We start from the raw sequence: 53,424 nt of genomic DNA, 5'->3' as shown, positions 1-53,424 counted from the left end.
CACCATTGATGGCTCGACCGACCTCTCGGATTCCACCGACCAGTGCGCCCGGTTTGAAGCCTCTGGCTGGATCAGCCGCCGCGTGGACGGGCATGACGAGAAAGACGTTGAGGCGGCCCTGAAATGGGCCACCAAGCAGAAGAAGCCGGTTTTCCTGGCGGTCAAAACGATCATCGGTTTCGGCGCGCCGAAACTCGCCGGCACCGGCAAGGCCCATGGCGGCCCTTACGGCGCTGAGGAAATCGACGGCATCCGCAAATCCCTGGATTGGCCGCATGCCCCGTTTGAAGTGCCTGAAGCGATCGAGAAAGCCTGGGCGAAAGCCGGGGAGCGTTCGCAGGCCGAACATGCCGCGTGGAAGAAGCGCCTGACGGCAAGCCCGCACAAGGGTGAGTTCAATGCCGCGATCGCAGGCCGTCTGCCGAAAAATCTCGGCAAGGCCGTGATCAAGCACAAGAAGGCCGTGGCCGAAGGCGGCGCCTCTAAGGCAACCCGCGTGTGGAGCGGTGAAGCGCTGGAAGTGATCACCGGCCTTGTTCCGGAAATGGTCGGAGGCTCGGCAGACCTTTCGGGCTCGAACAATACCAAGACCAGCCACACCGCGCCGATGACGCCGAAAAGCTGGGATGGCCGCTACATCCATTACGGCGTGCGCGAGCACGCGATGGCCGCAGCGATGAACGGCATGGCGCTGCATGGTGGCATCATTCCCTATTCGGGCACTTTCCTTGTGTTTGCCGATTACAGCCGCGCCGCGATCCGCCTGGGCGCGCTGATGGGCACGCAGGTCGTCCATGTGATGACGCACGATTCCATCGGCCTTGGCGAAGATGGCCCGACGCACCAGCCGGTGGAGCATGTGGCCTCGCTGCGCGCGATGCCGAACATGATCGTCTTCCGCCCGGCTGACGGCGTGGAGACAGCCGAGTGCTGGGAACTGGCGCTGCACCGCAATGAAGGCCCCTCGACCATGGCGCTGACCCGCCAGAACGTGGCCCCCGCCCGCAAGACGCATACGGACGAGAATCTCTCCGCGAAGGGTGGCTATGTGTTGTCGCCCGCCGGCAAGGGCAAGGAACGCGGCGTGCTGATCGCCACGGGCTCGGAAGTCGAGATTGCGCTGAAGGCGCAGGCTCTGCTGGCTGAAGAGGGGATCGCCGTGCGCGTTGTCTCGATGCCGTCGATGGAGCTGTTCGGCCAGCAGGACGCCGCCTACCGCGCTCAAACGCTGGGCAAGGATCTGCCTAAGGTCGCCATCGAGGCAGGGGTTCGTTTCGGCTGGGACCGCTGGATCGGCGCCGAGGGCGGCTTTGTCGGCATGGACAGCTTCGGCGCGAGCGCCCCTTATCAGAAGCTCTACCAGCATTTCGGCATCACGGCGGAAGCTGCCGTCGCCGCGATCAAAGAGCGTCTCTGATCTAGCCGCCGGTATAATTTGCCCGTGGGCGGATGATGCGATTGCTGGCGCGCTGCTCCATGGCATGCGCAATCCATCCGGCCATCCGGCCGCTGGCAAAGATCAGGAACGGCGCGTCATCCGGCAGGACCAGATGAACGGTCAGCGCGGCCAGCGCCATGTCGATATTGGCTGCGTCGCCCGCTGTGGCTTCGGCTGCGCGGATGGCGCGGCGAAGCTCCGCCGCCGGCTTCATCCATTTGAGCAGGGCGGCGGCGCGCGGATCTCCCTCCGGATAGAGGGCGTGCCCCATGGCGGGGATATGCTGGCCGCGTGCTGAAATATCCGTGAGCGCAGCATCTGGCCCGGCTTCAAGGGCGCGTTTCAGATAGGCAAGGGCGCGCGCGGAGGCTTCGCCATGCAGCGGCCCTGTCAAGGTGGCGCAGCCGGCGAGCGCGCAGGCAGCCAGCGGCGCGCCCGTTGAGGCGGCAACGCGCGCCGCGAACGTGGACGGATTGAGCTCATGATCGGCGACAAGCACCAGAGCCCGCCGCAGCATGTCCGTCCCGCCCGGCGAGAGGCCCCAATGCCGGGCAAGCCGCTGATGGAAGAAGCCGCGCCCGCCGGTGCCGGTAATCGCGTTGCAGAAACCCGAGAGGAGGGATGCGCCCTCAGTGGCCAATGCTGCGGGGCCGCGTCCAAAACTCGGTGGGTCAGTGGCGGCGCGGGCCGCCAGAAATTCCAGCGCGCCGGCCTTTCCGCATAGGGTTGCTGGCCGCGTCTCTGCGGCGCGCTGGGCCGGCAGGGGGCCGGCATCCCAGAGAAGGGCGGCGGTTTCTTCAAGTGTTGCCTCCGCCGCGAGGCGCACCGCGTCGCGGCTGCGATAAATCAGCTTGCCTCTGCGCACGGTGGTGATGGCGGTCTCCATCACCGGTTCGCCCCAGGAAATCGCTGCGCGGGCAATGGCCTCGCGGCCCCGTCCGCTGCGGCGGCGCTTCAGCAATGTTTCTATATCAGCGGCAGAATAGAGGCTGGCGCGAGGATCATCCGCATCCGGCCTGGAAGCAATCAAACCCCGGCTGACATAGGCATACAGGGTCTGGGGCTTTACCCCCAAAAGGCTCAGAGCGTCCGTGCGTGCAATCCACATTATATGTTGATTGTATTGATCAAGATTGACGATGCCAAGATCCCTGCCGAAATGGATTTCCAGATGTAGAGGGAGATCCCGTCATGGATTCCGGGCTTGAAAATATTGTTGCGGCAGAGACCGTCCTGTCAGATGTGGACGGACAGAACGGCCGCCTGATCATTCGTGGTTGGCCGGTTGAGATGCTCGCAGCGTCCATGGCGTTTGAAGATGTGGCGCATCTGTTGTGGCAGGGGTTCTTTGATGATCTGCCGGATGTTGCGGAACTTGGCGCGCGGATCGGCGCTGCGCGCGAAGAGGTTTTTGATCTGGTGGCTGATCTTCCGGCCGGTCTGGACGTGGTGTCATATCTTCGTGCGGGATGGGCGTTGTTGCCAGACGATGAGAGCCTTGAAACCGCCATCCGGCTGGCTGCCGCCGGGCCGGTGGCGACGGCCGCTGCGGTTCGGCGGAGGAGGGGAGAGGGCGCTATCGCGCCAGACAGAGGCTTGTCCCAGTCCACCGATTTCCTCCGGATGCTGACGGGAAATCAGGCTGGTCAGGCCGAGGCCCGCGCGCTGGATGCCTATCTTGTGACGGTCTGCGATCACGGGCTGAATGCGTCTACATTTGCGGCCCGCGTTGTGGCGTCAACGCGAGCCGGGCTTGTCTCGGCTGCCGTTGCCGGCATCTCGGCGCTCAAGGGCCCGCTGCATGGCGGCGCGCCGGGCCCGGTGCTGGACATGATAGACGCCATCGGGTCGCCGGCCAGTGCGGAGCGCTGGATTGAGGGCGCGCTCAATCGCGGCGACCGGCTCATGGGATTTGGCCACCGGGTTTACCGGGTGCGCGATCCCCGGGCGGATGCTCTCAAAGCGGCTGTCGCGCGGCTGCCGGGAACGACTGGCCGGCTCGAATTTGCCGAGCATATTGAACAGGCCATACTTGGCCGGCTGGCAGCGAAATATCCCAAGCGGCGGCTGGAAACGAATGTGGAGTTCTATACGGCGCTGCTGCTGGAAGCGCTCGGCCTTCCCCGCGAAGCATTTACGGCGGTCTTTGCCTGCGGCCGGGTGCTGGGCTGGACGGCGCATGCGCGCGAACAGATTGGAGAAGGGCGGCTGGTGCGCCCGCGCTCTGTCTATCGGGGCCCAGTGCCGGCGGCGGCCTGAGCCATCAGCCCTTCAGGTTCTTGCTGAACAGGTCCAGCTGGTTGGGATCGGCCGGTTTTTGGCGGCGGGTCTTGGTGCGGCCGCGGCGGAAATAGAGGTCATCGGTGTGATCTTCTTCCGCCGGTGGCGGGGGGGCGGGCTCGAAGGCGCGCTTCTCCGGCGGGCGGACATCGCTCGGGTCCACCAGCTTCCACCAGTTCACCGCCACGACGGCGTGGCCGGAGGTATCTTCATAGCGCTGCAGATGGCCGGCTGGGCCGTCGGCGCCGATAGCCTTGAACAGAGCATCGGCTTCGGCCTCGGCCAAGTGCAGCCAGCTGGTTTCCAGCCCCTGCAGCGCCAGCCCTCTGGCAAGGGCCATTGCTTCGCGCCGGCTGCGCGCCGTGGGCGCGCCGGGCTTCAGTGCATCTTCAAGGGAGCGGGCAACGGGATAGGCAAGGCTCATGACAGGGGCGAGGTAAGCGTGTCCTCGCCTGGCGTCCAGCCCGTATCAGCGGCATTGGTAAGCCGGGCGGCGGCCAGACGGGCAAATCGCAGGGTCACTGCCTTGCGCCGGGCTGGCACAAGGCGGGTTTCCGGTGCTTCCCGGATCACTGCCCCATAGAAGGCATCGGCAATGATCAGGCCGGTGTCCGGCGGGATCAGCTCCTGGGGGAAGTCTGCGCCAACGGCGAAAGTCAGCCGGTCGCAATAGTCCATATATTCCCGCCATTTGGCGTCGGACTTGAAGTCCTGGATACTGGATTTAATCTCGATCATCCAGATGTCCCCGGCCGGGCCAATCGCGGCGATATCGGCCCGGCGATTGTTGGCCAGCGTCATCTCCGTGACGCCGTAATAGCCCAGCTGCGCCATCAGCCGCAGCGTGCCGCGGCAGATCTCGGCGGCGCGGCGGAGGGGCAGCTCTTCATTGGAGGTATCGGCCATGGCGGCGCGTTCCGGTATTGTTCCTTTTTGGCCACCCTATGCCCGGCGGGGTTTTCCCGTCAAGCGGAGGTGGCTGCAAGGCTGCTTGGGCGGAGGGGGCGAAAATCAAGGCCCGCCAGTGATCCAGCCAGGAATGCGGGGCGTAGAGGTTGGGGAGAGAAGCATATCCGGCCTGCAGGAGGTTTCGCGTGCCAAATGCCTATTCAGCGACGAGCCCGGCGGACCGCCAGTTCGTGAAGACGGCGATGAAGGCACCCCTGCTTGATCCGGCGCATGAGGCGTCGCTCGCCCGGCGCTGGCGCGAAGGCGCGGATGAGGCCGCGCTGCATGAGCTCACCACGGCATATATGCGTCTCGTCATCTCCATGGCCGCGAAGTTTCGCCATTACGGCCTGCCGATGGCCGATCTGGTATCGGAAGGCAATGTTGGCCTGATGCAGGCAGCGGCCCGGTTCGAGCCCGAGCGTGAAGTGCGCTTCTCCACCTATGCCAGCTGGTGGATACGGTCTTCCATTCAGGACTATGTGCTACGCAACTGGTCTATCGTCCGCACCGGGACGACCTCGGCGCAGAAGTCGCTGTTCTTCAATCTGCGCCGGTTGCGGGCGCGCATCTCCGATCTTGGCGACGGAACGATGACCGCCGAGAACCGGGAATGGGTGGCCACCCATCTGGGCGTCCCGCTGCGGGATGTGGAGACAATGTCTGCCCGGCTTTCGGGATCAGACCGCTCTCTCAATGCGCCCCTGACGATGGAGGGGGACGGGCAGTGGCAGGACATGATCGCCGATGAAAGTCTGCCGCCGGAAGAGGCGGTGATGCGCAGCCGCGACACAGAACGCAGGCATGGCTGGATCGACGCCGCCATGAAGACGCTGACCCCGCGCGAGACCCACATCATCACGCGTCGGCGCCTTTCGGACGAGCCGATGACGCTTGAGGCGCTGGGCGAGGAAATTGGTGTCTCAAAGGAGCGCGTGCGGCAGATCGAGCATGCTGCCCTCCTGAAACTGAAGCGCGCGCTGGAGGAGATTGCAGGCGATCCGGAAACCGCAGGCCTCGTTCCCGACGCCTGACCCGTCAGGGCTCCTCAAGTATTTCCAAATTCAGAGGATGGGTGATCTCCATACGGAGATTGCGTACATAGCCCCTGGCGCGGATACGCGTATCCGGGTCCATCTGGCAAAGCGCGGCAGCAGCGCTCTCTATTTCCAGCACCAGCAGGGAGCGTTCCAGCAGCACGTCGCAGGAGACACCCCGGAAGTCTGAGCCCTGCATGCCCCCCGTAACTGCCTCCACCACCTGGAAGCCCTGGAATGTATCGGGCAGGGCATCAGCCTGGGTGATGGTCCAGAGGCGCCCTTTCCAGAGGCCGGTTTTCGCCTCCCGCGCAGCAACTTCAAGCGGCAGAAGCAGGTCGTTTGCCGCCGCCGTATCGGGATAGACCCGTACGCGCGCGGCGCCGCGTTTCACCATCTCCGCATTCAGCCAGTATTTTGGCCCCAGCGTATCTGTGGTGACGACATGGGCGAGGGCCCGGTCATACCGGTCGCGCGTGAGGCCGCCATAGCGCAGCTCTACCTCCCGGCCGAGAGCCATATCCTCAAGCGCCCGTTTGGATTCCTCAAAGCCCGCCTCGCCGTCGCGGCCCCGGCTTGGTCCGGCCGGCGCCTCGATGCCAATCAGGCGCACGCTCTGCCCGGTTGAGAGCACCAGTGCATCTCCGTCGATCACCCGTACGACGCGGCCCCGCTCTCCCACCGCCAGACCTTCGAGGGGATCAGAGGGCGCGCGGCCGCAAGCGCCCACGATGAGCGCGGCGGCGAAGATCACGAAATTGCGGATCGGCGTCCGGCGCCCTGCCTCGTCCATTGGCCAACTATCACCCGGCGGGCGGGCGGGAGGCAAGTGACTTCGCCTTGCTAAGGCAGACTTCTCGCCGGTAAGCTTTCCCTTACGATAAGTATACGGGAGGAACCCCATGTCAAAACCGCTGAAGCCCTATCGCAAACGGGAGATTGCCGGCCACACGCTGAGCCCTGAATCTCTGGTGATGGGATTTGGCTATGATCCCTTCATGTCTGAAGGCTCGATCAAGCCGCCGATTTTCATGACCTCGACCTTCGCCTTCAAATCTGCCCGCGATGGGGAGGCGCTGTTCCGCCGGCTTGCCGGGCGGTGGGAGGAGGGGGACCCGGAGGAGGCCGACCTCATCTACACCCGCTTCAACAATCCCAATATGGAAGTGCTGGAGGACCGGCTGACCCTCTATGATGGCGGGGAGGCGGCGCTGTCCTTTTCGTCCGGCATGTCGGCCATCACCACGGCGCTGTTTGCCTGCGCTGAGCCGGGAACCGCGATCCTGCATTCCAGCCCGCTTTACGGGGCTTCGGAAGTCTTTGTCCGGAGCTTCATGCCGGGGTGGGGCGTGCAATCGGCAGAGTTCGACGCCTGGTCGACGCAGGAACAGATCCTGGCCACGGCTCGCGAGGCAGTGCGGCGGCATGGCCCCGTTTCCGTGATCTTCACCGAGTCTCCGGCCAATCCCACCAACGCGCTGGTGGACATCGCCGCCTGCGCCCGCGTGGCAGATATCCTCGAAGCGGAGACCGGCCGCCGCCCGATTTTGATGTGCGATAACACCATGATGGGCCCGATCGGCCACAAGCCCTTGAAGCATGGGGCAGACCTCGCGCTCTATTCCCTGACGAAATATGTCGGCGGGCATTCCGATCTCATTGCTGGCGGAATTGTCGGCAATGAAGAGATGCTGACGAAGATCCGCCGTATGCGGAACTATCTCGGAACGATGCTGGACGCTCATACCTGCTGGCTGCTGACGCGGTCTCTGGAGACGGTGCAGCTGCGCATGGAGCGGGCCTTCACCAATGCCAGGGTCTGTGCGGACTATCTGAAGGGCCATGCGAAGGTTTCCCAAGTGATGTATCCGGGCTTCCTGGAGGCGGGCGACCCCCAGAAGCGCGTGTTCGATGAGCAGTGCGAGGCCGCCGGGGCGACCTTTTCCTTTGATGTGAAGGGCGGCAAGGAGGCGGCGTTCCGCCTTCTGGATAATCTGAGGCTGATCAAGCTGGCGGTCAGCCTGGGTGGCACCGAGAGCCTGATGTGCCATCCCGGCTCGACCACGCATTCGGCCGTGCCGGCCGATGTGCGCGCCCGGATCGGCTTTACCGACGGGCTCATCCGCTTTTCGGTGGGTATCGAGGCCCCGGATGACCTTCTGGCGGACCTCAAACAGGCGCTGGAGAATGTCTGACCCATGCATTTCCGCTTCAACGCGCCGGCATTTTCGGATAGGGGAGGCTTTGGCTGGTCCCGTAGCTCAGCAGGATAGAGCGACAGATTCCTAATCTGTAGGCCGTGCGTTCGAATCGCGCCGGGATCACCATCTTCTTTGATTGCTCGGTGCTGATCCCGGCCTTCCCGTATCATCGGGAGCGATCTCTCTTTCCGCGGGAAGGTGTGTTGGATAGCGGCGCGCATCCTCGCTGTTGCAGGCTCTCGCCTCTCCTTGCTGCGCGATGGCGTTTGCAGGGCAAATGCTGATCTTCCGCAGCCTCACCCTGAGGGGAAAGAGCGGGGGGCATCTTTGGGCGGAGGAGGGGGGGACACAAAACTGTCATCTATATCGGCGGCAAATGTCATAAAACCTTCGTCGCGATGGGGCATGGGACGGGTTTGAAGTTTGCCGGGTGGGCCCTCTGCCTGCCGGGGCCAATCATTCGGGAGAGAGTTGATGATCCGATTTCGCACACAGCCCCTGAGGCATCTCCTTGTCGCCGCGCAGATGGCGGCGCTGTCACTGGTGGCCGCCTGCGCGACGCCGGTGCCGGCCGCAGAGGAGGCTGTGGCGCTGCGCTTTGCGGTGCTCGGGGATGCCGAACCCAAGCCGCTGGCGGAGTTTCCCAATATGGCGGGCGCGGTGGCGAATGTGAATGCGCTGGCAGGCCGTGAGCGGATGGATTTTGTCGTCGGCGTGGGCGACATCGCGCATAAGGGAACGCTGCTGCAGTATGAGGCCGCCACGCCTGTGCTGCAGGCGCTGACACTGCCATTCTATCCGATCATGGGGAATGAGGAATACGGCTCGACCGAAGAACGTTTCCTGGAATTCGCCAATCTCTGGAACGAGGGCAAGGCCACATTCGACAGCCGCCGCTATGTGCAGGATCAGGGGCCGGTTGTAATGGTTTATGCTTCCCCTGATTTCAGCCGGGAGTTCCATGACGAAGGTGTTGCCTGGATGCTGGAGGCGGTGCAGGCCGCAGCACCCAAGCCGGTGATGCTGATCGTGCATGGCGCGCAGGTTGGTGTGTACCCGGAAAATGCCGACAAGGGCATCGCCAATCCCCGCTTTGCCGAGGTGGTGGCCCAGCCGAACCTGGCGGCGGTGATCTCCGGCGACCTGCATATGGATATGGACCGCGTGGACCATTCAAAGCAGATCGGCCATGTGCATTATCTGCACATTCCGGCCCTGGAGCGCACCAAGATTCCGGACGAAACCCGCCATACGCCGATGTACCGCGTGTTCACGGTGACCGAAGGCGGCCGGGTGGTCGTTGACACGTATGAGGTGGGCAATCTGCAGCCGCTGGCGCGTCACGCCTACAGCTTCGATCTTCCGGCGACGGAGTAGGCCTCGGGGCCGCTACCAGGCCCCGATATTCGGCGCGCTGGCCCAGGGTTCCTGCGGGGCCAGCGGCTTGCCTTTCTGGAGCAGTTCCACCGAAATGCCGTCGGGCGAGCGGATGAAGGTCATGCGGCCGTCTCTGGGCGGGCGGCTGATCGTAACGCCAAGATCGGCAAAGCGTTGGGTGGCGGCGTAGATGTCCTCGACCTGATAGGCGAGGTGGCCGAAATTGCGCCCGCCGGAATATTCCTTTTCGTCCCAATTATGGGTGAGTTCCACCATCGGGATATTGAGCGAGGTGGGCGAGGCGCCCTCGGGCACGCCGCCACCCCGCTCGATGTCTGCTGGCGCGGCGAGGAAGACGAGGGTGAACCGGCCTGCTTCATTGTCGTAGCGGGTCACCTCGGTCAGACCGAGCCCGTCGCAGAAGAAGCGCTTGGCCGCGTCAATGTCGCCGACACGGATCATGGTGTGGAGGAATTCAGGGCTCATGAATAGGCTTCCTTCAGATTACGGATGACCTGCCGGAGGTTTGGCGGTGTCAGGGTGTAGTAGCGGCGCAGGGCAGCGGCGAGGAGCAGCACGGTTACGCCCATGAAGGCGAGGAAGGTGCTGAAGGTGTGGATCAGGGTGCCGCGCTCGAAGACCGGGGAGGTGCCCGAGAGCTGCCAGAACGTATCCCAGATCATGTTGAATACGGCGATCAGCGGGGCGAGGCCCAGCGTCAGCAGCGCGGCACAGACATAGATATAGGTGGCGGCGCGGGGGCCCTCGGCGCGGAGATAGAGATCGGTGAACTCCTTCTCGTCAATACCGGGGGGCAACTCACCCGATTGCTGGCGCAGGGCGAGCAGCTGGGGCGCAAATTCCCGCGTCTGTTTCCACCGCCAGCCAAGGTGGGCGCCCCAGGCCAGGATGGCAAAGATGAGAAGAAAGTAGAGCCACATGGGTCAGGTCCGCTTCAGGGCCAGAATTGGGCGCCCGAAGCTGGCTGGCCCCGTTGAGGATCAGGCCAGATGGGCGCGTTCGTATACCAGCATGGCGCGCTTTCGCGCCACACCCCAATGATAGTTATGTAGCCGGCCATCGGCTGCAAGGGCCCGGTGGCAGGGGATGAACCAGCTGATCGGGTTGGCGCCGACCGCTGCGCCGACCGCGCGCGAAGCCTTTGGCGCTTCGATGGCGGCGGCCAGGCGCCCATAGGTGCAGGTTTCGCCGGCCGGAATATCCAGCAGCGCGCGCCAGACCTGACGGCGGAAAGGCGTGCCATAGAGGCAGACGGGCAGGGGGGCGCGATCCTCGAACACGTCGCGCGCCATCCGCTCGGCGGTGGCATCATCCCGGCGGATCGAGGCAGCGGGGTAGCGGCTGGCGAGATTGGCGAAAGCATCTTCTTCCCGCCGGCCCTGATGCTCAAAGCCGGTGCGGGGGGCGGCATCCTCGTCAATGAAGCCCAGCGCGATGAGGCCGCGGGGGCCGATCAGCCAGGCACCCATGCCGAAGGGGGTGGGCGCCTTGCCGAGGATGAGGTCTGCGCCCTTGCCGCCGGCCTTGGCCTCGCCGGGGGTGAGGCCCTCATGAGCGATGAACAGATCGTGCAGACGGCCGGGGCCGGAGAGGCCCGCCTCGAGGCTTGCGTCCAGCACGCTGGCGCCCTGGCGCAGGAGATCCCCGGCAGCGGCATGGGCAAGGGCGCCCTGGAACTGTTTGGGGCTGATGCCGGCCCAGCGGGTAAATTCGCGCTGGAAATGATGCGGAGAGAGGCCCATGGCGCGGGCAGCCGCGTCAAGGCCCGGCCAGTCCTGCCAGGTATCGCCCAGCCATTCCAGGGCCTTGGCCATCCGGGCATAGGCGCGGGCGCGGTCGTCGAGGGGGGAGAGCGTGTCAGCCATGGCGGAGAGTTTGCCGGAGGGGCGGCGGGGGCGCCACCCGATTCTTGCCGATTCCTTTCGCCGGGTTAAGGGCGGAATTTACACTTTTCTGTAAACAGGAACGCGCGCAGAGTGCGCCTCAAAAACAGCCTCGGGAGGCAAACGGTTATCATGGCGGACGCCCGCAGCATTATCCTGCACGAATATCCTGCATCGCCTTATGCCGAGAAGGTGCGCCTGACGCTTCGCCTCAAGAACCTTGCCTATGCGCGGGTTGAGCAGCCTTCGATCATGCCCAAGCCCGACCTGATCCCGCTGACGGGGGGATACCGGCGCATTCCGATGTTGCAGATCGGCGCGGATATCTATTGCGATACGGCGATCATCCTGCGGGAGCTGGATATCCGCTATCCAATGGTGGCTCTGAAGCTGCCAGGCCATGAGGGGCTGGCGCAGATGGTGGCCGGGTGGACGGATGGGCGCTGGTTCCAGTCCTCAGTGGCGGTGATCTTCGGCGAGATCGGGGACAATGTGCCCCAGGCCTTCATCAAGGATCGGGAACAGCTATCCGGGCGGCCATTCAATATTCCGGCGATGAAGGCAGTGGCGCCGATGATGCGCGACCAGTGGCGGGCGCGGCTGATGCTGCTGGAGGAGCGGCTGGCGGGCGCCAAGGGCGCAGGTGGCGGGCTTTACCTGATTGGCGCCAAGCCGGGCTTTGTGGACGTGCATGCGTATATGAATGTGTGGTGGATGAAGCAGGCCGTGCCTGCCTTTGCCGACGCCTGTTTCGAGAGCGCGCCGCTGACGCGGGCCTGGTATGACCGGCTGACCGAAGTGGAAGGGCAGACGCCCGAGACGATTACGCCGGCCCAGGCCGTGGCGATCGCCAAGGATGCCGCCCCGCGCCTTGTGGCGGCAACCACGCGCAACGAGCCGCAGGGCTTTGCGCCGGGCGAGCGGGTGGCGGTGGCGCCCGACGATTATGGCCAGGACTGGGTGGAGGGCGAGTTGGTGCATGCTGACAGCCAGCGCGTGATCCTGCAGCGTGTGACCCCGGAAACCGAGACAACGCATGTGCATTTCCCCCGGGCGGGCTTCCTGGTGCGCCGGGCCTGATACGGGTTGCGCAGGCGCGATCCGGCGCTAGGCTTTCTCCCAAAGATTTCATAACGGGAGGAAGCGATGAAGAAGTTCCTGATGGCCTCGGTGCTGCTGGTGGCGGCGTGTGGGCATATGGCGGCGGATGAGGCTGCGCCGGGCGCGAAGGCGGATGCCAAAGAGGTCTGGTATCCCTCCCGCTATGGCGCGGAGGACCGGATCGGGGCGATGAACCTTCTCTCGCCGGAGAAGACCGCCGAGGCGGCCAAGCTGATCACCACGGGCAAGACCTATGCCCTGGGGCAGGTAACCGGGCGCAAGACACCGGCCTACGGCCCGCGCAGCTTCTCCATGACGATCCTTCAGCTGTCGGACGGTTCGGGCACGCCGCTGGGCGAGAACAAGGCTGTTGGCAATGACGATCTCGTCAACACCTATATCGGCATCGGCAGCCAGATTGATGGCCTTGGCCATATGGGCATCGACCATCGCTATTATAACGGTGTTCGGGTGGCGGATTTTGTAACCACCGCCGGGCTGACACAGTTTGGCACGCATGACCTGCCGCCCATGGCAACCCGGGGCGTGCTGCTGGACATGACCAAGCAGTTTGGCAATCCGGTGCCGGCGGGCACGGCCTTCAACAAGGCGGAGATTGATGCGGCGATGGCTGCGGCTGGCGTCACGATCACGCAGGGCGATGTGGTGCTGTTCCATACCGGCACGATGAAGGCCAATGAAGGCTCCGCTGATCTTCCGCCCACTGAGCCTGGTCCCGGCGTGGAGGGCGCGCAATATCTGGCCGATCTGGGCGCGGTAGCGGTGGGGGCGGACACCTGGGCGCTGGAGGTGATCCCGTTCGAGAAGGAAGCCCGGCCGTTTGATGTTCACCTGACACTGCTGGCCAAGAACGGGGTCTACATCCTCGAAAACATGGTGACGCATGAGCTGGCTGAAGACGGCGTGACGGAGTTCTTCTTCACACTGGGCACGCCGCGCCTTGAGGGCGCCGTGCAGGCCATCATCAATCCGGTGGCTATCCGCTGACGGATTATTCCTTGAGGAAGGCCGTGATCTCGCGGGCGAGGGTTTCCGACATGGCGTCGGCGAGATCATGGCCCCATCCCGGCAGGGCCTTGAAGCGGGCACCGGGAATGCGGCGGGCAATGTCTTCGCCCGCAGCGGGGCGCACCAGCGGATCATCGCTCCCGTGCAGCACAAGGGTGGGGTGAGGGATGGCGCCGAGGCGTTCATGCCAGCGCGGCTGGGCCTGAATGGCCGTAAACTGACGGATGACGCCGAAGGGCCGGTCTGAACGGCGGAAGTCTTCAATCGCATAGCGGCGGATGGTGTCTGCGCTGTTGCGCAGATGGGGCGCCGAGCCGATGGCGTGCTGCGCTTTCACAGCAATATCGGCGATGGCCTCGGGCGTGCGCTGCAAGGGCACGGCGGTCAGCGCGGCGAGCGCTTCCTGCGTGGGCGGAGGCAGGTTCGGCGCGCCGGAAGAGGTCATCATGGCGACGAGCTTGGAAACCTTGTGGGGATGGTCGAGGGCCATCAGCTGGGCAATCATGCCACCCATCGACATGCCGACAATATGCGCACGGCCGATTCCTAGGGCGCCGAGCAGGCCCGCGGCATCGGCGGCGAGATCGTTCAGGGTGTAGCTGGAAAAGCCGCCCATTTCCTGGGAAAGGCCGATATCCCGGTTGTCAAACCGAATGACATGAAAGCCAGCATCAGCAAGTCCCTGGCGGAAGGCGTCGGGCCAGCGCGTCATCTGGAAGGCAAAGCCCATGATCAGCAGGATGGCCGGATCGGCTGGGTTTCCCAGCGTGTCATATTCCAGTTCAATGCCGTTGGCGCGAATGCGGGCCATGCTGTCTCCCCCCGAGAATGGTATGCTGGCGCCGGACAGTAGGGGCGGCCCCGGAGAGATCAAGCGCTGCCCTCAGGGCAATGAAAAACGCCGCCCCGGAGGGCGGCGTTTGTGGGTAAGCGGAAGGATCGCGCCTTAGAATTTCAGGGTAGCCTTCGTGTACACGAAGCGGCCCGAATAGCCGAAGGGCGAGTAGGTGGAGAAGGGCGTGTTGCCGGTGCTGTTGAGCGCAGCGGGCGCCGCATCCGGATACTCGTCGAAGATGTTATCTGCGCCGAGGGCCAGGGTTACGCGGTCGTTCCAGTTGTAACGGGCTTCCAGGTCCACAACCGTTTTCGGGTCGAGGTTATAGTCGGTTGCCGACGTGGTGCCCGGAACAAGCACTTCGCCATAACGGATCGCCCGGAGCGTAGCGGCGAAGGGGCCGCGTTCCCAGTCGAGCTGACCGGTGAACTTGTCCTTCGGCGCGCCTTCTTCGAGCGTCAGCACGTTGACGCGGCCGAAGAGGACGGGTGCCGGATTAAGCGCCGCCAGTTGCGGAACAGCCGGAACTTTCGTCACTTCGGTCTTGTTGAAGTTGGCGCCGAGCGTACCGCGGAAGGTGCCGATTTCTGTTTCCGGAAAGGCGTAGTTGGCGATGATGTCAACGCCCGTGGTTTCGGTGTCGACGCCGTTCAGGAAGAAGCGGCCGCCGCCCGAACCCACGAAACCGAGCCCTTGCAGGTAAGCCTGGACGTTGGTTGCGGTGAGGTTTTCCGACAGGACGATGCGGTCTTCGACATCAATCCGGTAGCCATCAACGGTCAGGTTGAAGGCGCCGGCCCGGAAGACGAAGCCGAGGGCATAGTTGACCGACTTTTCAGCGTCGAGCGGGGTTGCGCCCAAGGCCACAGCGACCGGATCGTCCACGGTGAAGGTAGTGATGTCGAAGGGCACGCCGCTGATGAAGTTCGTCGAGGTAGTGGTGAAGTATTGCTGCTGCAGCGACGGGGCGCGGAAGCCGTTCTGGATCGAGCCGCGAACCGCAAAGCTTTCGGTCAGGTCGTAGCGGGCTGCGAGCTTGCCGGTGAGGGCTTCGCCGAAGTCCGAATAGGATTCGCCGCGAACGGCGCCGGAGACGAGCAGCTTGTCGGTGACGTTGGCTTCAAGGTCGACATAGACGCCGACAGCGGTGCGGTCTTCGTCACGCTCGTTTTCGGGGCGGAAGCCAGGGAACACCTGGGCGCCGGAAGCGGTGGGGGCGCCATTCAGCAGCACGCCGCCATTGCGGTAGGAGTCAGGCTCACCGGCAAAGATCTCATAGGTTTCCTTGCGGGCTTCCACACCCCAGGCCACGTTAAGATCGGAGGCGAGGCCGTCCATGGCAAAGCCTTTGACGAAGCCAATGTTGGCAACCAGCTGCGAGCCTTCAAAGCCACCGGCATCAAACGATGTTTTCGATGCAGGCCCGATGGACCGGTTCACCGTGTCGATGATCTGGAACTCCATCTTGTTGGAGCCATAGCCGAGCGAGGCATCCACATCCCAGCCAGCCCAGTTGAAGCGGGCGCCGCCGAGGGCAGAATAGTCCGTGGTCGTCGGGTTGATCTTCGGCAGGAAGCCGTTCGGATAGATCTCGATGACGTTGCGGGCATCATTGGCGCGGCGGAAGAAGCCGGCGGAAACCGTTTCGCGGTCCTGGAAGCTGCCCCAGCCATAAAGCTCGACGCCATTGGCAAGCGTGTAGCCGGCATTGGCGAAGAAGCTCAGCTGCTCGAGGTCCGGCTCACCGGTCCAGCCATTCCAGCGATTGATGATCGCCTCACCGGCCGGGAACACCGTTGGATATTGCTGGCGGCTGTCATAGCCGGCGCGCTCGGTGTGGTTCTGGTCCTTATACTCACCGGTGATGGTGAGGAAGCCGTCTTCGCCGAGGCTGTAGCCTTTCCAACCGGCAACGGTCAGCACGTGGCCGTCCGAGCGTTCGCGGGTGGCGGTGGCGCCGGGGTTGGGCACGCCTGTCGCGGTGGGGGCGATGACGGGCACTGTGTATTCGGTTTCGCGCCAGCCATAGCTCGCCTGGATCGCGCCGCCGGTATTGGCTTCGCGCAGGCGGACGTTGACCACGCCGGCAATCGCGTCAGAGCCGTAGAGGGCCGAGGCGCCGTCGCGCAGGACTTCCACGCCGCCGACTGCCAGCGACGGGATGGTGTTGAGGTCAACCGCAGAAGCGCCGCGGCCGATCGAGCCGTTGACGTTGACGAGGGCGGCCGAATGACGGCGCTTGCCGTTCACGAGCACGAGCGTCTGGTCAGGCGCCAGGCCGCGCAGGGCGGCGGGGCGGACAGAGTCGGTGCCATCGGTCAGGGCCGGACGGGGGAAGTTGTAAGAAGGCAGGTTGACGGAGAGCGCCTGATTGAGCTCGCCGACCCCGATGTTCTGGATCGTCTCTGCAGAAACAACGTCTACCGGGGCGGCGGTATCGAGGGCAGAGCGGTTGGCAACGCGGGTACCGACGGTGACGACGGTATCGAGGGTGCGGGCGGACTCGCCTTCCTGCTCCTGCGCCCAGACTGGCGCGGCAGCAGCGGAAAGTGCGATGACGGCAACGGCCGCCGAAAGAGCAGCTTTGAATTGCATTGGGTTGGTAACTCCGTGTGCGTGTGTGCCGGCTTGCCGGCGGGCGGTTGTGGAAACCTGAACTAACCGTAAGGTGAGGGCACTGCAGCAATCAACAAGCAGACCGGGCTAACACCATGCTTTAGTTATGCTTTTGTTGCATTTCTGACACAACTCATGAAGCGAGCATGAAAAATGGGCATGAATAGGCGGCTTTGCCTCATCACAGGTGCGTCTTCTGGAATAGGTGCTGAGTTTGCGAAGCAATACGCAGCGTTGGGGTGGGACCTGGCGCTGACGGCGCGCCGGGCGGACCGGTTGCAGGTTCTGGCGGCCGAGCTGCATGCCCGTTACGGCGTGCTGGTGGAGGTCATTCCGGAGGATCTGTCCAACCCCGGCGCGCCGCCGCGGATCATCGCGGCGCTGGAAGGGAAGGGCCGGGAGATTGACGCGCTGGTGAACAATGCCGGCTACGGACTTCCTGGAACGTTTCTGTCCACCTCATGGGCTGATCAGGCTGATTTCCTGCAGGTATTGTATCTGGCGCCAGTGGAACTGACGCACAGGGTGCTGCCGGGCATGGCGGCGCGCGGTTTCGGGCGGATCATCAATGTCGCCTCACTCGCCGGGTATGCGCCCGGCAGCGCCGGACACACGCTATACGGGAGCGTGAAGGCCGCGATGATCAAGTTTTCCGAAAGCGTGGCGGCCGAATGCCAGACGCTGGGGCATAAGGATGTTCATTGCACGGCGCTCTGTCCCGGCTTCACCTGGAGCGAGTTCCATGACGTGAACGGCATGCGGGAGACGACCAACAAGATGCCGAAATGGATGTGGACGGAGGCCGCCCCTGTGGTGAAGGCGGGAATTGATGCCGTCAACCGGGGGCAGCCGGTGGTGGTGCCCGGCCTGTTCAACAAGGTGGTAGCGACGCTGACACGCCTGTTGCCGGAGCCGGCAGGGCGGGCTTTGGCGCATTCCCAGACCGCGCGGTACCGGAAACTGGAAGGCTGAGACCGGGAGATGGACTCCGGCGCGATGTTGCGCCGCACAACATGGATATGCCAGAAAGCGCTTGCCGCCCTATCCTATTCGGCGACATGAGGCGGCAACAGATTTGAGGGAGAGACGCGATGGGTGCAACAGATACGCTGGAACAGGGGCAGGGCACGGTTTTTCAGGGGCTCGTGGGCACGCTGGCCGAAGCGGTCACCGCGCTGGACACCTATGCCGCCGCCGCAATTGCTGGCGCCCGGGGCCTGCTGGCCGGCGCTGACGGGAAACCTGATCGCGGCGCCTTCGAGCGCAATCAGCACCTGGCCCATGGCCTCTCCTGGCTCGTCACCTATGTGGAAACCCTGCGCCAGGTTTCCGAATGGGCCGCGCGGCTGGAGGCCGACGGCAAGTTTGGCGAAGCCGAGGCGCTGCTCTCCCAGATCCTATTCAGCGAGTATTGCGCCCAGATCATTGGCGGCATTCCGATGAACCAGGGCGAGACGATCCGCCCGCATGAACTGGGCAGCCTGGAAGCGGCCGACGCGCTGTTCGCGGTGCCCGTCATCCGCAAGCTGATCATCGAGGGCAAGAGCCAGGCGGTTCTCTCGGCGGCGGCGGCGCTGCTGCCGGACGCCCTGTCGCGCAATACGGTGGAGGCGACCGGTCTCGACGAGACGATGGAAATGGTGCGCGAGCAGTTCGCGAAGTTCGCCGCTGACCGGATCAAGCCGCATGCCCATGGGTGGCACCTGCGCAACGACTATATCCCGATGGATGTTGTCGAGGAGATGTCGGAGCTGGGCGTATTCGGGCTGACGATCCCGGAAGAGTTCGGCGGCCTCGGCATGGGCAAGACGGCGATGTGCGTTGTCTCCGAGGAACTTTCGCGCGGCTATATCGGCACAGGCTCGCTCGGTACGCGGTCGGAAATTGCCGCTGAGCTGATCCTGATCGGGGGCACGCCGGAGCAGAAGGAAAAATGGCTGCCCAAGATTGCCAGCGGCGAGATCCTGCCGACGGCGGTGTTCACCGAGCCCAATACCGGGTCTGACCTTGGCTCGCTGCGCACGCGCGCGGTGAAGTCTGCCGATGGCGCCGATTATATCGTCACCGGCAATAAGACCTGGATCACCCATCCTGTGCGCGCCGACCTGATGACACTGCTGGCGCGTACTGATCCGGCTACGAACAATTTCTCGGGTCTCTCGATGCTGCTGGCTGAAAAGCCGCGCGGTACCGATGCCGATCCGTTTCCGGCAGAAGGCATGACCGGCGGCGAGATCGAAGTGCTCGGCTATCGCGGGATGAAGGAATACGAGATCGGCTTTGATGGGTTCAAGGTGAAGGCCGAGAACCTGCTGGGCGGCGTCGAAGGGCAGGGCTTCAAGCATCTGATGGCCACCTTCGAGAGCGCCCGTATCCAGACGGCCGCGCGCGCTGTGGGCGTGGCCCAGAACGCCTTCGAGACCGGCCTTCGCTACGCGCTGGACCGGCAGCAATTTGGCCAGGCGATCTTCAAGTTCCCACGCGTCTCCAACAAGCTGGTGATGATGGCGGCCGAACTCGTTGGCGTGCGCCAGCTGACCTATTTCTCCGCCCGCCAGAAGGATAACGGCAAGCGCTGTGACCTTGAGGCCGGCATGGCAAAATTGCTGGCCGCGCGGGTCGCCTGGGCGGCGGCGGACAATGCCGTGCAAATCCATGGCGGCAACGGCTTTGCGCTGGAGTACACGATCAGCCGCATTCTGCAGGACGCGCGTATTTTGAACATCTTCGAGGGCGCAGGCGAAGTGCAAGCGATGGTTATCGCCCGGCGCCTGGTCGAGGGTGGCAACTGAACCTGCTTTTGCCGCTGCGCCTTGAGCGCGCCGGCGGCCTTAGCGCAAACCACGCCTGGGCGGACTCTCTGACGAGGACGGAACATGACCGATACTGCTGAGCAAAAGCCGCCCCGGCGGCCGGAATGGTATCGCCGTCTGCGAGTTGCCCGCTGGCGGGGCATCCGCAGCATTGACCATATGGAAGTGGTCGATCACGTCCATGAGGAAGGCGGCGTCTCCGGGCGTTACCTCTTCATGACGGCAATGTCCTGCGGGATCGCCATTCTGGGCCTGCTTCTGTCCTCTCCGGCCGTCATCATCGGCGCGATGCTGATCTCTCCGCTGATGGGGCCGATCATGCTGATGGGCTTCTCGCTTTCGATCCTGGAACTGAAAGCGCTGCGCGAGGCGATTGTGTCGCTGGCCATCGGCACAGGGCTGGCGCTGGGAACGTCCTTTCTGATCGTCTTTCTTTCTCCGTTGACGGATGTGACGCCGGAGATCCTGGCGCGGACGCGGCCGAACTTCTTCGATCTTCTGGTTGCCGTGTTCTCGGGGCTCGCCGGGGGCTATGCCGTGATCCACCGCAAGGGCGAAACGATTGTGGGCGTGGCCATTGCCACCGCCCTGATGCCGCCGCTTGCCGTGGTGGGATATGGCCTTGCAACGGCGCAGTTCCAGTTGGCGGGCGGCGCATTCTTTCTCTACATGACGAACCTTCTGGCGATTGCGCTGTCGGTGACGGTGCTCTCCCGCTTTTACGGGTTTGGCGAGCGCCACAGCCCGCAGCATAATTTCTGGCAGACCGGGCTGATCGTTGGCGTGTTCGTTGCCCTGTCGATCCCCTTGGGCCTCGCCCTGCGCGATATTGCGTATGAGACCCGGGTGCGGGATGTGGCGCGGGATATGGTGCTGGATCCGTTCGAGGGCAGGGAGGCGCGGCTTTCCGATATGGATGTGGCGTTCCCCCGGCGCGGGGAACATCAGATCGTGCTGCAGGCGACCGTGCTGACCAATGACCGTGTGGCGGGCGCCGAAGCAGCGCTGGCAGAGCGGCTGGCAGAGCGGTTTCGCCGGACGGTGAAAGTGTCGATCGACCAGATTCAGGTGGACGATAATAATAACACCGCAACGGCGCGCTTCCTTCAGGCGGCCGAGTCTTCGCTGGGCGCGCCGCTGCGGGCGCAGATGTCCCAGTTCGAAGCTCTGGCCCAGGAACGCCGGACCGAGCGGGAACTGCGCGCGGCCTATCCGTTCAATCTCGCTGCCGCAGACATCGACGCCCAGGCGCGTTCCGCCGTGTTCGCCGCTGCGCCGACTGAAGGCGTGACCCTGCCGGCCTGGCGCAGCCTGGAGGACGGGCTGACGCGGAATTATGCCGACTGGACAATCTCCATCGTGCCGCCGCCGCTGGCGCTGCTGCCCATTCCGTTTGCGCCCAATGACGATGCGCTTGCGCCGCGGGCAGCCGATATGCTGGCCGATCAGGTCTGGGCCCTGCAGCGCTGGGGGGCTGGCCAGGTGGAGGTGGTCGCCTATCTGCCGAACGCGCTGGCCGCCCAGACCTTTGACGAGCGCGCGCTTGGGCATCGCCGCGCGGCGCGGGTCGCCGCAGTGCTGGAGGAGGCTGGCCTGACGGCAAGCATCGCCGGCGAGTTCCGGCGGGGTGAGTTTGTGGCGCGGGAGGACCGGATTTTCATCCGGCCAGCTCCTCTGCCTGCGGAGGAAAGCGCAGCGCCTAGCGAATAACGCCGCCGAGGGGTTCGATGTCCGCCGGCTCATGCTGGATGACCACCCTGGCGCCGAGGTCGGTGGCGCGGGCCTCGAACGCGGCCATTGAGGCCAGCGTATTCTCTTCGCTTGTATTGAAACGCGGCACGCGGCCCAGCGCGCGGCTCTCGGACCGGTGATAAAGGTCGCCGGTCAGAAGGACCGGCCCGGTTTCGGGAAGGGTCAGCTGAAGTGATGAATGGCCCGGCGTATGGCCCGGGGTCTGGAAGATCACGACACTGCCGTCACCGAAGACATCATGGCCATCGTTGATGATCTGGGTTTCCATTGGCTTGAACAGGGCGAAATTGGCCGCCAGCGACGGGTCTGCAGGCGGCGCGCCGTCAGCCGGGAACATGTAGTCATATTCGGTCTGGTTCACGAGCCAGGTGGCGCCCTGGACCTGATCGATCTGTCCGATATGATCGAAATGCGCATGCGAAATCGCCACATAGGTCAGCTCTGAGGGGACGACGCCAAGATCGGCGAGTTGGTCCGTGATCGATCTTTCTACCGACACGGTGAATATCTGCTGGGTGAAGGGCGGCTGACCGGCGAGCTGGGAGGGCAGGCCGAGATCCCAGAGCAGGCGGCCATTGGGATGGTTGATCAGATAGCAAGTATTCGTGAATTCGTCGGCTTGGCCGGCATAATCGCCAGCCGAGGAGAACGCGTCGAGATCGGAGATGGCGATGGTGCCGCAATCGAGCACGTCGACATAGAGCGCCGGGCCCGCCGTTTCTGTGGCTTCTGCAGCTGGCGGCGGGGCGGCGGCGGGGGGCGCTTCAGCAGGTGGGGCGCAGGCAGCAAGGATCCCTACGGCAGCGCCGGTGAGCAGGATCTGGGTGAGCGATGTGGGCAGGCGCATGGCGGTTCCTCCGGTTTTCGGGAACCCTAGTCTGCCTCACCGGGGAAGGATAGCGCCCCCCCGTCTACACGCCGGTAGAAGCAGCTCTCCCGGTGGGTGTGGCAGGCCCCGCCCGTCTGACGCACTTTCAGCAGCACGGCATCCTGGTCGCAATCGACGCGGATTTCGGTGACTTCCTGGATATGGCCGGAGGTTTCGCCCTTGATCCATATTTCGCCCCGCGACCGCGACCAGTAGGTAGCCCGGCCGGTCTCGATGGTTTTCTGTAGCGCCTCGGCATTCATCCAGGCGAGCATCAGCACCTCTCCTGTAACCGCATCCTGCGCAATCGCGGCAATGAGGCCGCTCTCGTCGAAGCGCGGGCGCAGCTCGGCGGTTTCGTCCTGCGCGCTGCCGGAGAGGGGGGGAGGGAAGGTGGACATAACGGCAGCGGTCGCCCATGGCCGCGCGCAAGTCAAGCCGCAGGGGAAGGGGGTTTTGCGTCTGCCCAATCCTGGGATACGGGTCTAGACTGATACAAAGACCATAGGGGAGAGACGAGCGATGAGCGCCTATCAGGAGATAATGACCGGCCTTTCAGACGGCGTGCTGACGATCACGCTGAACCGTCCGGAGCGGCTGAACGCGTGGACCGGCACGATGCAGGTGGAGGTGGAGACCGCAATCCGGAAGGGCGGGGCGGACGAGGCCGTGCGTGTGATCATCTTGACGGGCGCCGGGCGCGGCTTCTGCGCCGGGGCTGACATGAACGGGCTCCAGTCGATCCAGGCGAGCGCCGGGGCGGACTATAACGAGACCCGGCCAGCTGCCCCCAAACCTCAGGCGCCATCAGAGCTGGAGAAGATGTTTCCCGGCCGCTTCGGCCATATGTTTGCCTGCCCCAAGCCGATCATCGCGGCCATCAACGGCCCCTGCGCCGGGATTGGCCTGATCCTCACCCTGTTTGCTGACATGCGCTATGCAGCGGCCGAGGCGAAGTTCACCACCGCCTTTGCCCAGCGCGGCCTGATTGCCGAGCATGGCATTGCCTGGCAGCTGCCGCGCCTTGTGGGAGAGGCCAACGCGCTCGACCTTCTGTTCACGGCGCGCAAGTTTGACGGGGCGGAGGCCGAACGGATGGGCCTCGTAAACAAGGCGATGCCGGGGGATGAACTCATGGGGTATGTCCATGATCTTGCCCTGCATCTGGCGACGCAGGTATCGCCGCGCTCTGTGGCGATCATGAAGCGGCAGGTGCGCGAGAGCTATCTCCAGTCTTACGCCGCTTCGCTGGAAGTGGCAGACGGCGAGATGGAAGCGAGCTTTGCGACGCATGATTTCAAGGAAGGGGTGGCGAGCTTTGTGGAGCGCCGGGCCCCGGCATTTACAGGCAGATAGGAACGCGTAATGACCCGCCGTATCGACATTGTGGAAGTAGGCCCGCGCGACGGGTTGCAGAATGATCCGGCCAATCTGAGCGTCGCGCAGAAGCTGGAATTCATTGCGCGGCTGGAGGCGGCGGGCGTCCGGCGGATGGAATCGGGCAGCTTCGTCAGCCCCAAGGCCGTGCCAAAGATGGCCGACTCCCCGGCCGTTTTCGCCGGGGTCGACCGGACACGGCCGACGCGCCACATCGCCCTCGCGCTGAATGAGACAGGCATGCGCCGCGCGATCGAGGCGAAGGCCGACGAGATCAATTTCGTGCTGGTGGCCAGCGAGGCTTTCGGACGCCGCAACCAGGGCATGAGCCCGCAGGAGAGCGCCGACATGCTGGCAAAGTGCGCCCCGCTGGCGCATGAGGCGGGCATCCCGCTGACGGCAACCATTTCGGTGGCCTTTGGCGATCCGTATACGGGCGATGTGGATATCGCCGTCGTCGGCAGCTTGGCTGCGCAGGCCCAAAGGGCGGGCGTCGCCGAACTCGCCCTGGGCGACACGATCGGGGCGGCAACGCCCTGGGATGTGCGCCGCGCAATTGACCGGGTACGGATCGAGGCGCCCGATGTGTTCCTGCGGATGCATTTCCACGATACGCGCGGGGCGGGCCTTGCGAACGTGTTTGCCGCTGTGGAGGCGGGCATTGACGTGATCGATGCCAGCTGCGGCGGCATCGGCGGCTGCCCCTTTGCGCCGGCGGCGACAGGCAATGTGGCCACCGAAGACGTCGTCTGGATGCTGGAGCGGGCGGGATTCGAGACGGGGCTGGATCTGGCCCGCCTGATCGAGACGGCAAAATGGCTCGAAGGCGTCCTGGGCCACCCTGTGGCCAGCGCGCTCAGCCGGGCAGGGGTTTTCCCAGCCTAGGTAGTTTTACGCGGGTTTTCCGCTGGCCAGGCTTCTCGTATCTTCCCGTCAGAAGCTGAATGCGGGAGGAGGCCTCACATGCAGATCGGTAATCTGACGATTGATCCCCTGGCGGTGGGCGCGCTGGCAGGCTTTGGCGCCCTGCTGGTAGTGATGACCGGCATCACGGTCTGGATCCTGCGCCAGATGGGCAAGGCCGCCGGCGAAAAATAGGGCGCGCCTTTTTCCGGCGCCGCTGAACGGCCTGGGCCGGGATGACAGGGTTGGATAGGGCGGGGTTTATCCCGGCTTTCCGGGCTTTCCTGCTTCCAGAACCGCGCGGGTGACGCGGAGGGTGCGGCTGGCGATGCGGACTTCCATCAGGAAGGAGACGAGCGCCACCGACAGGAATACCATTGAAGCCACGAAGAGAACCGAAACAGCCTGGGCGACCGGGATCGGCACCAGCTGGCCGGTGAAGAGCAGGATAATCACCACACAGATCAGCAGCGCTGCCAGCGTGGAGAGGGAAATGGCGCGGTGGATGCGCTCCATTCGCTTGTCCAGTACGGAGAGCTCAGAATGGTAGAGGCTGCGGGTGAGCGGTTCTGTCTCCGGCAGGGCGGCCTCGAGCGCGCGCCAGCGGTCGACCACCCTGGCAAGCCGGTTTGCCATGACATTCAGCAGCGCGCCGATACCCGCCAGTGTGAACACCGGGGCAATGGCGAGCTGGATGATGTGGGCGACTTCTTCGGGGAGGGGCGTGGGGGTCATCAGCAGGCTCGTTTCGGGTGGCGGCGCCGGGCTCAGCAGTTGCCGTTTGCGTCCGGGTCCCAGGTGCGGGCATCCACCTGGAAATTAGCCGGGGCGTGGACATAGCCGATATCCCGGCTTTCCCCTGGGGCCAGATAATGGACGTTGCCCATGTCGTATCCGTTGGAATGGCTGACGCTGGCGAGCCCTGTGCGGACACAGAAAGGATAGTCGCTGTAATTGGTGGCGCGGAACTGCCAGTACTGGGCGCCGTCCCAAGGGTTCTCCATAAGGTCGCTATAGACGTGAATGCCGTCTTCGTTGAGCAGGTCGTCCCGCTCGATCACATAGCTTTCGCTCAAGGTTTCGCAGGCGGAGACCACAAAAAGGGCTGCCAGCGCCGCACACGACCAGATTTTCATAGGAACCCTCCCGATTCGATGCAGCGACGCTAATGCGCCGTATGGCTGGCATCCAGCGGAATTTGCCCGCAGACGGGCCCCGGCAGGGCAAATGCTTGCACAATCGCCACTTTCAATTCCCCGTCAAATAGGTCATAAGCCCGTTTTTGGGGCGGAGGCCTGCCTGCTGACCCTGCTGGACGACATCCCGGCCGTGGCCAACTTGACAAGGGCCGTTCCCAAAAAAACCCGCCAATTCAGGCGCTTATTGAAACCCGCATCCCTTTCGGATGCTTGAACCAGAAGGCTATGCCGATGTCGATTACTGCTGAAAAGAAGCAGGAGCTGATCAAGAAGTTCGCCACCAAAGAAGGCGATACGGGCTCCCCGGAAGTGCAGGTCGCGATCCTCACCGAGCGGATCAACAATCTGACCGATCACTTCAAGACCAACAAGAAAGACAACCATTCCCGCCGCGGCCTCCTGACCATGGTTGCCACGCGCCGGAAGCTCCTCGACTACGTCAAGGGCAAGAATGAGGATCGTTACACGAAACTCATCACGGAGCTCGGCATCCGCCGCTAGGCTCCGAAAAACAAGCCCGCCGGGCATTGGGGCCGCGGCGGGCTTTTCGTATGTGAAAGAAAGACAAGACGAATGTTCAACAAGCAATCCGTGTCGCTGGAATGGGCTGGCCGCACACTGACAATCGAGACGGGCCAGGTGGCACGTCAGGCCGATGGCGCCGTGATGGTGCAATACGGCGACACCATTGTCCTCGCGACCGCCGTGTTCGCGAAGGAAGCAAAACCGGGTCAGGATTTCTTCCCGCTGACCGTGAATTACCAGGAAAAATACTTCGCCTCCGGCCGGATCCCCGGCGGATACTTCAAGCGCGAAGGCCGCCCCACCGAAAAAGAAACACTGACCTCGCGCCTGATCGACCGTCCGATCCGCCCGCTGTTCGTCGATGGGTTCAAGCATGAAGTTCAGGTGGTCGTCACAACCCTGTCCTATGACCTCGAAAACGATGCCGATATCGTCGGCATGATCGGCGCTTCTGCTGCGCTCGTGCTCTCCGGCGCGCCCTTCATGGGCCCGATCGGTGCTGCGCGCGTCGGCTACAAGGATGGCCAGTACATCATCAACCCGACCGTGGCAGAAGTTGAAGAGTCCGAGCTTGATCTCGTCCTCGCCGGCACCGCCGACGCCGTGATGATGGTGGAATCGGAAGCCTACGAACTTTCCGAAGAAGTGATGCTGGGCGCGGTTGTGGCCGGCCATGAAGCCATGCAGCCGGTGATCGATGCGATCATCGCGCTGGCCGAGAAAGCCGCCAAAGAGCCCTTCGCCTATGAGCCGCCGGATCATTCGGCTGCCCTGAAAGCCGTGCTCGACACGGTCGGCGCTGACCTCTCGAAAGCCTACAAGATCACCGCAAAGGGCGAGCGTTATGCGGCCATCGGCGCGGCCAAGGACAAGGCGAAAGCCGCCCTGGTCGGCACCGAGGAAGCTCCCGGCGTGATGACCGCCGAAGTGTTCAAGACTGTGTTCAAGGAAGCCGAAGCCTCTGTGGTTCGCGGCGACATCCTGAAAACCGGCGAGCGCATCGACGGCCGTAAGCTCGATCAGATCCGCCCGATCGTTGCCGAAGCCGGCTTCCTGCCGCGTACGCACGGTTCCTCGCTGTTCACGCGCGGCGAAACGCAGGCGATCTGCGTTGCCACGCTCGGAACCTCCGACGACGAACAATATGTCGACGGCCTGGACGGGACGAAAAAAGAAAAGTTCATGCTGCACTACAACTTCCCGCCCTATTCGGTCGGGGAGACGGGCCGTATGGGCGGCGCTGGCCGCCGCGAGATCGGCCATGGCAAGCTCGCCTGGCGCGCGCTGCAGGCTGTCCTGCCCAAGCATGAAGAATTTCCGTACACGATCCGTCTCGTCTCCGAGATCACCGAGTCCAACGGCTCGTCCTCGATGGCAACTGTCTGCGGCTGCTCGCTGGCCATGATGGACGCCGGCGTGCCGGTGACCCGTCCGGTCTCGGGCATCGCCATGGGCCTGATCCTGGAAGGCAGCGAGTTTGCAGTCCTCTCCGACATCCTCGGCGACGAAGATCACCTCGGCGACATGGACTTCAAGGTGGCAGGCACCGAGAAGGGCATCACCTCGCTGCAGATGGACATCAAGGTGGCTGGCATCACCAAGGACATCATGGGCAAAGCCCTTGAGCAGGCCAAAGGTGGCCGTATGCACATCCTCGGCGAAATGTCGAAAGCGCTGACCGCTTCGCGCGGCAAGCTTTCCGAGAATGCGCCGCAGATGGAGATCATGAAGGTTCCCACCGACAAGATCCGTGATGTGATCGGTTCGGGCGGCAAGGTTATCCGCGGCATCGTGGATGAAACCGGCGCCAAGGTGAACATCGATGATGATGGCACGGTCCAGATCTCGGCGCTTGATCGCAAGTCGATCGAAGCGGCGATCAAGATGATCAAGGGCATCGTTGCTGAGCCGGAAGTCGGCGAGATCTACGAAGGCAAAGTCGTCTCGATGAAAGACTTCGGCATTTTCGTGAACTTCTTCGGTCCCAAGGACGGCCTCGTCCACGTCTCGCAGATGGCCAACAAACGCATTGGCCACCCCAAAGACATGGTCAAGGAAGGCGACAAGGTGTGGGTGAAGCTGATGGGCTTCGATGAGCGCGGTAAGGTCCGCCTCTCCATGAAAGTCGTCGATCAGGAGACCGGCAAGGAACTCGCTGAAGATGCGGGCTCCGAGGGCGAAGAAGAGTAATCTTCTCACCTCTCTGCAGACTGAATGAGGGCCGCTCCTTGATGGGCGGCCCTTTTTCATGGAAACACCGGTCGGAAGAAGAGGGCGGCCTTGCGATGACCAAAAAGAAGAATTTCCTGATTGCGATGTCGGGCGGGTCAGGCTCGGGCAAGTCGACGCTGGCGGTGGCGCTGCTGGAACGGCTGGGGCCGGGCCAGGCCGTGATGTTCGGGGAAGACGCCTATTACCATCCGATGAGCCATTATGGTGAGCCGCAAACGGCGGCCGAGCGCGAGGCGCTGGTGGCGGGCATCAACTATGACGACCCCAAATCCAAGGAAGTCGATCACCTCGTCTCCGACCTTCGCGCGCTCAAGGCGGGGGAGGGCGTCGATCAGCCGATCTATGATTATGACCGGCATGACCGCTCGGAAAACACCCGCCGGATCGAGCCGGCCCCGGTGCTGATCCTGGAGGGCATCCATGCCCTGTCGATGCCGAAGATCCGCAATCTCATCGACCTGTCGGTCTATGTCGACACGCCGGACGACCTGCGCCTGGCCCGCCGCATCCGCCGGGATGTGATCGAGCGCGGGCGGACGGTGGACTCGGTGCTGCAGCAATACATGTCCACCGTGCGGGCGGCCCATTACCGCTTTACCTATCCGGCGATGTTCGAGGCCGACCTGGTGATCGCCGATGAGGGTGTGCCCGCCTATGGGCATGTGAAGCCTTCGGCTGAGGCGATTGAGCGGATGCTGGCGCCGGTGCTCTCGCGGTTGCAGACGGCCGGGGTGATCTGAGCGCCGTGTGAACTGTCAGGGTGAAGCCGGCGGCCTTCCGTGATAGGAAGGCTTCATGCGCCGCGTGATCGCCAGCCTGGCTTTCCTGTTTCTGCTGCCGCTTCCGGCGCTGGCCTGTGATCTGCGGATCGAGGGGCGGCCTCTGGCGGTCGCCTCCTATGTGGAGATGGCGCGGCCCTGCCTAGCCAACCCGCCGGCCGGATATGCCTTTGACGAGACGCTGGAACGCCGCTTCCTGGAGCTGATCAATGCGGAGCGGAAAACAGCGGGTCTGCCGGCGCTGAAGCTGCGCACGGACCTGCGGGACGCGGCGCGCCTGCACAGCCTGGACATGGCGGTGAACGGATTTTTCGGCCATGTCGGCCCGGATGGGCGGGGGCCGGGCGAGCGGATCGCGGCGCTGGACCGCACGGCCCTGGCTGATTTTTCTGCGGAGAATGTGGCGACCGTTTCCCGGACGGGCGCGCGCATCGGGGCAAATTTTGCGGTCAAGCGCCTGCACCGGAACCTGATGGACAGCCCCAGCCACCGCGAGAACATCCTCCATCCCAAGGCAACGCATGTGGCCTTCGGTGTGGCGCGCACCGAAAATGGGGTCTGGGTGACGCAGCTGTTCATGCGGGTTTCGGGCACATTGCCGGAAGCGGCGCCGCTGAGGGTGAGCAGCGTGCGCGCCCTCACGGGGCGGCCTGTGGGCCTCGAAGGCTGGCGCTTCGTGCGGTATGACATGGTGGCGCCTTCGGGGGCGCTAGAGCCGCCTGCCGGCGGCGTGCGGCCGGGCCGGGACGCGCGGCTGGCCGCCTATGCGACCCAGCCAGGCGATGATCCGCTCTCCTATTACTGGATGCGCTTTCCGGGGCCGGCGGTGACGATCACGCCTTAGGCAAAGCGTTTAGCGGCAGCGCGGCCACGCGCCTCTGCCTGTTTCAGCCAATGCTGAATTTTTTCAGGCTTTGCCGTTTTCACGGTGCCGACCTGCAGGGTACGCACCGGTTTGATGCCTGCGAACTTGAAAACCAGATTCTCCACCTGCAGCTTGGCCGGGCGGCCATAGGCAAGCTGGTCAAACCAGGCCGGGCCGTCCGCCGTCATCAGCACATCGGCGGAGCGGCCTGCCAGAAGTCTGTCCCACCACGGATCATTCTCGTGATAGCGCATGGCGAATCCGGGAAGATAGGCCCGGTCGATCACGCCTTTCATCTTTGCGGGCATGCCGCCCCACCATTGGGGATAGGCCCAGCAGAGATGGTTTGCCCACAGAATATTCTCGCGCCATGCCTCCAGGCAAGGTTCCAGAACCTTTCGGGAATGGTAGCCGTCATGCAGGTCTGGATCGAAGCTCATGTCTGAAAGATGCATCCGCCGGATTTCGGCGCCATGCGCGCGGGCGCCCCGTTCGTAGGCATCTGCCATGCCATGGCTGAGCGAGGTTTCGCGCGGATGGCCGACCCAGAGAAAAATGCGCGCGGTCATTCTGTCTCCGGAGTGAGGGTGGGGATCATATAGGTGGCGGCCGTGAGCAGCTTCGAGACGGCGAAGTCCATATAACAGGAATGGGAAATGTAGCGCGGGGGCAGGCCCGGCTGTTTCACCTCGGCCATGTAATAGGCCGAGTCCGGTGGGCAGAGCCATTCCTCCCGGCCATATTGGTCGATCTCGTTGAGCGGAACGGAGTAGGGCAGGCGGTCGGGCCCGTTCAGGTAACACGGATCAGATAGGAACGCGTCGAGGGCGGCTGCGTCGCCCGGGTTGAGCGCCGAGCTGGTGTAGGGCGGGCGGGGCGGAGGGGGTGGCTCGGGCTGCCAGTTTTCAAAGCCCGGCAGCAGGTTGCCGTCGGCATCGATCGGCGGCGGCGGGGGAGGCGGCGGTGGGGGCACGCCATAGTTGATGTTGTCTGTGGCGATCTGCCAGGCGCCATCGGCGGCCTTCCAGAGGGTGATGCGGGTGTCCAGCGGCCACATGCCGGTTGGGGGCACGCGGACGCGAAGGCGCGTCTCGGCCTCTTCGGCGCCCGGAGGGAGCGGCGTGATCGACGTGTATTCCAGAATCTGGGCTTCCCGCTGAGCGGCCTCCGCGGCATTCTTCGTCTTGATCTTTGCCACATCGAATTGTCCGGCGCCGGGGCATACCCCACCCTCCGCGCCGACCAGCAGGGGCGTCGCCGCCGGGGTGCCAGGCTGCGAGGCACAGCCGGACAGCGCCAGGGCGCTGCAAAATGTCAGGGACGCCACCCGATGAAGATTTCGCCGTGCCATGTCTGTCCCCCTTGGTAGTCTGCATCCAGATTGCTCCGGGATTCCGCTCCCCTTGGCAAGCCGGTTCAGTCCTCCTTGCGGAGGATATCGAGGCTCGGCCGCCTTTGGGCAGCGGCGGATGTAGACCGTTGTATGCCGTCTCCCGCGATCTCCACCCAGCCATGGCGGCGATCATCATAGACCGAAAATCCGGGGGCTGGCATATCCGTTCCGGCAAAGGCGCCATAGGGAACGGCGGTGACGCCCGGCCAGTTTTCGATCGTATAGGCAATGGTCGAGCCGCAGTCCGGGCAGAAGCGGTAGGTGATACAGTTGCCGCTGTCGGCAACGCGCGTCCATATCTTTGAAGTGCCGGTGACGGTGACATGCTCATCTGCCCAGCGGGCCTGTGCCCCGAAGGCGCTGCCCGAGCGTTTCTGGCAGGCATGGCAATGACAGACCGAAACGCGGACTGGCTCTCCCCGGCAGATGGCGGAAAGCTGGCCGCAGCGGCAGGTGGCAGTGCGTTCACGCATCGGGTGGCCCCTTCGGTTTTACCTGATGAGGATAACCGAAGGGGCCGGACCCGGCTAGCAATTGTCCGGCTGTGAACGGACGAGTTGCAGGCCGCGCCGCGTGATGCGGTAGGGTTGGCCGCCATGGGAGGCGATGGTTCGTCGCCGCTTCAGCTTGCGGAAAAGGTCCATGTCGAGGCCGGTATAGCGCCAGCCATCGCGGGAGAAGCAATGGACTTCTTCAGGTTTGCCTGCCTCGTTGCGGACAAGGTCGATCCGCCCGCCCTGGGCGAGCAGGTGGAGGATGCGCTGTTCAGCGCGGGATATATCCATGGTGTGTCTGGTCTCTGGTCCCGCGCCCCGGAGTACATCAGGGGCGCATGAAAACGTCTCCAGCGCGGCTTCCAGGTGGAAGGGCGCCGGGCTCTACGCTTTCGCCGGCCTGCCTTGCACTGCTCTCAGCGCGGGAACGGCAGGCCCTTCAGCGGGACTCAGACAGGGTACGGACCATAAAAACCTCAAAGGGCGAGACACCCATTTTGGAATGCCCCGCCCCGAAGTCAATATTGGAAGAGAAAGAAGCCTACTCTTCCTCGCCCGCATCCGGCACGCCGACAACGTGGAAGCCGGCATCGACATGGATGACTTCGCCCGCGATGGAACGGCCGAGGGGGGAGAGGAGGTAGAGCGCGCAGCCCGCGACGCCTTCCATGCTGGTGTCTTCCTTCAGAAGCGACCAGTTGCGGCCTGTGCCCATCAGGCTCTTGCCGCCGCGGATGCCGGCCAGCGACAGCGTGCGCATGGCGCCGGCGGAGATGGCGTTGACGCGGATACCCTGGGGGCCAAGGTCGCGCGCGGCATAGCGGGTCGAGGCTTCCAGCGCCGCCTTGGCCACGCCCATGACATTGTAGGAAGGCACGGTGCGCTCGGCGCCGAGATACGTCATGCAGATGATCGAGCCACCATCCGGCATGATTTCCGAGGCGCGGCGGGCGCAGTCGATAAAGCTGTATACGGAGATATCCATCGCGCGGCGGAAGCCTTCGCGGGTGGTGTTGGCGACCATCGAGCCCTGCAGCTCATCTTTCCCCGCAAAGGCGATGGAATGGACCAGGAAATCGATCTTGCCCCACTTTTCCTTGATGGCGGCAAAGGCGGCCTCCATGGAGGCGTCGTCGGTCACATCTGCCGGGATCATCGTGTCCATGCCGATGGATTCGACGAGGGGGCGCACGCGGCGCTCCAGGCTTTCGCCCTGATAGGTGAAGGCAATCTCAGCGCCCTGGGCGGCGAGCTGTGTGGCGATGCCCCAGGCGATGGAGTTCTGGTTGGCAACGCCCATCACGACGCCGCGCTTGCCCTTCATCAGGTCGCCTTTCGGCATGTTCCAGTCATCGGCCATCGGGGGCTCCCTCATATCCAGTTTTGCTTGGGGATTGGGCTAGGCGGGGCTGTGTTTGCCGTCAAGACGGGAAAGGCCCGGACGCTGTGGGCGAACCGGGCCTTCCTGGCGTGCTGATTGGCCGTCTGGGGCCTAGTCGAGGTCTGACGGGTTCATCAGGCCGACTTTCATGTCTTCAGCGGTATAGACCAGCTTGCCATCGGTGATGACACGGCCATTGGCGATGCCCAGGACGAGCTTGCCGCGTTTCACGCGCTTGATGTCGATTTCGTAACGGACCAGCTTGCGTTTGGGCGTGATCTGGCCGGTGAACTTCACCTCGCCAACGCCGAGGGCGCGGCCCTTGCCGGGCGAGCCCGACCAGCCGAGCCAGTAGCCCACGGCCTGCCACATGGCATCCAGGCCAAGGCAGCCGGGCATCACGGGGTCGCCGGGGAAGTGGCACTGGAAGAACCAGAGGTCAGGGGTGATGTCGAGTTCGCCGACAACATGGCCCTTGCCGAAGGCGCCGCCATCCATGCTGATTTCCGGGATCCGGTCCATCATCAGCATCGGCGGGGCGGGCAGCTGGGCATTGCCGGGCCCGAAATAGTTGCCGAGACCGGACTGGATCAGGTCTTCTTTGGTATAAGACGATTTGGGGGTGTGAAAGTCGTGCGGACCCTGCATGTCTGGGTTCCTCAATCAGTTGGGATCACGCCTTCCAGCCGACGCCTTCCGCGTTGTCAACCTTTAGTGCCGGATAGAGCCGGAGCCACGCTGCTCACGCCCCACAGGTTGGCGCGGGGCATCCAGCCACGGTAGCCGGCCGTTTCCACCTCGCAGGCGACCCCATCACAGCCGCTGACCTGTACCAGGACGCCTTTGCCGATCTCGGCGACGCCCTCTGCGTCCTGCGCCGGGCTTGCCCCCAGAACGGTGGTGCGGGTGACGATGGCGGTGGAGCCTTCTGCCAGCATTCGCATATGCACCCAGACCTCATCGCCGGCCGGATCGCGCACGCGGTACCATTCGCCGCTTTCCTTGACGACCATCACCGGCAGGCCCTTGCGGTTATACTGCCAGGCGATGGGGGAGGAGAGGCTGGGGCCCGTGCGGCCGTTTACTTCGGCCCAGCGCAGCGTCTCGAAGCGGGGCACAGGCTTGCCGGAGAAGCGGCTGACGCGCGGCTCGGCGGCCGGATCGGCCCCAGCGCCCGCCGAGAAGGCAAGGAGGATGGCCAGAACGAGGGGTGCCCGTTTCATGTGCAAAGCTTCCATCAGGAGGGGAAGGTGCATTCTCGCACCTACGCATGAATCCACAGTAAAGCTGAGAGAGATTGGCGGGACGGATTGGCTCTGCTAAGCCCCCGATAAATAATAAAAGCACCGATGGGAGTCCCATGCCGGCCAGCAAACTTAAAGTCGTCGTCACCCGCAAGCTTCCGGCGCCTGTTGAGCTTCGGATGAAGGAGCTGTTCGACGCCCGGCTGAACGAAAGTGACCGGCCGTTTTCCGCCGAGGAACTGGCTGAGGCGATGCAAACCGCTGATGTGCTGGTGCCGACGGTGACCGACCGGATCGATGGCCGCCTTCTGGCCCGCGCCGGCGAGCAGCTGCGCCTGATTGCCCAGTTCGGGGCAGGGGTGGACAATATCGATGTGGCGTCTGCTGTTCAGCGCGGCATCACGGTGACGAATACGCCCGGCGTGCTGACCGATGACACGGCAGACGTGGCCATGGCGCTGATCCTGGCGGTGCCGCGCCGCCTGCACGAAGGCGTGCAGATCATGGAAGCGGGCAAGTTTGATGGCTGGACGCCAACCTGGATGATGGGCCGTCGCCTGTCGGGAAAGCGCCTCGGCATCATCGGCATGGGCCGCATCGGCCAGGCCGTGGCCCGGCGCGCGCGCGCCTTCGGCATGCAGATCCACTATCATAACCGCAAACCGGTCAGCGCCCGCATCGAGGAAAGCCTGGAGGCGACCTATTGGGACTCGCTCGACCAGATGCTGGCGCGGATGGATATCGTTTCCATCAACTGCCCGCATACGCCGGCGACTTTCCATCTGATCAATTCGCGGCGCCTCAATCTGATGAAGCCGGAAGCCTACATCATCAATACTGCCCGCGGCGAAGTCATCGATGAGGCCGCGCTCGCCCGCGCCATCCGCGCCGGAAAGATCGCCGGGGCGGGCCTGGATGTGTTCGAACGCGAACCGGCGGTGAACCCGGAACTGATCGGCCTGCCCAATGTGCTGCTGCTGCCGCATATGGGCTCGGCTACCATCGAGGGGCGCACCGAGATGGGCGAGAAGGTGATCATCAACATCAAGACCTTCGCTGACGGCCACCGCCCGCCAGACCGTGTGATCCCCGCCATTCTCTAATTTGCCAACTGATCAATGAGTCGGCAGGCTGGTATTCTCTGCCGGCAGCCCCTGCACGCGGGTTGTCAGGAAGGCGCGCAGATCCGCAATCGACTGGGCGGCGATTTCCTCCTGCGGCAGGTGGCCGACATCGGGATAGAGCTTCAGCTCAGCGCCCGGAATGGCGGCGGCAAACTGCTCGCCATGCGATGCCGGGATGAGGTTATCCTTCTCGCCATGCATCACCAGGGTGGGCACGGTGATGGCCGAGAGACGCTCGGGCGTAGCCTCGGCGCGGGTGCCGCGGCCGGCGGACAGGGCGAGCAGCGCTTCGCGGTGGCAGGGCGCGCGGGCGAGGGAGGCATACCGGTCCACCATCGCGTCCGTCACGAAAGACGGATCGGCAAAACTGTCTTCAAGGCCCGGCCGGATCAGCGACGACATGTCGAGATCCTTCACCAGTTTCCGTGCCAGGCCGATTTCCAGCAGGCGGAAGATAAAGGGCCGGTCATCGCTTTCCGCTTCGCTGCGCGGCCAGCCAGCGGCGTCCACCAGCACAAGGCCTTCAAGCTTTTCCGGATGGGCGAGGGCATAATTCCAGGCCGCGCCACCGCCCATCGAATTGCCGGCCAGCGTGAAGCGGTCTGCTTTCACCGCCTGCGTCACCCGGTCGATCACATCCATGAACTGGTCTGTGCCGATGGCATCATTGTCGATGCAGCGGGAAAGGCCGTGGCCGGGCAGGTCGAGGCTGATCACACGGTAGTCGCGTTTCAGGTCGGCCACCCAGGGCTCCCAGGTGTGCAGCGATGCCGAGAAGCCATGAACCAGAACGATCACCGGCGCATCGCGCGGGCCGACATCCCTGAAATGAATCCGCATTTCCTCACCCAGAGCGAGATAGCGGCTGTCAGAACTCGCATAGATCGTTTCCAGCTGGTCATACGGAATGTCGTCCCGCTTCAAAGACCACCAGCCTGCAAACAGGATGACGCCGAGCGTTATGACGACTGCGAGAAAACGGGAAAACATCTGGCGCGAAGAATCCGATCAAGAAAACTGCTTCGCGAGTAACGCGCGCAGCGGCCTGCATGTCAAATCTTCTGTTCAGATCGAACAGACCGGACACTGAGAATCTCTCCGCAGACCGACCGTTCGCATCTGGCAGCGCAACCCGTCGATGAGAAGGATGCGCCCAATGAGCGGCTCGCCCGCACCGGTGATCAGTTTCACCGCTTCCAGCGCCATCGTTGAACCCGTCATGCCGGTGATCGCGCCAACGACGCCCACCTCATCGCAGGCTTCGGCGGCAGGCGGCATTTCCGGAATCCAGCAGGCATAACAGGGCGCCTCCGCCACGAGGCCCGAGGCAAACACGCTGACCTGTCCACTCCAACCGCTGGCGGCGCCGGAGACCAGGTAGCGCCCGTTTGCATGCGCGAACTTGTTGAGGAGGAAGCGGGTCTGAAAGTTGTCAGTGGCGTCTATAAGTATATTTCCGGAGGGGGCGGCGCCATCGGCGAAACGCTCGTTTTTTATGTCGACATGGATCGCCGGATCGAGCGCGGTGATGCGGCGGGCAAGCTGGACGGCCTTTTCCGCGCCGGTATCACTTTCCGTGAACTGTATCTGCCGCTGCAGATTTGAGCGTTCCACCCGGTCGTCATCCCAAAGCTCGATCTGGCCAATGCCTGCCGCCGCCAGGTAGAGCGCGGCAGGGCCGCCCAGGGCGCCCGCCCCAATGATCGACACCGAGGCGGCGCGCAGTTTCGCCACGCCGGGCCCGCCGATTTCCTTCAGCAGGATATGCCGGCGGTGCCGGTCAAGGTCTTCGGGTGAGAGGCTCATGGGCATGCCCTCAGCGCTGTTGAGGACAGCGGATTTTCCCGTACACGGATGTAAACCCAGGCAGGCGGGATCGCCTGGGAGAGCGCAGCGGCGCTCGTCTCGGGCAGGCGGTGGCGCGCGAATTTGCGCGCAAAGGCCGTGGCGCGGGTAATGCGTGCGCCCGGACGGCCGATCACGGCAATAGGCACGCTGCGGGCGATTTCTTCCCAATCCTTCCAGCGCTGGAAGCCGGCCAGATTATCCGCCCCCATCAGCCAGACAAAGCGCGCATCGGGCGCGGCCTTTTGCAGCGCGCGCAGCGTGTCGATGGAATAGGTGAGGCCCAGCTGGGCCTCAAGATCGGTGACGCGCATGCCAGCGCTGCGAGCGATGGCGCGGGCAGAGGTGAGGCGGGCGGCATACGCTCCGTGGTCGGATTTCAATGGATTGCCGCGCGCCACGATCCACCAGACCTGATCGAGGCTCAACCGCTTGCGCGCGGTTTCGGCAACCAGAAGATGGCCCGCATGGGCGGGATTGAAGCTGCCGCCAAAGAGCCCGATGGCAAGACCCTTGGCGGGACCGGGCAGGCGGGGGCGTATCAAGGGCGAACCTGTCCTGTTCCGCGCACGGCATATTTGTAGGTGGTGAGCTGCTCGGCCCCCACCGGTCCGCGCGCATGGATGCGGCCCGTGGCGATGCCGATTTCGGCGCCAAAGCCAAACTCGCCGCCATCGGCAAACTGGGTGGAGGCGTTATGCACCACGATAGCCGAATCGACATTGGCAATGAAAGCTTCTGCGGCGGCGGCGTCTTCGGTGATGATCGCGTCCGTATGGCCCGACGACCAGCGGGCGAGATGGGCAAGCGCGCCGGGCAGGCCATCGACCACGGCGATGGAAAGGATCGCGTCAAGATATTCGGTGGCCCAGTCTTCTTCGGTGGCCGGGGTGATGTCGCCCAGGATGGCGCGGGTGCGGCCATCGCCGCGCAGCTCGCAGCCTGCCTCGGTCAGCGCTTTGGCAATAAGCGGCAGCAGGGTGGGGGCGGCCGCCACATCCATCAGCAGCGTTTCGGTAGACCCGCACACGCCGGTGCGGCGCATCTTGGCGTTGAGCACGATGTCGACGGCTTTTTTCGGATCGGCGGCGGCGTGGACAAAGGTGTGGCAGAGCCCTTCCAGATGGCCGATCACCGGCACGCGGGCCTCGGCCTGCACGCGCTCCACCAGGCTGCGCCCCCCGCGCGGTACGATCACATCCAGCGCGCCGTTGAGGCCGCCGAGCATATGGCCCACGGCTTCGCGGTCAGTCGTGGCAACCAGTTGGATCGCATCCACCGGCATTTCTTCCGATTTCAGCGCGCCGCGCATCGCGTCGGCCAGGGCATGAGATGTCTTCGCGCTTTCCGAGCCGCCGCGCAGGATCGCAGCATTGCCCGAGCGCAGGCAGAGCACGCCGGCATCGACCGTCACATTCGGGCGGCTTTCATAGATGATGCCGATCACGCCGAGGGGCACGGAAATGCGCGCAATGTCGAGCCCGTTGGGCCGGGTCCAGCGGGCAAGCTCGCGGCCCAGCGGATCGGGCAGGTCGGCCACGGTTTCAACGCCGACGGCAATGCCTTCTAGGCGCTTCTCATCAAGGGCGAGCCGGTCGAGCATCGACGGGGCGAGCCCCTTGGCGCGCGCAGCCGCCATGTCTTCCTCGTTCGCGCGCAGGATTTCCGGGCCGGCCGCGCGGATGGCGGCGGCGATGGCCTTCAGCGCGCGGGTGCGATCCTGCGCGGTCAACAGGCCAAGTTCACGCGAAGCGGCGCGGGCGCGGCGCCCCATATCGAGCATCGTTTCGGCAAGCGCGGCGCTGGGCGGAGGTGTCTGAACGGTCATGCGCACCCAAGTGCCGCAAATGGGCCTCTGCTGCAAGGTTTGGCTCAGGGCAGGGAGTTCAGCAGGGCAAAGGCGCCGCGCGCTACAGGCTCATAGGTTGCCTCATTGCTGGCCTTGGCGCTGACATAGACGGCCTCGGCGAAGGCCCGCAGATTGTGCAGCTTGGCAAGCGCCGCCTCGGAGCCATAGACGTTTTCCCGCAAGGGATCGTCCCCCGGCCAGAGGCTTTCAAACCACAGCGTCCATTCTTCCTCGCCGAAGAACTCCCGCTGGGCGAGATACATCACCGGCGCGGCCAGCCGCTCGTTTTCGCCGAAGATGTAAGAATGATCGGTGGGGCCGGCTTTCAGCGCCACGGCGGCGAGGATCGCTTCGGCCTGCGGCTTGGTCAGCTGCGGGTTCAGCGACAATTGCATCAGCAGGTCGGCTGTATGGGCCACGCCATGGCGCCAGCCTTTGGCGTCACTGAAGCCGCGATAATCGGTGAGGCCGGCCAGATAGGCATGGGCCGCTGCGATCAGTCCGTCACGCGCTTCTGGCTCCATCCAGGGCGTGATCCGGTCGGTGCGGGCCACTTCTGCCAGGGTGAGCATGGCAAAGGGGCGGGCAAAGCCCGCGGCGTCTTCCGGGGCGCCGGCCATGCGCAGGGTTTCCTGCATCACGCCCATGACCGTCTCCCGCCCGATCAACTGGCTGCGCATCATCTGGGAGAGGGCCGCATAGGCCGCGCCATCCCGCAGGTCCGGATCGGGGTCGCTCAGGCAGGGCAGCAGGGCCAGCGCCAGATCTTCGCGTTCTGCCGGGTCCATATCCAGCACCGCTTCGGCGCGGGCGCGTTCATCGCCCAACGCGGCAAGGGCGGCGGCAGGCTCGCATGGGGTGTATGATCCGGCGGGCGACGCAAGCCCTGCGGGCTGGGAAGCGCTGGCGCAGGCTGCCAGCAGGAGAGGGGCAATCAGGGTCCGCAGCATATCAGGGGCCTCCGGGCGCGCATTTGCCACCGTTGCGCGCTCCAAACCGGGCTGACAAGCCAGCGGAAGGCATTAAGGTTCCCGTCAAGAAACCATCCCGGCCGGAGGAACCCCATGATCGACATCGAAGCGATGCCCTATATTGCGGATATTCCGCCCGTGCAGGCCCGCCTGCGCCCGCAGGAAACTGCAATCTGGTTCGAGGGGCGCGCCACCAGCTTTGCCGAGCTTGATACCCGTTCCAGCCAGATCGCCAATGGTCTCATCCGTCTCGGCATCCAGCCGGGCGACCGGGTGGGTTATCTGGCGAAGAATACCGACGCCTATTACGAGATCCTCTTCGGCTGCGCCAAGGCGCGCGCGGTGATGACCGGCGTGAACACGCGCCTCGCCCCGCCGGAGGTGAAGTTCATCCTGTCAGACGCCAAGGCGAAGGTGCTGTTCGTCGGCAAGGATTTCTATTCCATGATCGACCAGATCAAGGATGAACTGCCGGACCTGACGCGCATCATCACGCTGGATGGCGACCGGGAAGACTGGGACTATTTCCCCTCCTGGCGCGATTCCAAACCGGCCACGGCGCCGGGGCTGACCGTGGAGGGGGATGACGATGTAATCCAGCTCTACACCTCCGGCACGACCGGCCTGCCCAAGGGTGTTCAGCTCACGAACGACAATTACCGCGCTTTCTTCACCCAGGCCGGCATGCTGGAATGGTCCAGCTATGATGCGGGTGAGGCAATCATGAATGCCATGCCGCAATTCCATGTGGCGGGCGTGAATGTCGGCGTACTGGCAAGCCTTCAGGGCGCCAAGACGGTGATCCTGCGCGAGATCGATCCGCAGCTGATCCTGCGCCTCATTCCCGAACACAGGATCGCCCATGCCTTCTGGGTACCCGCCGTGATCCTGATATTGACCCAGCAGCCGAATATCCGGGAGACGGATTTCTCCAGCCTGAAACAGGTTTTCTACGGCGCCTCGCCGATCTCCGAAGCCCTGCTGCGCACGGCGGTGGAGATCATGGGCGCGCGCTTCACCCAGCTTTATGGCCTGACCGAGACCGTCGGTGCCGGGACATTCCTGCCGCCCGAGGCGCACGATCCAAGCTGGGGCAAGCTGCGCTCCTGCGGCGTGCCCTGGCCGGGCGCTGTGGTGCGCGTGGTGGATGGGGAGGGCAAGCCCGTTCCGACAGGTGGCGTCGGCGAGATCGTTATCAAGTCAGGTTTCGTGATGAAGGGCTACTGGAACCGCCCGGACGCGACGCAGGACGCGGTGCGCGATGGCTTCTTCCATACTGGCGACGCGGGCTATTTCGACGAGGACGGCTTTCTCTACATCCATGACCGGGTGAAGGACATGATCGTCTCGGGCGGGGAGAATGTTTACCCCGCCGAAGTGGAGAATGCGATCTTCGGCGCGCCGGGCGTGGCCGATGTTGCCGTCATTGGCGTGCCCGATGAAAAGTGGGGCGAGGCGGTGAAGGCCATCGTGGTGAAGAAGCCTGGAGAAGATCCGTCCCCGGAAAGCATCATCGCCTGGGCGAAGGATCGCATTGCGTCGTACAAGGCACCCAAATCGGTGGACTTCATAGAGGCGCTGCCGCGCAATCCTTCCGGCAAGATCCTGCGCAAGGATCTGCGCGAGCCTTACTGGAAAGGCATGACGCGCCGCGTGGGGTAAGGCTCGCGCGATGCACATTGTGTTTTCTGCGGCTACGCCGGAAGACTTCAAGCGGCTGCTCGCGCTGCGCCTGTCAGTAATGCGTGAACATCTGGAACGTCTCGGCCGGTTTGATTCGGATCGGGCGCGGGCCCGATTCTCGGCAGGCTTTGCGCCCGCTTTCACCAGGCTTGTCCATCTGGATGGCGCGTTTGCCGGATGCGTCACGCTGCGGCCCGGCGGAGAGGGCATCGAGCTGGAACATTTCTATTTGCGACCCGAATTTCATGGGCAGGGAACCGGCAGCAGAATCCTTGCGTGCCTTCTGGAGGAGACAGACCAGGCCGGCCAGAGCGTTCATCTTGGCGTGCTGAAGCAAAGCCCGGCCAGGCGTTTTTATGAACGCCATGGTTTTGTGTTCACCCATGCCGGGGAGTTCGACGACTATTTCATCCGTATGCCGCGGCAAGGTACCCCGTCCCTGGCCCGCTGAACATCCGGCTTCAGCCATCGGGCAGCGCAAAGCGCGGGCCGGTGCCCGTCTTGCCCGCCTGATCGCCCGGATTGTAGAGCGCGCAGCGTTTCAGCGATAGGCAGCCGCAGCCGATGCAGCCGTCCAGCGTCTCGCGCATCTGTTCCAGCTGCGCGATCTTGCGGTCGAGCACGCTGCGGATTTCATGGCTGATCTGGCGCCAGTCTGCTGCGGTGGGGGTGCGCCCTTCCGGCAGGGAGGCAAAGGCGCGCGCCACATCCTCGATCGTCAGGCCAAGGGATTGGGCAATCCGGATGAAAGATACCCGGCGGATGTCTGACCGCAGAAACCGCCGGTGGCGCCCGGCCGAGCGCAGAGAGCGCACAAGCCCGCGTTCCTCATAATAGCGCAGCGCAGAAACAGCGACGCCCGTGCGCGCGGCAAGCTCGCCAATGGTCAGGATGTCAGAATGTTTCAGGGTCATGCAATTCTTCGCTTGATCTAAAGTGCACTTGAGATTGTATCAGAAAGGTCAGGCATCAACCAGCCCCGGAAAGGGACCCGCCATGACACAGTTAATTCATCGCCCCGCCCGCATAGAACACGTCAACATCACTGTTCCGGATTCGGAACATGCCGCGCGTATCTTCGAGCAGATCTTCGGCTGGCATGTCCGCTGGCGCGGAAAGGCGATGAGCGGCGGGCATACCGTGCATGTCGGTTCGGAAAACCATTACCTGGCCCTCTATTCTCCGCCAGCGGGGAAACCGTGCCCGGAGCGGTTCGAGAAGGGCCTGCCGCTCAATCATATCGGCATTGAGGTGGACGATATCGTCGCCATCGAAACGCTGGTGCGCCGGGCAGGCTATACGCCTTTCGGGCATGATGATTACGAGCCGGGGCGCCGTTTCTACTTCTTCGACGAGAGCAATATCGAGTTTGAGGTAGTCTCCTACGCGCCTGTGTTGGAGTATGCTGGCTGAGCGGATGCGCTCTCTCCCCGTGACAGCCGGCCCGGCGGGAGGTGCATCCAAATGCGCTTCCCGCCGCATCGCGTATTGGAAAAGGGAGATACATCATGAATTTCTGCGCCGCGCCTGCCACCATCCTTGCCGCTTTCCTGATGGCGGCCTGCTCGCCTGCGACGGCTCCTGCGCCTGAAACGCCTGCTGAAACCGCTGCTCCAGCCCCCGTCGATGGGCGCGCGATTGTTGCGGATATTGGCGCCATCAACACGCCCAATGGCATTGAGGAATCCTATGCCGCGCGCATCGGCGGCATCGATCAATGGATCAGCGTGCGTGGCAAGGACCGGAACAATCCGGTGATCCTGCTGGTGCATGGCGGCCCCGGCTCGGCAGAGCTTGCCATCGGTTGGACCTTCCAGCGCGGCTGGGAGGATTATTTCACCGTGGTGCAGTGGGACCAGCGCGGGGCAGGGAAGACCTGGTCGCTGAATGATCCGGAGACAGTCATTCCGACGCTCACCATAGATCAGATGACCGGCGATGTGATCGAGATGATCGAACATGTCCGTCAGAAGCTCGGCAAGGAGAAGGTGATTGTGCTGGGCCATTCCTGGGGCACGATCATCGGCCTCAAGGCGGCGATGGCGCGCCCTGACCTGGTGGCGGCCTATGTGGGGCATGGCCAGGTGATCAACATGCAGCGCAATGAGGAAGAAGGCTTCCGGCTGACTCTGGCCGCGGCGCAGGCAGACGGAAACGCAGAAGCCGTGGCGGCGCTGGAGGCGCTGGCGCCCTATCCTGGCGATCTGACGGTGGCGCGGATCGGGGATCAGCGAACCTGGTCAATCCATTATGGGGGCCTTGCCGCCTATCGCGAGAATGCCTCGGCCTGGTTCCGGGCCATGCGGCTGTCGGCCGAGTATGATGAGGACGTTCTGAAAGCCTACGACGCCGGCAGCCTGGCCAGCATCACCGCCCTGATGCCGGAGCTGCGCGCGGCGGATCTGGACACGGTCACCCAAAGCCCGGTGCCGGTTTTTCTGCTGCATGGGCGGCGCGACCTGACGACCCCGCCATCTGCCGTAAGGGGCTGGATCGAAACGCTCGAGGCGCCGGTGAAGGCGGAATACTGGTTTGACCATTCTGCCCACCTCGCCTTCATGGAGGAGCCGGGCAAGGTTCTGATGACGCTGGTTACCTGCATCCGGCCCTATGCAACGGAGCCGGACATCGCCGCCGCGCGCCAAAGCGCTGCGGCCTGCGTTCAGGAGCGCTAGGCGCCGTCAGTGAGCCAGACGCATCCAGTCGCGCGCCGCCTGCAGCGCCATCTTCACTTCGGCTGAGGACAGCATTTCCGCCATTTCCTGGCGCTGCACCTTGGCATCCTCATGACCGCGCACAGCGGCGAGGTTGAACCATTTGTGCGCCTCGATCAGGTTGATTTCGGTGCCGGTGCCGGTCGCATAGGCTAGGCCTGCGCGGTAAAGGTCTTCGGCATGGGAATGGGCGCCGAGCAGGCCGGCGGGTTCCACATGTGTATCTGAATAGGCCATGTTGCTTCTCTTTCACTCCTGAACCGGCCGCCGGGTTTTCCCGTGCTGCAACCGGTAATCCATCACGCACCGGATTATCCGGCGACGGATGAAGGGTGCCTTGAGAGCGTTGGAACATGGTTAAAATTGCATTTGCCATGACACGGCTTCGTAAACGTATCGGCCGGCCGTGTTAGGAAAGCGGCTTTTGCGGGCGTATTTTCGCGCCGGAGTTCTCCGATCACGCCATTCCCGGATAACGTTTGAAGGCCGGAATATCGGCAAGGTGCGCCATCCAGGGGGCCTGTTCGGTGGTCTGCACCTGCGCCCCCGGCGTGAAGGCATCGGGCGCGTCCAGGGTCATCAGCTGCACGTCCACAATGCCCGGCAGATAGGTCTCGTTGATATAGTAGAGACCGGTGCCGCACTCGCTGCAGAAATACCGGAAACTGTCGCCGGAGGAATTGACCGCGCGCGCCTCTCCGACCGTCACACGGAAATCTTCCCTGGGAACCATGGCCCAGGCCACTAACGGCGCGCCGGCGCTCTTCTGGCAATCCCGGCAATGGCAGATCGAGATCCGCTCGGGCGCACTGCCAAGTTCAAAACGCACCTTCCCGCACTGACATCCGCCTGCAATGGCCATGGCCGCCTCCACGCTGTTCCCGAAACGTTCTTTTGCATGATCCGCCTGCCGGGTCAAACGGGATGCAGGAGGCAAAAAAAAGCCCCGCAGAAACTGCGGGGCTTTCTTTAGCGCAAAGGCTCGGCCTGAAATCAGGCGGCCACTTTTTTCTTGGCCAGCGACTTGGCGAGTTTTTCCATCGCCTTGCCTTTGTCGATGTTCTCGACAGCGGCCAGTTCGCGGGCCATCCGGTCCAGCGCGCTCTCATAGAGCTGGCGCTCGGAATAGGACTGCTCGGGCTGGTCGTCGCCGCGGTGCAGGTCGCGAACGACCTCCGCGATCGAGATCAGGTCGCCGGAATTGATCTTGGCTTCGTATTCCTGGGCGCGGCGCGACCACATCGTCCGCTTGATGCGGGCTTTGCCGCCAAGCGTCTTCAGCGCGTCATCAACCAGTTTGGAGCCTGCAAGGGCACGCATACCAGACGCTTCGGCACGATTTGTCGGTACACGCAGGATCATCTTGTCCTGATCAAATGCCACGACATAGACTTCCAGCTGCATGCCCGCGACTGTCTGACTTTCGATACCGGTGATTTTGCCTACGCCGTGCGCCGGATAGACAACACTCTGACCGACCTCGAACGCATGAGTCCGAGCTTCTGCCTTCTTCGCCATGTTCGGTAAGACCCTTTTCTACACACACATTAAGAGAGTCGAGTTTACCCGGCCCAGTTCCTGATTAAGGCTCTGAGTTAGGAATTCCCGCTCTTCTTGATTGTTGTTCAGATATTCCGTGTAGCACATTCTTACAGGAAATACAACAGTCTGGCGCAGGCGGCGCCAGAATGGGAAAGACGCGAAATCGGACAAATCGTTAACGCGTCCTGATCCTTTAATTTCCCCGCAATTACAGCGGGGCACACAAACAAGGAGAAAATATTTCTCCTTAAGGGTGCGGCTAGTCCCCGGTGCCTGGATTGGGGCTGAAGTATTTTTCCAGCTTGCCGGTCACGCTGGCCCATTCGTCCCGGTCAGCCGGAGGTTCCTTCATCCGGGTGATATTGGGCCAGACCTTGGCATATTCGGAGTTCAGCTTCAGCCATTTGCCATCGGGATCGTCCTCGGTGTCCGGCTTGATCGCCTCAGCGGGGCATTCAGGCTCGCAGACGCCGCAATCGATGCATTCATCCGGGTGAATGACGAGCATATTCTCGCCTTCATAGAAACAGTCGACAGGGCAAACCTCGACGCAATCCATGTATTTGCAGCGGATGCAGGCGTCGACGACAATATAGGTCATGGGAGGTCCGGGGTCTTCTGGCGGGAATTGAGCCTCGCAATTGGCGAGGCAAAGCGCCCCTGTCAATGAGGCGTACTACACAGCGCAGGCAGAAAGGCTCAAACTGCGCCGGAAGTGCGCGCCTCTGCGCGGCGGCGGGCCTCGGCGCGCTGCACATCATCGACATGCAGCAGCCCGGCCACATGCCGCACATAGGCATCTTCGAGGTCAGACCGCTCGCCATCGGCCAGGATCACCCGGTAGATTGCCTCCACCACCTTCACCCGTTCCGCCGCCGGCAATTTCTTCGCATGTTTGGTAAACTGATGGCTGCCGACGGCCTCCTCGGCCAGCGCTTCGGCTTCCGAGAGCAGGGCGTCAGCCTTGTCGGCCTCGAACTCGAACGCCTCGACCAGGATCTCGGCGATCATGTCGCTTTCGATATTCACATATACCCCGTCCACCAGCGCCGCCTCGACCAGCAGGGCAGTCACCGCCACATAGGGCGGCATCGACTGTTCTGCGGGCGTTTTCGGCGTCAGCAGGCGCTTGATGCGGTCCATCATGGCTCGGCCTCCAGAGGGCGGTAGAGCGCCCGTGCTTCCTCGGCGGGGCCGCGGCGATCCCCGAGGTCCAGCACTTCAATGCTGTAGATACGCCCGGCTTTCCCGAATGTCACCACATCGCCAACGGTGAGGGCGGCGCCGGGCTTGTCGGTTTTCCGGGTCTGGCCCCTGTGCGACAGGCGCACCCCATGACCCTTGATGTGCGCGGTGGAAAGGGCGCGTGTCTTGAAGAAGCGGGCCCGCCACAGCCAGATATCGAGGCGCAGCGAGACGTCTTCGTTCATGCGGCGCTCGCGCTACTGGAAAGGTTTGTAGACAAAGCTGCCTTCGCCCGCCGCTTCGGCAGGCTTGCCGCCATCGGTGCCCGGCTGGCGCGGCGGCTTCTGCTTCTGCGGCCGGGGAGGCTTTGGCGGCTTCGGCGGCGGCAGCAACGCAGCGAGCGCGGCAAACGGGCTGTCTGGATCGGCCACCTTGCGCTGGGGCGGGGCAGGGCGGTTGTCCTGGCGCCGGTCGTTGCGGGTGTCACCCCCACGCGGCGGGCGGCGGTCATCCCGGCCGCGGCCGCGGCCTTCGCCGCGCGGGCCTTTGCCCTGCGGGCGATCCGATTGCGGACGATCCCCCGGCGCGCCATCGCGCTTCGGGCGGTCCCCCTGCGGGCGTTCAGCGCGGGGCGGGCGGGCAGTCTGGCCTTCTTCCGGCCGCGTGCGGGCGCCATAGCGCCACAGCGTTACCGCGCCGGTTTCCTTATCCTTTTCGGCGGGCGCCAGGCCAAAGCCCTTCAGCACGCCCGGCCAGTCATCGGCTGGGCAGGAAACCATTGAGGCCATGTCGATGGCGATGGCGAAAGCGTTCTTGCCGGCTTCCTTGCGCCGCTTGGCAATCTCCCAGCCAAGGCGTTCGGCAAGGTCAGCGCGCACAGCGCGGCGGCCAAAGCGCAGATAACCGTTTGCGGCGAGCGCTTCTTCCGGCCAGGTGCCGTCCAGCGCGAACGATCCTGCGCCTTCCGGGGCCAGCGGATATTCCGTGCCCGAAGCAACCGCTTTCAGAATGGCAATCACGCGCTGGGCGGCCGGCTTCTGCGCGTCGGGTGCATGCACGGCCACGCGCCCTGCGCGGATGCCGGCGGCCTTCAGGGCTTCGCGCTGCTCCGGCGTGATGCGCGCCGGCGGATCGTCCGTTCGCAGATCAACCGCTGCGCCGCTTTCCAGGATGCGGAAGGCCAGGCCGCGCGCCATGCCTTCCAGGCCGGCGCCGGCTTCCCCGCTTGCCAGTTTCGCATGGGTGGGCAGCAGGCGGGCAATCTCGCTCTTCAGCCATTCTTCAACACGGGCCAGCGCCGGGGCGCGTTCGCTGGCCTCCACCTCAACCGCGCCGATCAGTTCGGCGCGCGGGGCAATCCAGCTGGCGCCCCTGGCAAGACGGGCAATGGCGGCGCCCTTGAATTCTATCTCCGCCCCTTCGGTCAGCTTGAAAGCGTCCGAAGGCGCGCCGGTGATCTCGGCAAGGCGCTGGCTCAGCATCGGGCGGATGGCGGCCAGGGCAGCGCCGCGCACCGCCTTTCCTTCCAGCGTCCGGGCATCCAGAACTGGCTCGAAGGTCAGGCCCTTCAGGCGGCCGACCAGATGGCCTTCAACGGTCACGTCGCCGTCGGGCGTCAGATTGGTCACGAGGGCATCTTCCTTCTTGAGGCTTGCGAGCAGCGCGGTGGTGCGCCGGTCGACAAAGCGGGCTGTCAGCGCTTCGTGTAGCGCGTCGGAGAGGGAGTCTTCAATCTCCCGCGTTTTCTGCTGCCAATAGCCTGGATTTTCCAGCCAGTCAGGGCGGTGGGCGGCATAAGTCCAGGTGCGGATGGCGGCAAGGCGCTGTTGCAGCTTGGCAATATCGCCGTTGGTGGAGGCCAGATCCTCCATCCGGCGCTCGAGCCCCGCATCGGAGAGGCGTGCGTCCGGGTCAGCCAGCGTATCGGCCAGGCCCAGAACGAGGCGCCCATGCCCCTCCGGGCCTGCTTTGCGGAAGTCTGGCAGGCGCGCCAGATCCCACAGCCGGCGCACCTTGCGGTCGCCCGTCACATTCGGCCCGATGCCGCCATCTTCGCTCATCCGCCGCAGCACCCATTCGTCCAGGGCGTGGGGATTGTGGATTAGGCGCGGATTGCCCGAAGGCTTCTCCAGGCTGCGGATGAGGTTCCTGAGACTTGAAAAATCGAGGGCCGAGTTGCGCCACTGGATGGCGTCCACCGGGTCAAACCGGTGGGCCTCTATCGCTTTCCATTCTTCCTCGGTGAAGGGCGGGCAGCTGCCGGTCTCGCCAAATTCGCCATCGGTGCGGAAACGCCCGGCGCGCCCGGCAATCTGGCCGCATTCGGCCAGAGTCAGGGCCCGGTGGCGCCGCCCGTCGAATTTGGAACGTGAGGCAAACACCACCCGGTCGACATTCAGGTTCAGCCCCATGCCGATGGCGTCTGTGGCAACGATATAGTCCACCTCGCCGGACTGGTAGAGCGCCACCTGCGCATTGCGGGTGCGGGGGCTGAGCGCGCCCATCACCACCGCCGCGCCGCCCTTCTGCCGGCGCAGCAGCTCGGCAATCGCGTACACTTCCTCGGCGCTGAAGCCGACAATGGCGGTGCGCTTGGGCAGCTTGGTGATCTTGGTATGGCCGGTATAGCGCAGCTCCGAGAAACGCTCGCGCGGCTCGGTCTCCACGCCCAGCTTCAGTTCGCGCAGCAGGCCGCGCATCGTGTCGGCGCCCAGCAGCAGGGTCTCGTGATTGCCGCGCATGTTGAGGATGCGGTCGGTGAACACATGTCCCCGGTCTTCATCCTCGGCCAGCTGGATTTCGTCGATGGCCAGAAAATCCGGGCGGATATCCACCGGCATCGATTCCACGGTGCAGATGAAATAGCGCGCCGTGGGCGGGCAGATGCGCTCCTCCCCGGTGATCAGCGCGGCATGGGGGTATCCCTTGGCGGCCACCACCCGGTCATACACCTCTCGCGCCAGCAGGCGCAGGGGCAGGCCGATCATGCCGGTCCCATAGCCCAGCATCCGCTCAATGGCGTAATGCGTCTTGCCGGTATTGGTGGGGCCCAGAATGGCCTTGAGTGTTGTCATGTGCGGGGAAGGGATGGGGGCGGGGGCCCGCCCGTGTCAAGCGCGCGGCATGTCAAAGCGGATCATGCCTTCCGCCTCGGGGCGGAAGCCGGGTGGCAGGCGAGTGGCCTCATCATAGAGCGCGCCGGCAAAACGGGCCTTGCTGATATCGCCCCAGAGGCAGGTCGCGCCGCACAGATTGGCGCCGGAAAGGTCGGCCTGCCAGAGATTGGCCCCGGTCATGTCCGCGTCGACAAGATTGGCATGCGCCAGCCGGGCGGCGCGCAGGTTGGCGCCTTTCAGCAGGGCGCCCCGCAGATGCGCATGGGTCATCGAGGCGTTCAGCAGCCTTGCATGGTTGAGGCAGGCTCCGGCCAGGTTGGCCCAGTCGAGCCGGGCGCCGCGCAGCTCGCAATTGTGAAACCGCGTGCCGGCAAAATCCTGCCCGCGCAGATCGGCGCCATGAAAGTCACGCCCTTCGATCAGAAGGCCGGCTCCAGCCACGGCTGCCCGCACGTCTCGTCCTGTCGCCAGAATGTCCATCAGTGACCCGTTTTGTCCCAGTCTGTCCATTTGAGGTTATTCGCGGGGCATTGAAAGACCCGCGATTGACATGCGTTTCGTTCCGGGCGGACAATCACGTTTTGGCAGGGAGAGACGCCATGATCACGCTCGAACCGGTCGGCTGGGTGCGGGGAGGGCGATCCGATCCCGTGGACGACAACTGGGACAGCGAACAGGCGGTGATCGAACTGGCGCCTGCCTTCCCCGAAGGCGCCCTGGCAGGGCTTGAAACCTTCAGCCACGCCGAAATCATCTTTTTCTTCAACCGCGTACCTGAATCGAAGATCGAAACCGGCGCGCGTCATCCGCGCGGCAATACAGCGTGGCCCCAGGTCGGCATCTTTGCCCAGCGCGGCAAGAACCGGCCAAACCGCTTGGGGCTCTGCACATGCCGGATCATCAGCCTGGCCGGGCGCTCTCTCCGCGTTCAGGGGCTGGACGCGATCGACGCCACACCCGTGCTCGATATTAAACCGGTCATGCGCGAATTCTTGCCCCGTGGCCCGGTTTCCCAGCCGGAATGGGCAACAGAACTGATGCAGGGTTACTGGTAGGGCGACCTTCGGGAATTGCGGATTGGACAGCCCGCCTCGGGCGTCATAATCTCAACACAGCGTTAACCTATGGAGCTGGGGCGTTCATTGGCAACCGCATGGGGATATCCGGTATGTTGAAACACTACACAGCGAGGACTGCGCGCGCTGCAATCGCGATGGCTCTCGGTGGCGCGGCGCTGCTGGCGGCGTGTGACCAGATCGATACCCGCATTGAGCGGGCACGGGAGATTGCGGACGCTTCGGTGGACCAGATCAATGGCGAAACCGTCATCGACCCCACCTATCGCAATCTTGAGCGCGCAGCCCCGGCAGACCGGGCCCTTGCAGGCACCGTGATTGCGCAATTTGCCGTAGACGATGAAGAGCGCCCGATGTTCGCCATCGGCTCGATCATTGCCAAGCCGCTCGATATTCCGGCTTCCGGGCCCGTCGAAATTCCCGACGACGCCGCCATGATCGAAGAAGAACTCGAATATTTCGACAGCCCGGAAGGGGAGGCGATGCTGGAAGCAGGAGAGCCCCCTGCCGCCGCGCCCGCTCCGCCCGCCGCCGAAGCGCCTGTCACTCGCGAGATTCTCGCCGAACCTGCCCAGGTGATGCCCAGGATCAAGCTGGATCCGCGCGCGGCCCAGGAAAGCCGTCAGGAAATCGCCGAAGCGGGCCGCAACATCGAGCAGTTTGCCCTCAAGGACGACACCCAGCGCCTGCAGATGCGCCGCCTGTCGCAGGACGATCTCAAGGCCATGGCGCCGGAGGAGCGTGTGGAAGTGCGCAAGATTGCCCGCCGCGCGCCGGTCGCCCGTGAAGTTGTCCAGAAACAGCTCGACGCCAACGCGGTCATGCTCGACACGATGACCAGATATGGCGTCGGCGGCGAGGTGGCGCTGTCGCGGCAGGGGCAGATGGTCATCCAGATCGGGGCGGATGGCGCCAATCCGACCCAGTTCCGCGGCCGCAATGGCCCCGCCGATTTCCTGGCCCGCGCGGAAGCTGCTGAGTGTCCGGACAATCCGGATGCGGCGGTTATCCGCGAAGACCTCGCCGTGGCCACCGCCTGCGTGGTGCGGGATCTGCGCGCCTCGGGCCAGTTCGAATATGTCGAGCCTGACTTCATCTTCCAGAACCAGTTTGCCCGCAAACCGAAGGACATGCCCGCCGGAACGCCAGGGGAAACCAAGACGGGCTCAAACGGCTCCACCGCAACGCCGGTAAAACCGGCGGTCTCCGATCCGAATGATCCGCTCTGGGCCCTGCAATGGCATTTCCGCGACAAGGGAACGGCAGAGGGCCGCACCGCCGGTGGCGCCGGCTTCGAGAGCTTCTGGAAAAGTCAGGGCATCACCGGCTCGGACGGCATTGTTGTCGCGGTCGTGGATACCGGCCTGCAGATGAACCATCCCGACATTGCCGGTTCGCCCAACATCATGCCGGGTTATGACATGGTCTCCGATCCGCGCATGGGCAATGACGGGGATGGACGCGACACAGACCCCAATGATCCGGGCGACCTTTGCGACCCCACCAAACCCGGCGCCGCTGACAGCTTCCATGGCACGCACGTCGCCGGCACCATCGGCGCGGCAGCAACCAATAACGGAGCCGGCGTCGCGGGCGGCGCGTGGGACGTGCGCATCGTACCGGTGCGCGCGCTGGGTAAGTGCGGCGGCCGCCTGTCGGATATCAACGACGCCATCCGCTGGGCCGCTGGCCTGGTTCCGGCCGAAGTTTCTGACGAAAACAATGTCT

General features: G+C 64.0%; 58 protein-coding genes and 1 tRNA gene (2 of these 59 cut by a window edge). 25 read left to right on the top strand and 34 right to left on the bottom strand.

Annotated elements, in window-relative coordinates:
* Nucleotides 1–1,417 carry the 3' portion of a transketolase gene (gene tkt / locus BBF93_RS19135; RefSeq protein ID WP_370454396.1) on the top strand. 656 nt of this gene lie to the left of the window's left edge, so 1,417 of the gene's 2,073 nt are visible here — the last part of the coding sequence; its start codon lies beyond the left edge, outside the window; its stop codon occupies nt 1,415–1,417.
* Nucleotide 1,418: 1 nt separating this feature from the next.
* On the opposite strand, the gene BBF93_RS19130 is transcribed toward tkt, so the two are convergent.
* Nucleotides 1,419–2,546, bottom strand: coding sequence for a citrate/2-methylcitrate synthase (locus BBF93_RS19130; RefSeq protein ID WP_114106915.1), 1,128 nt, complete (start codon nt 2,544–2,546; stop codon nt 1,419–1,421).
* Nucleotides 2,547–2,629: 83 nt separating this feature from the next.
* On the opposite strand from BBF93_RS19130, the gene BBF93_RS19125 reads away from it, so the two are divergent.
* Entirely contained in the window at nt 2,630–3,697 is a 1,068-nt protein-coding gene (locus BBF93_RS19125) for a citrate synthase/methylcitrate synthase (RefSeq protein ID WP_114106914.1), read from the top strand.
* A gap of 4 nt (nt 3,698–3,701) precedes the next feature.
* Here BBF93_RS19125 and BBF93_RS19120 read toward each other — a convergent pair whose 3' ends face one another.
* Entirely contained in the window at nt 3,702–4,142 is a 441-nt protein-coding gene (locus BBF93_RS19120; RefSeq protein ID WP_114106913.1) for a hypothetical protein, read from the bottom strand.
* The gene (locus BBF93_RS19115) at nt 4,139–4,624 is read right to left on the bottom strand and encodes an MmcB family DNA repair protein (RefSeq protein WP_035601020.1); all 486 of its coding nucleotides are present in this window, start codon (nt 4,622–4,624) and stop codon (nt 4,139–4,141) included. The genes BBF93_RS19120 and BBF93_RS19115 overlap by 4 nt, the downstream gene beginning before the upstream one ends.
* 188 nt (nt 4,625–4,812) lie before the next feature.
* Between BBF93_RS19115 and BBF93_RS19110 the strand changes: the two genes are divergently transcribed.
* Nucleotides 4,813–5,700: an RNA polymerase factor sigma-32 gene (locus tag BBF93_RS19110; protein ID WP_114106912.1), complete on the top strand. Its 888-nt coding sequence runs from the start codon at nt 4,813–4,815 to the stop codon at nt 5,698–5,700.
* Nucleotides 5,701–5,704: 4 nt separating this feature from the next.
* On the opposite strand, the gene BBF93_RS19105 is transcribed toward BBF93_RS19110, so the two are convergent.
* The gene (locus tag BBF93_RS19105) at nt 5,705–6,496 is read right to left on the bottom strand and encodes a thermonuclease family protein (RefSeq protein ID WP_162786642.1); all 792 of its coding nucleotides are present in this window, start codon (nt 6,494–6,496) and stop codon (nt 5,705–5,707) included.
* Between the two features lie 109 nt (nt 6,497–6,605).
* Here BBF93_RS19105 and BBF93_RS19100 point away from each other — a divergent pair, with 109 nt between their 5' ends.
* From BBF93_RS19100 to BBF93_RS19090, 3 genes are all read left to right on the top strand, one after another.
* On the top strand, nt 6,606–7,898 hold the full coding sequence (locus BBF93_RS19100; protein WP_114106910.1) for a cystathionine gamma-synthase family protein: 1,293 nt from the start codon (nt 6,606–6,608) through the stop codon (nt 7,896–7,898).
* Between the two features lie 55 nt (nt 7,899–7,953).
* Nucleotides 7,954–8,030: transfer RNA gene (locus BBF93_RS19095), tRNA-Arg, on the top strand.
* Between the two features lie 348 nt (nt 8,031–8,378).
* Nucleotides 8,379–9,281 (top strand): metallophosphoesterase, encoded by a 903-nt coding sequence (locus BBF93_RS19090; protein WP_233349214.1) that lies wholly within the window; start codon nt 8,379–8,381, stop codon nt 9,279–9,281.
* 12 nt (nt 9,282–9,293) lie between these two features.
* Here the strand turns inward: BBF93_RS19090 and BBF93_RS19085 are convergent, their stop codons facing one another.
* From BBF93_RS19085 to BBF93_RS19075, 3 genes are read right to left on the bottom strand one after another with little or no spacing between them, the layout of a single operon-like run.
* The gene (locus BBF93_RS19085) at nt 9,294–9,767 is read right to left on the bottom strand and encodes a VOC family protein (RefSeq protein ID WP_035601029.1); all 474 of its coding nucleotides are present in this window, start codon (nt 9,765–9,767) and stop codon (nt 9,294–9,296) included.
* Nucleotides 9,764–10,222: a hypothetical protein gene (locus BBF93_RS19080; protein ID WP_114106909.1), complete on the bottom strand. Its 459-nt coding sequence runs from the start codon at nt 10,220–10,222 to the stop codon at nt 9,764–9,766. Before BBF93_RS19080 ends, BBF93_RS19085 begins: the two co-directional genes overlap by 4 nt.
* 60 nt (nt 10,223–10,282) lie before the next feature.
* Entirely contained in the window at nt 10,283–11,167 is an 885-nt protein-coding gene (locus BBF93_RS19075) for a methylated-DNA--[protein]-cysteine S-methyltransferase (protein WP_114106908.1), read from the bottom strand.
* 150 nt (nt 11,168–11,317) lie between these two features.
* On the opposite strand from BBF93_RS19075, the gene BBF93_RS19070 reads away from it, so the two are divergent.
* Nucleotides 11,318–12,265, top strand: coding sequence for a glutathione S-transferase (locus tag BBF93_RS19070; RefSeq protein WP_114106907.1), 948 nt, complete (start codon nt 11,318–11,320; stop codon nt 12,263–12,265).
* 66 nt (nt 12,266–12,331) lie between these two features.
* Nucleotides 12,332–13,294 carry a cyclase family protein gene (locus BBF93_RS19065; protein ID WP_035601040.1) on the top strand — a complete coding sequence of 321 codons (963 nt, stop codon included), beginning with the start codon at nt 12,332–12,334 and terminating at the stop codon, nt 13,292–13,294.
* Between the two features lie 4 nt (nt 13,295–13,298).
* Here BBF93_RS19065 and BBF93_RS19060 read toward each other — a convergent pair whose 3' ends face one another.
* Nucleotides 13,299–14,126 (bottom strand): alpha/beta hydrolase, encoded by an 828-nt coding sequence (locus BBF93_RS19060; RefSeq protein ID WP_114106906.1) that lies wholly within the window; start codon nt 14,124–14,126, stop codon nt 13,299–13,301.
* Between the two features lie 135 nt (nt 14,127–14,261).
* Nucleotides 14,262–16,745 (bottom strand): TonB-dependent siderophore receptor, encoded by a 2,484-nt coding sequence (locus tag BBF93_RS19055; RefSeq protein ID WP_114106905.1) that lies wholly within the window; start codon nt 16,743–16,745, stop codon nt 14,262–14,264.
* A 174-nt stretch (nt 16,746–16,919) separates the two neighbouring features.
* On the opposite strand from BBF93_RS19055, the gene BBF93_RS19050 reads away from it, so the two are divergent.
* From BBF93_RS19050 to BBF93_RS19040, 3 genes are all read left to right on the top strand, one after another.
* Complete coding sequence (locus BBF93_RS19050) at nt 16,920–17,738, top strand: SDR family oxidoreductase (protein WP_199288427.1); 819 nt, start codon at nt 16,920–16,922, stop codon at nt 17,736–17,738.
* 119 nt (nt 17,739–17,857) lie between these two features.
* Nucleotides 17,858–19,558, top strand: coding sequence for an acyl-CoA dehydrogenase family protein (locus BBF93_RS19045; protein WP_114106904.1), 1,701 nt, complete (start codon nt 17,858–17,860; stop codon nt 19,556–19,558).
* An 84-nt stretch (nt 19,559–19,642) separates the two neighbouring features.
* Nucleotides 19,643–21,289 carry a TIGR00341 family protein gene (locus tag BBF93_RS19040; protein ID WP_114106903.1) on the top strand — a complete coding sequence of 549 codons (1,647 nt, stop codon included), beginning with the start codon at nt 19,643–19,645 and terminating at the stop codon, nt 21,287–21,289.
* Here the strand turns inward: BBF93_RS19040 and BBF93_RS19035 are convergent.
* Together BBF93_RS19035 and hisI are read right to left on the bottom strand one after the other, a co-directional pair.
* Nucleotides 21,279–22,178 carry an N-acyl homoserine lactonase family protein gene (locus tag BBF93_RS19035; protein ID WP_114106902.1) on the bottom strand — a complete coding sequence of 300 codons (900 nt, stop codon included), beginning with the start codon at nt 22,176–22,178 and terminating at the stop codon, nt 21,279–21,281. The genes BBF93_RS19040 and BBF93_RS19035 overlap by 11 nt on opposite strands.
* Before the next feature lie 26 nt (nt 22,179–22,204).
* On the bottom strand, nt 22,205–22,600 hold the full coding sequence (gene hisI, locus BBF93_RS19030) for a phosphoribosyl-AMP cyclohydrolase (protein ID WP_035601052.1): 396 nt from the start codon (nt 22,598–22,600) through the stop codon (nt 22,205–22,207).
* Between the two features lie 121 nt (nt 22,601–22,721).
* Here hisI and BBF93_RS19025 point away from each other — a divergent pair, with 121 nt between their 5' ends.
* The 3 genes from BBF93_RS19025 to BBF93_RS19960 all read left to right on the top strand — a co-directional run bounded on the left by BBF93_RS19025 (nt 22,722) and on the right by BBF93_RS19960 (nt 24,674).
* Nucleotides 22,722–23,555: an enoyl-CoA hydratase gene (locus tag BBF93_RS19025; RefSeq protein ID WP_114106901.1), complete on the top strand. Its 834-nt coding sequence runs from the start codon at nt 22,722–22,724 to the stop codon at nt 23,553–23,555.
* Between the two features lie 9 nt (nt 23,556–23,564).
* Nucleotides 23,565–24,461, top strand: a complete 897-nt coding sequence (locus BBF93_RS19020; protein WP_114106900.1) for a hydroxymethylglutaryl-CoA lyase — start codon at nt 23,565–23,567, stop codon at nt 24,459–24,461.
* 78 nt (nt 24,462–24,539) lie between these two features.
* Nucleotides 24,540–24,674: a hypothetical protein gene (locus BBF93_RS19960; protein ID WP_255417577.1), complete on the top strand. Its 135-nt coding sequence runs from the start codon at nt 24,540–24,542 to the stop codon at nt 24,672–24,674.
* Between the two features lie 66 nt (nt 24,675–24,740).
* Here BBF93_RS19960 and BBF93_RS19015 read toward each other — a convergent pair whose 3' ends face one another.
* Nucleotides 24,741–25,214, bottom strand: a complete 474-nt coding sequence (locus BBF93_RS19015) for a DUF2721 domain-containing protein (protein WP_114106899.1) — start codon at nt 25,212–25,214, stop codon at nt 24,741–24,743.
* Nucleotides 25,215–25,246: 32 nt separating this feature from the next.
* Nucleotides 25,247–25,615 (bottom strand): hypothetical protein, encoded by a 369-nt coding sequence (locus tag BBF93_RS19010; protein ID WP_035601064.1) that lies wholly within the window; start codon nt 25,613–25,615, stop codon nt 25,247–25,249.
* Nucleotides 25,616–25,909: 294 nt separating this feature from the next.
* Between BBF93_RS19010 and rpsO the strand changes: the two genes are divergently transcribed.
* The 4 genes from rpsO to BBF93_RS18990 all read left to right on the top strand — a co-directional run bounded on the left by rpsO (nt 25,910) and on the right by BBF93_RS18990 (nt 30,058).
* Nucleotides 25,910–26,179: a 30S ribosomal protein S15 gene (gene rpsO / locus BBF93_RS19005; RefSeq protein WP_035601109.1), complete on the top strand. Its 270-nt coding sequence runs from the start codon at nt 25,910–25,912 to the stop codon at nt 26,177–26,179.
* A gap of 72 nt (nt 26,180–26,251) precedes the next feature.
* Entirely contained in the window at nt 26,252–28,393 is a 2,142-nt protein-coding gene (gene pnp / locus BBF93_RS19000; RefSeq protein WP_114106898.1) for a polyribonucleotide nucleotidyltransferase, read from the top strand.
* Nucleotides 28,394–28,488: 95 nt separating this feature from the next.
* The gene (udk, locus tag BBF93_RS18995) at nt 28,489–29,175 is read left to right on the top strand and encodes a uridine kinase (protein ID WP_114107160.1); all 687 of its coding nucleotides are present in this window, start codon (nt 28,489–28,491) and stop codon (nt 29,173–29,175) included.
* 55 nt (nt 29,176–29,230) lie between these two features.
* Entirely contained in the window at nt 29,231–30,058 is an 828-nt protein-coding gene (locus tag BBF93_RS18990; RefSeq protein ID WP_114106897.1) for a CAP domain-containing protein, read from the top strand.
* Here the strand turns inward: BBF93_RS18990 and BBF93_RS18985 are convergent.
* From BBF93_RS18985 to BBF93_RS18960, 7 genes are all read right to left on the bottom strand, one after another.
* Nucleotides 30,055–30,648: an NAD(P)H-dependent oxidoreductase gene (locus tag BBF93_RS18985; RefSeq protein ID WP_162786641.1), complete on the bottom strand. Its 594-nt coding sequence runs from the start codon at nt 30,646–30,648 to the stop codon at nt 30,055–30,057. The genes BBF93_RS18990 and BBF93_RS18985 overlap by 4 nt on opposite strands.
* Complete coding sequence (locus BBF93_RS19650; RefSeq protein ID WP_162786640.1) at nt 30,645–31,430, bottom strand: hypothetical protein; 786 nt, start codon at nt 31,428–31,430, stop codon at nt 30,645–30,647. The genes BBF93_RS18985 and BBF93_RS19650 overlap by 4 nt, the downstream gene beginning before the upstream one ends.
* A 65-nt stretch (nt 31,431–31,495) precedes the next feature.
* Nucleotides 31,496–31,945 carry a GFA family protein gene (locus tag BBF93_RS18980; protein WP_114106895.1) on the bottom strand — a complete coding sequence of 150 codons (450 nt, stop codon included), beginning with the start codon at nt 31,943–31,945 and terminating at the stop codon, nt 31,496–31,498.
* A gap of 54 nt (nt 31,946–31,999) precedes the next feature.
* Nucleotides 32,000–32,257, bottom strand: a complete 258-nt coding sequence (locus BBF93_RS18975) for a YjhX family toxin (RefSeq protein ID WP_114106894.1) — start codon at nt 32,255–32,257, stop codon at nt 32,000–32,002.
* Nucleotides 32,258–32,507: 250 nt separating this feature from the next.
* Nucleotides 32,508–33,326: an enoyl-ACP reductase gene (locus tag BBF93_RS18970; RefSeq protein WP_114106893.1), complete on the bottom strand. Its 819-nt coding sequence runs from the start codon at nt 33,324–33,326 to the stop codon at nt 32,508–32,510.
* A 132-nt stretch (nt 33,327–33,458) separates the two neighbouring features.
* Nucleotides 33,459–33,995: a bifunctional 3-hydroxydecanoyl-ACP dehydratase/trans-2-decenoyl-ACP isomerase gene (gene fabA, locus BBF93_RS18965; protein WP_035601136.1), complete on the bottom strand. Its 537-nt coding sequence runs from the start codon at nt 33,993–33,995 to the stop codon at nt 33,459–33,461.
* A gap of 56 nt (nt 33,996–34,051) precedes the next feature.
* A complete protein-coding gene (locus BBF93_RS18960; protein ID WP_162786639.1) occupies nt 34,052–34,570 on the bottom strand; it encodes an SH3 domain-containing protein in 519 nt (172 codons plus the stop codon).
* A gap of 137 nt (nt 34,571–34,707) precedes the next feature.
* Between BBF93_RS18960 and BBF93_RS18955 the strand changes: the two genes are divergently transcribed.
* Nucleotides 34,708–35,694 (top strand): D-glycerate dehydrogenase, encoded by a 987-nt coding sequence (locus tag BBF93_RS18955; RefSeq protein WP_035601142.1) that lies wholly within the window; start codon nt 34,708–34,710, stop codon nt 35,692–35,694.
* Between the two features lie 12 nt (nt 35,695–35,706).
* On the opposite strand, the gene BBF93_RS18950 is transcribed toward BBF93_RS18955, so the two are convergent.
* The 5 genes from BBF93_RS18950 to BBF93_RS18930 all read right to left on the bottom strand — a co-directional run bounded on the left by BBF93_RS18950 (nt 35,707) and on the right by BBF93_RS18930 (nt 40,359).
* On the bottom strand, nt 35,707–36,705 hold the full coding sequence (locus BBF93_RS18950; protein ID WP_114106891.1) for an alpha/beta fold hydrolase: 999 nt from the start codon (nt 36,703–36,705) through the stop codon (nt 35,707–35,709).
* 75 nt (nt 36,706–36,780) lie between these two features.
* On the bottom strand, nt 36,781–37,521 hold the full coding sequence (locus BBF93_RS18945) for a ThiF family adenylyltransferase (RefSeq protein ID WP_035601147.1): 741 nt from the start codon (nt 37,519–37,521) through the stop codon (nt 36,781–36,783).
* Complete coding sequence (locus BBF93_RS18940; protein WP_084324385.1) at nt 37,518–38,105, bottom strand: nicotinate-nucleotide adenylyltransferase; 588 nt, start codon at nt 38,103–38,105, stop codon at nt 37,518–37,520. Before BBF93_RS18940 ends, BBF93_RS18945 begins: the two co-directional genes overlap by 4 nt.
* Complete coding sequence (locus BBF93_RS18935; RefSeq protein ID WP_035601149.1) at nt 38,102–39,388, bottom strand: glutamate-5-semialdehyde dehydrogenase; 1,287 nt, start codon at nt 39,386–39,388, stop codon at nt 38,102–38,104. Before BBF93_RS18935 ends, BBF93_RS18940 begins: the two co-directional genes overlap by 4 nt.
* Before the next feature lie 44 nt (nt 39,389–39,432).
* Complete coding sequence (locus tag BBF93_RS18930) at nt 39,433–40,359, bottom strand: DUF2785 domain-containing protein (protein ID WP_114106890.1); 927 nt, start codon at nt 40,357–40,359, stop codon at nt 39,433–39,435.
* Nucleotides 40,360–40,473: 114 nt separating this feature from the next.
* Here BBF93_RS18930 and BBF93_RS18925 point away from each other — a divergent pair, with 114 nt between their 5' ends.
* Both BBF93_RS18925 and BBF93_RS18920 read left to right on the top strand, forming a co-directional pair.
* Nucleotides 40,474–42,042 carry a long-chain-fatty-acid--CoA ligase gene (locus BBF93_RS18925; RefSeq protein WP_114106889.1) on the top strand — a complete coding sequence of 523 codons (1,569 nt, stop codon included), beginning with the start codon at nt 40,474–40,476 and terminating at the stop codon, nt 42,040–42,042.
* 10 nt (nt 42,043–42,052) lie between these two features.
* A complete protein-coding gene (locus tag BBF93_RS18920; protein WP_114106888.1) occupies nt 42,053–42,514 on the top strand; it encodes a GNAT family N-acetyltransferase in 462 nt (153 codons plus the stop codon).
* A gap of 10 nt (nt 42,515–42,524) precedes the next feature.
* On the opposite strand, the gene soxR is transcribed toward BBF93_RS18920, so the two are convergent.
* The gene (soxR, locus tag BBF93_RS18915; RefSeq protein ID WP_035601156.1) at nt 42,525–42,977 is read right to left on the bottom strand and encodes a redox-sensitive transcriptional activator SoxR; all 453 of its coding nucleotides are present in this window, start codon (nt 42,975–42,977) and stop codon (nt 42,525–42,527) included.
* An 82-nt stretch (nt 42,978–43,059) separates the two neighbouring features.
* Between soxR and BBF93_RS18910 the strand changes: the two genes are divergently transcribed.
* Both BBF93_RS18910 and BBF93_RS18905 read left to right on the top strand, forming a co-directional pair.
* Nucleotides 43,060–43,476 (top strand): VOC family protein, encoded by a 417-nt coding sequence (locus BBF93_RS18910; RefSeq protein ID WP_114106887.1) that lies wholly within the window; start codon nt 43,060–43,062, stop codon nt 43,474–43,476.
* 95 nt (nt 43,477–43,571) lie between these two features.
* Nucleotides 43,572–44,738, top strand: coding sequence for an alpha/beta fold hydrolase (locus BBF93_RS18905; RefSeq protein ID WP_114106886.1), 1,167 nt, complete (start codon nt 43,572–43,574; stop codon nt 44,736–44,738).
* 6 nt (nt 44,739–44,744) lie between these two features.
* Here BBF93_RS18905 and BBF93_RS18900 read toward each other — a convergent pair whose 3' ends face one another.
* The 8 genes from BBF93_RS18900 to BBF93_RS18865 all read right to left on the bottom strand — a co-directional run bounded on the left by BBF93_RS18900 (nt 44,745) and on the right by BBF93_RS18865 (nt 51,130).
* Nucleotides 44,745–45,014 (bottom strand): sel1 repeat family protein, encoded by a 270-nt coding sequence (locus BBF93_RS18900; protein WP_035601161.1) that lies wholly within the window; start codon nt 45,012–45,014, stop codon nt 44,745–44,747.
* A gap of 220 nt (nt 45,015–45,234) precedes the next feature.
* The gene (locus BBF93_RS18895; RefSeq protein WP_035601164.1) at nt 45,235–45,639 is read right to left on the bottom strand and encodes a GFA family protein; all 405 of its coding nucleotides are present in this window, start codon (nt 45,637–45,639) and stop codon (nt 45,235–45,237) included.
* A gap of 131 nt (nt 45,640–45,770) precedes the next feature.
* Nucleotides 45,771–46,295 (bottom strand): CarD family transcriptional regulator, encoded by a 525-nt coding sequence (locus BBF93_RS18890; RefSeq protein ID WP_011648387.1) that lies wholly within the window; start codon nt 46,293–46,295, stop codon nt 45,771–45,773.
* Between the two features lie 283 nt (nt 46,296–46,578).
* A complete protein-coding gene (gene fdxA, locus BBF93_RS18885) occupies nt 46,579–46,920 on the bottom strand; it encodes a ferredoxin FdxA (protein ID WP_035601166.1) in 342 nt (113 codons plus the stop codon).
* 98 nt (nt 46,921–47,018) lie between these two features.
* A complete protein-coding gene (locus BBF93_RS18880; RefSeq protein ID WP_035601168.1) occupies nt 47,019–47,465 on the bottom strand; it encodes a TerB family tellurite resistance protein in 447 nt (148 codons plus the stop codon).
* The gene (locus BBF93_RS18875) at nt 47,462–47,749 is read right to left on the bottom strand and encodes an RNA-binding S4 domain-containing protein (RefSeq protein WP_035601170.1); all 288 of its coding nucleotides are present in this window, start codon (nt 47,747–47,749) and stop codon (nt 47,462–47,464) included. The genes BBF93_RS18880 and BBF93_RS18875 overlap by 4 nt, the downstream gene beginning before the upstream one ends.
* A gap of 12 nt (nt 47,750–47,761) precedes the next feature.
* On the bottom strand, nt 47,762–50,578 hold the full coding sequence (locus tag BBF93_RS18870; RefSeq protein ID WP_114106885.1) for a helicase-related protein: 2,817 nt from the start codon (nt 50,576–50,578) through the stop codon (nt 47,762–47,764).
* Nucleotides 50,579–50,614: 36 nt separating this feature from the next.
* Nucleotides 50,615–51,130: a pentapeptide repeat-containing protein gene (locus BBF93_RS18865; RefSeq protein WP_114106884.1), complete on the bottom strand. Its 516-nt coding sequence runs from the start codon at nt 51,128–51,130 to the stop codon at nt 50,615–50,617.
* Between the two features lie 89 nt (nt 51,131–51,219).
* Here BBF93_RS18865 and BBF93_RS18860 point away from each other — a divergent pair, with 89 nt between their 5' ends.
* Nucleotides 51,220–51,675 carry an SAM-dependent methyltransferase gene (locus BBF93_RS18860; protein ID WP_035601175.1) on the top strand — a complete coding sequence of 152 codons (456 nt, stop codon included), beginning with the start codon at nt 51,220–51,222 and terminating at the stop codon, nt 51,673–51,675.
* Nucleotides 51,676–51,788: 113 nt separating this feature from the next.
* Nucleotides 51,789–53,424, top strand: the 5' portion of a protein-coding gene (locus BBF93_RS18855) for a S8 family peptidase (protein ID WP_162786638.1). 668 nt of this gene lie beyond the right edge of the window; 1,636 of the gene's 2,304 nt are visible here — the first part of the coding sequence; its start codon is at nt 51,789–51,791; the stop codon falls past the right edge of the window.

Source organism: Hyphomonas sp. CACIAM 19H1 (assembly GCF_003325995.1).
Lineage (GTDB): Bacteria > Pseudomonadota > Alphaproteobacteria > Caulobacterales > Hyphomonadaceae > Hyphomonas > Hyphomonas polymorpha.
This window is presented reverse-complemented; position numbering and strand designations above follow the sequence as displayed.

Bases quoted from the DNA above. Each gene is read 5' to 3' on its own strand.
- BBF93_RS19130 (WP_114106915.1), bottom strand. From the start codon at position 2,546: ATGTGGATTGCACGCACGGACGCTCTGAGCCTTTTGGGGGTAAAGCCC.
- BBF93_RS19125 (WP_114106914.1), top strand. From the start codon at position 2,630: ATGGATTCCGGGCTTGAAAATATTGTTGCGGCAGAGACCGTCCTGTCA.
- BBF93_RS19120 (WP_114106913.1), bottom strand. From the start codon at position 4,142: ATGAGCCTTGCCTATCCCGTTGCCCGCTCCCTTGAAGATGCACTGAAG.
- BBF93_RS19115 (WP_035601020.1), bottom strand. From the start codon at position 4,624: ATGGCCGATACCTCCAATGAAGAGCTGCCCCTCCGCCGCGCCGCCGAG.
- BBF93_RS19105 (WP_162786642.1), bottom strand. From the start codon at position 6,496: ATGGACGAGGCAGGGCGCCGGACGCCGATCCGCAATTTCGTGATCTTC.
- BBF93_RS19100 (WP_114106910.1), top strand. From the start codon at position 6,606: ATGTCAAAACCGCTGAAGCCCTATCGCAAACGGGAGATTGCCGGCCAC.
- BBF93_RS19090 (WP_233349214.1), top strand. From the start codon at position 8,379: ATGATCCGATTTCGCACACAGCCCCTGAGGCATCTCCTTGTCGCCGCG.
- BBF93_RS19085 (WP_035601029.1), bottom strand. From the start codon at position 9,767: ATGAGCCCTGAATTCCTCCACACCATGATCCGTGTCGGCGACATTGAC.
- BBF93_RS19080 (WP_114106909.1), bottom strand. From the start codon at position 10,222: ATGTGGCTCTACTTTCTTCTCATCTTTGCCATCCTGGCCTGGGGCGCC.
- BBF93_RS19075 (WP_114106908.1), bottom strand. From the start codon at position 11,167: ATGGCTGACACGCTCTCCCCCCTCGACGACCGCGCCCGCGCCTATGCC.
- BBF93_RS19070 (WP_114106907.1), top strand. From the start codon at position 11,318: ATGGCGGACGCCCGCAGCATTATCCTGCACGAATATCCTGCATCGCCT.
- BBF93_RS19065 (WP_035601040.1), top strand. From the start codon at position 12,332: ATGAAGAAGTTCCTGATGGCCTCGGTGCTGCTGGTGGCGGCGTGTGGG.
- BBF93_RS19060 (WP_114106906.1), bottom strand. From the start codon at position 14,126: ATGGCCCGCATTCGCGCCAACGGCATTGAACTGGAATATGACACGCTG.
- BBF93_RS19055 (WP_114106905.1), bottom strand. From the start codon at position 16,745: ATGCAATTCAAAGCTGCTCTTTCGGCGGCCGTTGCCGTCATCGCACTT.
- BBF93_RS19050 (WP_199288427.1), top strand. From the start codon at position 16,920: ATGGGCATGAATAGGCGGCTTTGCCTCATCACAGGTGCGTCTTCTGGA.
- BBF93_RS19045 (WP_114106904.1), top strand. From the start codon at position 17,858: ATGGGTGCAACAGATACGCTGGAACAGGGGCAGGGCACGGTTTTTCAG.
- BBF93_RS19040 (WP_114106903.1), top strand. From the start codon at position 19,643: ATGACCGATACTGCTGAGCAAAAGCCGCCCCGGCGGCCGGAATGGTAT.
- BBF93_RS19035 (WP_114106902.1), bottom strand. From the start codon at position 22,178: ATGCGCCTGCCCACATCGCTCACCCAGATCCTGCTCACCGGCGCTGCC.
- hisI (WP_035601052.1), bottom strand. From the start codon at position 22,600: ATGTCCACCTTCCCTCCCCCCCTCTCCGGCAGCGCGCAGGACGAAACC.
- BBF93_RS19025 (WP_114106901.1), top strand. From the start codon at position 22,722: ATGAGCGCCTATCAGGAGATAATGACCGGCCTTTCAGACGGCGTGCTG.
- BBF93_RS19020 (WP_114106900.1), top strand. From the start codon at position 23,565: ATGACCCGCCGTATCGACATTGTGGAAGTAGGCCCGCGCGACGGGTTG.
- BBF93_RS19960 (WP_255417577.1), top strand. From the start codon at position 24,540: ATGCAGATCGGTAATCTGACGATTGATCCCCTGGCGGTGGGCGCGCTG.
- BBF93_RS19015 (WP_114106899.1), bottom strand. From the start codon at position 25,214: ATGACCCCCACGCCCCTCCCCGAAGAAGTCGCCCACATCATCCAGCTC.
- BBF93_RS19010 (WP_035601064.1), bottom strand. From the start codon at position 25,615: ATGAAAATCTGGTCGTGTGCGGCGCTGGCAGCCCTTTTTGTGGTCTCC.
- rpsO (WP_035601109.1), top strand. From the start codon at position 25,910: ATGTCGATTACTGCTGAAAAGAAGCAGGAGCTGATCAAGAAGTTCGCC.
- pnp (WP_114106898.1), top strand. From the start codon at position 26,252: ATGTTCAACAAGCAATCCGTGTCGCTGGAATGGGCTGGCCGCACACTG.
- udk (WP_114107160.1), top strand. From the start codon at position 28,489: ATGACCAAAAAGAAGAATTTCCTGATTGCGATGTCGGGCGGGTCAGGC.
- BBF93_RS18990 (WP_114106897.1), top strand. From the start codon at position 29,231: ATGCGCCGCGTGATCGCCAGCCTGGCTTTCCTGTTTCTGCTGCCGCTT.
- BBF93_RS18985 (WP_162786641.1), bottom strand. From the start codon at position 30,648: ATGACCGCGCGCATTTTTCTCTGGGTCGGCCATCCGCGCGAAACCTCG.
- BBF93_RS19650 (WP_162786640.1), bottom strand. From the start codon at position 31,430: ATGGCACGGCGAAATCTTCATCGGGTGGCGTCCCTGACATTTTGCAGC.
- BBF93_RS18980 (WP_114106895.1), bottom strand. From the start codon at position 31,945: ATGCGTGAACGCACTGCCACCTGCCGCTGCGGCCAGCTTTCCGCCATC.
- BBF93_RS18975 (WP_114106894.1), bottom strand. From the start codon at position 32,257: ATGGATATATCCCGCGCTGAACAGCGCATCCTCCACCTGCTCGCCCAG.
- BBF93_RS18970 (WP_114106893.1), bottom strand. From the start codon at position 33,326: ATGGCCGATGACTGGAACATGCCGAAAGGCGACCTGATGAAGGGCAAG.
- fabA (WP_035601136.1), bottom strand. From the start codon at position 33,995: ATGCAGGGTCCGCACGACTTTCACACCCCCAAATCGTCTTATACCAAA.
- BBF93_RS18960 (WP_162786639.1), bottom strand. From the start codon at position 34,570: ATGAAACGGGCACCCCTCGTTCTGGCCATCCTCCTTGCCTTCTCGGCG.
- BBF93_RS18955 (WP_035601142.1), top strand. From the start codon at position 34,708: ATGCCGGCCAGCAAACTTAAAGTCGTCGTCACCCGCAAGCTTCCGGCG.
- BBF93_RS18950 (WP_114106891.1), bottom strand. From the start codon at position 36,705: ATGTTTTCCCGTTTTCTCGCAGTCGTCATAACGCTCGGCGTCATCCTG.
- BBF93_RS18945 (WP_035601147.1), bottom strand. From the start codon at position 37,521: ATGAGCCTCTCACCCGAAGACCTTGACCGGCACCGCCGGCATATCCTG.
- BBF93_RS18935 (WP_035601149.1), bottom strand. From the start codon at position 39,388: ATGACCGTTCAGACACCTCCGCCCAGCGCCGCGCTTGCCGAAACGATG.
- BBF93_RS18930 (WP_114106890.1), bottom strand. From the start codon at position 40,359: ATGCTGCGGACCCTGATTGCCCCTCTCCTGCTGGCAGCCTGCGCCAGC.
- BBF93_RS18925 (WP_114106889.1), top strand. From the start codon at position 40,474: ATGATCGACATCGAAGCGATGCCCTATATTGCGGATATTCCGCCCGTG.
- BBF93_RS18920 (WP_114106888.1), top strand. From the start codon at position 42,053: ATGCACATTGTGTTTTCTGCGGCTACGCCGGAAGACTTCAAGCGGCTG.
- soxR (WP_035601156.1), bottom strand. From the start codon at position 42,977: ATGACCCTGAAACATTCTGACATCCTGACCATTGGCGAGCTTGCCGCG.
- BBF93_RS18910 (WP_114106887.1), top strand. From the start codon at position 43,060: ATGACACAGTTAATTCATCGCCCCGCCCGCATAGAACACGTCAACATC.
- BBF93_RS18905 (WP_114106886.1), top strand. From the start codon at position 43,572: ATGAATTTCTGCGCCGCGCCTGCCACCATCCTTGCCGCTTTCCTGATG.
- BBF93_RS18900 (WP_035601161.1), bottom strand. From the start codon at position 45,014: ATGGCCTATTCAGATACACATGTGGAACCCGCCGGCCTGCTCGGCGCC.
- BBF93_RS18895 (WP_035601164.1), bottom strand. From the start codon at position 45,639: ATGGCCATTGCAGGCGGATGTCAGTGCGGGAAGGTGCGTTTTGAACTT.
- BBF93_RS18890 (WP_011648387.1), bottom strand. From the start codon at position 46,295: ATGGCGAAGAAGGCAGAAGCTCGGACTCATGCGTTCGAGGTCGGTCAG.
- fdxA (WP_035601166.1), bottom strand. From the start codon at position 46,920: ATGACCTATATTGTCGTCGACGCCTGCATCCGCTGCAAATACATGGAT.
- BBF93_RS18880 (WP_035601168.1), bottom strand. From the start codon at position 47,465: ATGATGGACCGCATCAAGCGCCTGCTGACGCCGAAAACGCCCGCAGAA.
- BBF93_RS18875 (WP_035601170.1), bottom strand. From the start codon at position 47,749: ATGAACGAAGACGTCTCGCTGCGCCTCGATATCTGGCTGTGGCGGGCC.
- BBF93_RS18870 (WP_114106885.1), bottom strand. From the start codon at position 50,578: ATGACAACACTCAAGGCCATTCTGGGCCCCACCAATACCGGCAAGACG.
- BBF93_RS18865 (WP_114106884.1), bottom strand. From the start codon at position 51,130: ATGGACAGACTGGGACAAAACGGGTCACTGATGGACATTCTGGCGACA.
- BBF93_RS18860 (WP_035601175.1), top strand. From the start codon at position 51,220: ATGATCACGCTCGAACCGGTCGGCTGGGTGCGGGGAGGGCGATCCGAT.